62 protein-coding genes and 1 pseudogene are annotated in these 55,035 nt (G+C 55.6%); 21 read left to right on the forward strand and 42 right to left on the reverse strand.

Annotated features, from left to right (window positions below; genetic code table 11):
- The first annotated feature begins 281 nt into the window (after positions 1-281).
- The 3 genes from katG to CLH62_RS17875 all read left to right on the forward strand — a co-directional run bounded on the left by katG (position 282) and on the right by CLH62_RS17875 (position 4,685).
- Positions 282-2,453 (forward strand): catalase/peroxidase HPI, encoded by a 2,172-nt coding sequence (gene katG, locus CLH62_RS17865; protein WP_099619564.1) that lies wholly within the window; start codon positions 282-284, stop codon positions 2,451-2,453.
- Between the two features lie 158 nt (positions 2,454-2,611).
- Complete coding sequence (locus CLH62_RS17870) at positions 2,612-3,583, forward strand: tRNA dihydrouridine synthase (RefSeq protein ID WP_099619565.1); 972 nt, start codon at positions 2,612-2,614, stop codon at positions 3,581-3,583.
- 109 nt (positions 3,584-3,692) lie between these two features.
- The gene (locus CLH62_RS17875) at positions 3,693-4,685 is read left to right on the forward strand and encodes an MBL fold metallo-hydrolase (RefSeq protein WP_099619566.1); all 993 of its coding nucleotides are present in this window, start codon (positions 3,693-3,695) and stop codon (positions 4,683-4,685) included.
- Positions 4,686-4,716: 31 nt separating this feature from the next.
- Here CLH62_RS17875 and CLH62_RS17880 read toward each other — a convergent pair whose 3' ends face one another.
- A complete protein-coding gene (locus CLH62_RS17880) occupies positions 4,717-5,730 on the reverse strand; it encodes a class I fructose-bisphosphate aldolase (protein ID WP_099619567.1) in 1,014 nt (337 codons plus the stop codon).
- A 160-nt stretch (positions 5,731-5,890) separates the two neighbouring features.
- Between CLH62_RS17880 and CLH62_RS17885 the strand changes: the two genes are divergently transcribed.
- On the forward strand, positions 5,891-7,966 hold the full coding sequence (locus CLH62_RS17885) for a dehydrogenase (protein ID WP_099619568.1): 2,076 nt from the start codon (positions 5,891-5,893) through the stop codon (positions 7,964-7,966).
- Here CLH62_RS17885 and CLH62_RS17890 read toward each other — a convergent pair.
- The 3 genes from CLH62_RS17890 to CLH62_RS17900 form a co-directional block, all read right to left on the reverse strand.
- A complete protein-coding gene (locus CLH62_RS17890) occupies positions 7,936-9,492 on the reverse strand; it encodes a glutamate synthase-related protein (RefSeq protein WP_099619569.1) in 1,557 nt (518 codons plus the stop codon). The genes CLH62_RS17885 and CLH62_RS17890 overlap by 31 nt on opposite strands.
- A 123-nt stretch (positions 9,493-9,615) precedes the next feature.
- The gene (locus tag CLH62_RS17895) at positions 9,616-11,805 is read right to left on the reverse strand and encodes an OsmC domain/YcaO domain-containing protein (protein ID WP_099619570.1); all 2,190 of its coding nucleotides are present in this window, start codon (positions 11,803-11,805) and stop codon (positions 9,616-9,618) included.
- 150 nt (positions 11,806-11,955) lie between these two features.
- Entirely contained in the window at positions 11,956-12,438 is a 483-nt protein-coding gene (locus tag CLH62_RS17900) for an Lrp/AsnC family transcriptional regulator (protein WP_099619571.1), read from the reverse strand.
- A gap of 132 nt (positions 12,439-12,570) precedes the next feature.
- Here CLH62_RS17900 and CLH62_RS17905 point away from each other — a divergent pair, with 132 nt between their 5' ends.
- Positions 12,571-13,197, forward strand: coding sequence for a LysE family translocator (locus tag CLH62_RS17905; protein ID WP_099619572.1), 627 nt, complete (start codon positions 12,571-12,573; stop codon positions 13,195-13,197).
- Here the strand turns inward: CLH62_RS17905 and CLH62_RS17910 are convergent.
- The 3 genes from CLH62_RS17910 to CLH62_RS17920 all read right to left on the reverse strand — a co-directional run bounded on the left by CLH62_RS17910 (position 13,159) and on the right by CLH62_RS17920 (position 15,986).
- Positions 13,159-13,878 (reverse strand): aspartate/glutamate racemase family protein, encoded by a 720-nt coding sequence (locus tag CLH62_RS17910; RefSeq protein WP_099619573.1) that lies wholly within the window; start codon positions 13,876-13,878, stop codon positions 13,159-13,161. The genes CLH62_RS17905 and CLH62_RS17910 overlap by 39 nt on opposite strands.
- A gap of 14 nt (positions 13,879-13,892) precedes the next feature.
- A complete protein-coding gene (locus CLH62_RS17915; RefSeq protein ID WP_099619574.1) occupies positions 13,893-14,594 on the reverse strand; it encodes a sodium:calcium antiporter in 702 nt (233 codons plus the stop codon).
- A gap of 105 nt (positions 14,595-14,699) precedes the next feature.
- A complete protein-coding gene (locus CLH62_RS17920) occupies positions 14,700-15,986 on the reverse strand; it encodes a cation:proton antiporter (protein WP_099619575.1) in 1,287 nt (428 codons plus the stop codon).
- A 449-nt stretch (positions 15,987-16,435) separates the two neighbouring features.
- Between CLH62_RS17920 and CLH62_RS17925 the strand changes: the two genes are divergently transcribed.
- From CLH62_RS17925 to CLH62_RS17940, 4 genes are all read left to right on the forward strand, one after another.
- Positions 16,436-17,914 (forward strand): ice-binding family protein, encoded by a 1,479-nt coding sequence (locus CLH62_RS17925; protein ID WP_099619576.1) that lies wholly within the window; start codon positions 16,436-16,438, stop codon positions 17,912-17,914.
- A gap of 244 nt (positions 17,915-18,158) precedes the next feature.
- Complete coding sequence (locus CLH62_RS17930; RefSeq protein ID WP_099619577.1) at positions 18,159-19,787, forward strand: phosphoethanolamine transferase; 1,629 nt, start codon at positions 18,159-18,161, stop codon at positions 19,785-19,787.
- A 115-nt stretch (positions 19,788-19,902) separates the two neighbouring features.
- Positions 19,903-20,784: a cupin domain-containing protein gene (locus tag CLH62_RS17935; RefSeq protein ID WP_170005828.1), complete on the forward strand. Its 882-nt coding sequence runs from the start codon at positions 19,903-19,905 to the stop codon at positions 20,782-20,784.
- 153 nt (positions 20,785-20,937) lie between these two features.
- Positions 20,938-22,011 (forward strand): class I SAM-dependent methyltransferase, encoded by a 1,074-nt coding sequence (locus CLH62_RS17940; RefSeq protein WP_211285835.1) that lies wholly within the window; start codon positions 20,938-20,940, stop codon positions 22,009-22,011.
- Between the two features lie 110 nt (positions 22,012-22,121).
- Here the strand turns inward: CLH62_RS17940 and CLH62_RS17945 are convergent, their stop codons facing one another.
- Positions 22,122-22,610, reverse strand: a complete 489-nt coding sequence (locus tag CLH62_RS17945) for a CBS domain-containing protein (protein ID WP_099619579.1) — start codon at positions 22,608-22,610, stop codon at positions 22,122-22,124.
- Between the two features lie 260 nt (positions 22,611-22,870).
- Here CLH62_RS17945 and CLH62_RS17950 point away from each other — a divergent pair, with 260 nt between their 5' ends.
- Complete coding sequence (locus CLH62_RS17950; protein WP_099619580.1) at positions 22,871-23,242, forward strand: DUF1206 domain-containing protein; 372 nt, start codon at positions 22,871-22,873, stop codon at positions 23,240-23,242.
- A 34-nt stretch (positions 23,243-23,276) separates the two neighbouring features.
- Here the strand turns inward: CLH62_RS17950 and CLH62_RS17955 are convergent, their stop codons facing one another.
- Positions 23,277-24,389 carry a hypothetical protein gene (locus tag CLH62_RS17955; protein WP_099619581.1) on the reverse strand — a complete coding sequence of 371 codons (1,113 nt, stop codon included), beginning with the start codon at positions 24,387-24,389 and terminating at the stop codon, positions 23,277-23,279.
- Between the two features lie 311 nt (positions 24,390-24,700).
- On the opposite strand from CLH62_RS17955, the gene CLH62_RS17960 reads away from it, so the two are divergent.
- The gene (locus CLH62_RS17960; RefSeq protein WP_228152900.1) at positions 24,701-25,237 is read left to right on the forward strand and encodes a GNAT family N-acetyltransferase; all 537 of its coding nucleotides are present in this window, start codon (positions 24,701-24,703) and stop codon (positions 25,235-25,237) included.
- 22 nt (positions 25,238-25,259) lie between these two features.
- Complete coding sequence (locus CLH62_RS17965; protein WP_099619583.1) at positions 25,260-26,369, forward strand: histone deacetylase family protein; 1,110 nt, start codon at positions 25,260-25,262, stop codon at positions 26,367-26,369.
- Positions 26,370-26,412: 43 nt separating this feature from the next.
- On the opposite strand, the gene CLH62_RS17970 is transcribed toward CLH62_RS17965, so the two are convergent.
- Positions 26,413-26,703 (reverse strand): YkgJ family cysteine cluster protein, encoded by a 291-nt coding sequence (locus CLH62_RS17970; RefSeq protein WP_099619722.1) that lies wholly within the window; start codon positions 26,701-26,703, stop codon positions 26,413-26,415.
- 240 nt (positions 26,704-26,943) lie between these two features.
- Here CLH62_RS17970 and CLH62_RS17975 point away from each other — a divergent pair, with 240 nt between their 5' ends.
- The 5 genes from CLH62_RS17975 to CLH62_RS21675 all read left to right on the forward strand — a co-directional run bounded on the left by CLH62_RS17975 (position 26,944) and on the right by CLH62_RS21675 (position 30,320).
- Complete coding sequence (locus CLH62_RS17975) at positions 26,944-28,164, forward strand: lipase family alpha/beta hydrolase (RefSeq protein ID WP_099619723.1); 1,221 nt, start codon at positions 26,944-26,946, stop codon at positions 28,162-28,164.
- Between the two features lie 43 nt (positions 28,165-28,207).
- Entirely contained in the window at positions 28,208-29,332 is a 1,125-nt protein-coding gene (locus CLH62_RS17980; RefSeq protein WP_099619584.1) for an App1 family protein, read from the forward strand.
- A 197-nt stretch (positions 29,333-29,529) separates the two neighbouring features.
- Entirely contained in the window at positions 29,530-29,694 is a 165-nt protein-coding gene (locus tag CLH62_RS17985; protein WP_099619585.1) for a CsbD family protein, read from the forward strand.
- Positions 29,678-30,004 carry a DUF3135 domain-containing protein gene (locus CLH62_RS17990; protein WP_099619586.1) on the forward strand — a complete coding sequence of 109 codons (327 nt, stop codon included), beginning with the start codon at positions 29,678-29,680 and terminating at the stop codon, positions 30,002-30,004. Before CLH62_RS17985 ends, CLH62_RS17990 begins: the two co-directional genes overlap by 17 nt.
- Positions 30,005-30,158: 154 nt before the next feature.
- The gene (locus CLH62_RS21675; protein WP_099619587.1) at positions 30,159-30,320 is read left to right on the forward strand and encodes a CCGSCS motif protein; all 162 of its coding nucleotides are present in this window, start codon (positions 30,159-30,161) and stop codon (positions 30,318-30,320) included.
- A gap of 26 nt (positions 30,321-30,346) precedes the next feature.
- Here CLH62_RS21675 and CLH62_RS18000 read toward each other — a convergent pair whose 3' ends face one another.
- The 15 genes from CLH62_RS18000 to CLH62_RS18065 form a co-directional block, all read right to left on the reverse strand.
- Positions 30,347-30,607, reverse strand: a complete 261-nt coding sequence (locus CLH62_RS18000; protein WP_322868741.1) for an EAL domain-containing protein — start codon at positions 30,605-30,607, stop codon at positions 30,347-30,349.
- A gap of 161 nt (positions 30,608-30,768) precedes the next feature.
- Entirely contained in the window at positions 30,769-31,518 is a 750-nt protein-coding gene (locus tag CLH62_RS18005) for an ABC transporter ATP-binding protein (protein ID WP_099619724.1), read from the reverse strand.
- Positions 31,519-31,531: 13 nt separating this feature from the next.
- Complete coding sequence (locus tag CLH62_RS18010; RefSeq protein ID WP_099619589.1) at positions 31,532-32,293, reverse strand: ABC transporter ATP-binding protein; 762 nt, start codon at positions 32,291-32,293, stop codon at positions 31,532-31,534.
- A 2-nt stretch (positions 32,294-32,295) separates the two neighbouring features.
- On the reverse strand, positions 32,296-33,531 hold the full coding sequence (locus CLH62_RS18015) for a branched-chain amino acid ABC transporter permease (RefSeq protein ID WP_099619590.1): 1,236 nt from the start codon (positions 33,529-33,531) through the stop codon (positions 32,296-32,298).
- Between the two features lie 4 nt (positions 33,532-33,535).
- On the reverse strand, positions 33,536-34,570 hold the full coding sequence (locus CLH62_RS18020; protein WP_099619591.1) for a branched-chain amino acid ABC transporter permease: 1,035 nt from the start codon (positions 34,568-34,570) through the stop codon (positions 33,536-33,538).
- 124 nt (positions 34,571-34,694) lie between these two features.
- Positions 34,695-36,038 carry a substrate-binding protein gene (locus CLH62_RS18025; protein WP_099619592.1) on the reverse strand — a complete coding sequence of 448 codons (1,344 nt, stop codon included), beginning with the start codon at positions 36,036-36,038 and terminating at the stop codon, positions 34,695-34,697.
- 413 nt (positions 36,039-36,451) lie between these two features.
- The gene (locus CLH62_RS18030) at positions 36,452-36,844 is read right to left on the reverse strand and encodes a hypothetical protein (RefSeq protein ID WP_099619593.1); all 393 of its coding nucleotides are present in this window, start codon (positions 36,842-36,844) and stop codon (positions 36,452-36,454) included.
- 152 nt (positions 36,845-36,996) lie between these two features.
- The gene (locus tag CLH62_RS18035; protein WP_099619594.1) at positions 36,997-37,425 is read right to left on the reverse strand and encodes a DUF4399 domain-containing protein; all 429 of its coding nucleotides are present in this window, start codon (positions 37,423-37,425) and stop codon (positions 36,997-36,999) included.
- Positions 37,426-37,503: 78 nt separating this feature from the next.
- Positions 37,504-37,857, reverse strand: coding sequence for a hypothetical protein (locus CLH62_RS18040; RefSeq protein WP_228152901.1), 354 nt, complete (start codon positions 37,855-37,857; stop codon positions 37,504-37,506).
- Between the two features lie 127 nt (positions 37,858-37,984).
- Positions 37,985-39,304: a serine hydrolase domain-containing protein gene (locus tag CLH62_RS18045; protein WP_099619595.1), complete on the reverse strand. Its 1,320-nt coding sequence runs from the start codon at positions 39,302-39,304 to the stop codon at positions 37,985-37,987.
- A gap of 21 nt (positions 39,305-39,325) precedes the next feature.
- Complete coding sequence (locus CLH62_RS18050; RefSeq protein ID WP_228152902.1) at positions 39,326-39,658, reverse strand: NADPH-dependent FMN reductase; 333 nt, start codon at positions 39,656-39,658, stop codon at positions 39,326-39,328.
- 299 nt (positions 39,659-39,957) lie between these two features.
- Positions 39,958-40,170, reverse strand: a complete 213-nt coding sequence (locus CLH62_RS20995) for a hypothetical protein (protein WP_143752381.1) — start codon at positions 40,168-40,170, stop codon at positions 39,958-39,960.
- Positions 40,171-40,444: 274 nt separating this feature from the next.
- Positions 40,445-40,735, reverse strand: a complete 291-nt coding sequence (locus CLH62_RS18055) for a DUF1330 domain-containing protein (protein ID WP_211285837.1) — start codon at positions 40,733-40,735, stop codon at positions 40,445-40,447.
- Between the two features lie 156 nt (positions 40,736-40,891).
- Complete coding sequence (locus tag CLH62_RS18060) at positions 40,892-41,434, reverse strand: DinB family protein (protein WP_099619596.1); 543 nt, start codon at positions 41,432-41,434, stop codon at positions 40,892-40,894.
- A gap of 95 nt (positions 41,435-41,529) precedes the next feature.
- Positions 41,530-42,279: an NAD(P)H-dependent oxidoreductase gene (locus tag CLH62_RS18065; RefSeq protein WP_099619597.1), complete on the reverse strand. Its 750-nt coding sequence runs from the start codon at positions 42,277-42,279 to the stop codon at positions 41,530-41,532.
- A gap of 89 nt (positions 42,280-42,368) precedes the next feature.
- On the opposite strand from CLH62_RS18065, the gene CLH62_RS18070 reads away from it, so the two are divergent.
- On the forward strand, positions 42,369-43,265 hold the full coding sequence (locus CLH62_RS18070) for a LysR family transcriptional regulator (RefSeq protein WP_099619598.1): 897 nt from the start codon (positions 42,369-42,371) through the stop codon (positions 43,263-43,265).
- Here CLH62_RS18070 and chaB read toward each other — a convergent pair.
- From chaB to CLH62_RS21475, 4 genes are all read right to left on the reverse strand, one after another.
- Complete coding sequence (gene chaB / locus CLH62_RS18075) at positions 43,262-43,486, reverse strand: putative cation transport regulator ChaB (protein ID WP_099619599.1); 225 nt, start codon at positions 43,484-43,486, stop codon at positions 43,262-43,264. The two genes, CLH62_RS18070 and chaB, sit on opposite strands and share 4 nt — an antisense overlap.
- 292 nt (positions 43,487-43,778) lie before the next feature.
- Entirely contained in the window at positions 43,779-45,443 is a 1,665-nt protein-coding gene (locus CLH62_RS21165) for a methyl-accepting chemotaxis protein (RefSeq protein WP_099619600.1), read from the reverse strand.
- Positions 45,444-45,708: 265 nt separating this feature from the next.
- The gene (locus CLH62_RS18090; protein WP_099619602.1) at positions 45,709-46,329 is read right to left on the reverse strand and encodes an AMIN-like domain-containing (lipo)protein; all 621 of its coding nucleotides are present in this window, start codon (positions 46,327-46,329) and stop codon (positions 45,709-45,711) included.
- Positions 46,326-46,526 (reverse strand): GDCCVxC domain-containing (seleno)protein, encoded by a 201-nt coding sequence (locus CLH62_RS21475; RefSeq protein WP_099619603.1) that lies wholly within the window; start codon positions 46,524-46,526, stop codon positions 46,326-46,328. Before CLH62_RS21475 ends, CLH62_RS18090 begins: the two co-directional genes overlap by 4 nt.
- A gap of 154 nt (positions 46,527-46,680) precedes the next feature.
- Between CLH62_RS21475 and CLH62_RS18100 the strand changes: the two genes are divergently transcribed.
- Positions 46,681-47,004, forward strand: coding sequence for a thioredoxin family protein (locus tag CLH62_RS18100; RefSeq protein WP_099619604.1), 324 nt, complete (start codon positions 46,681-46,683; stop codon positions 47,002-47,004).
- Between the two features lie 54 nt (positions 47,005-47,058).
- Here the strand turns inward: CLH62_RS18100 and CLH62_RS18105 are convergent, their stop codons facing one another.
- The 4 genes from CLH62_RS18105 to CLH62_RS21270 form a co-directional block, all read right to left on the reverse strand.
- The gene (locus CLH62_RS18105; RefSeq protein WP_099619605.1) at positions 47,059-47,289 is read right to left on the reverse strand and encodes a ChaB family protein; all 231 of its coding nucleotides are present in this window, start codon (positions 47,287-47,289) and stop codon (positions 47,059-47,061) included.
- A gap of 70 nt (positions 47,290-47,359) precedes the next feature.
- Positions 47,360-47,506 (reverse strand): hypothetical protein, encoded by a 147-nt coding sequence (locus tag CLH62_RS21680; protein ID WP_407657788.1) that lies wholly within the window; start codon positions 47,504-47,506, stop codon positions 47,360-47,362.
- Between the two features lie 36 nt (positions 47,507-47,542).
- On the reverse strand, positions 47,543-47,995 hold the full coding sequence (locus CLH62_RS18110) for a methyltransferase family protein (RefSeq protein ID WP_099619726.1): 453 nt from the start codon (positions 47,993-47,995) through the stop codon (positions 47,543-47,545).
- 18 nt (positions 47,996-48,013) lie between these two features.
- Positions 48,014-48,193, reverse strand: coding sequence for an alpha/beta fold hydrolase (locus CLH62_RS21270; RefSeq protein ID WP_211285839.1), 180 nt, complete (start codon positions 48,191-48,193; stop codon positions 48,014-48,016).
- A 109-nt stretch (positions 48,194-48,302) separates the two neighbouring features.
- Here CLH62_RS21270 and CLH62_RS18120 point away from each other — a divergent pair, with 109 nt between their 5' ends.
- Positions 48,303-48,626, forward strand: coding sequence for a thioredoxin family protein (locus CLH62_RS18120; RefSeq protein WP_099619606.1), 324 nt, complete (start codon positions 48,303-48,305; stop codon positions 48,624-48,626).
- Between the two features lie 59 nt (positions 48,627-48,685).
- Here the strand turns inward: CLH62_RS18120 and rho are convergent, their stop codons facing one another.
- The gene (gene rho, locus CLH62_RS18125; protein WP_228152903.1) at positions 48,686-49,792 is read right to left on the reverse strand and encodes a transcription termination factor Rho; all 1,107 of its coding nucleotides are present in this window, start codon (positions 49,790-49,792) and stop codon (positions 48,686-48,688) included.
- Positions 49,793-49,895: 103 nt separating this feature from the next.
- On the opposite strand from rho, the gene CLH62_RS18130 reads away from it, so the two are divergent.
- On the forward strand, positions 49,896-50,309 hold the full coding sequence (locus tag CLH62_RS18130) for a glutaredoxin family protein (RefSeq protein ID WP_099619608.1): 414 nt from the start codon (positions 49,896-49,898) through the stop codon (positions 50,307-50,309).
- Between the two features lie 366 nt (positions 50,310-50,675).
- On the opposite strand, the gene CLH62_RS18135 is transcribed toward CLH62_RS18130, so the two are convergent.
- From CLH62_RS18135 to CLH62_RS21015, 8 genes and pseudogenes are all read right to left on the reverse strand, one after another.
- The gene (locus CLH62_RS18135) at positions 50,676-51,155 is read right to left on the reverse strand and encodes an acyl-CoA thioesterase (protein ID WP_099619609.1); all 480 of its coding nucleotides are present in this window, start codon (positions 51,153-51,155) and stop codon (positions 50,676-50,678) included.
- 64 nt (positions 51,156-51,219) lie between these two features.
- Positions 51,220-51,360, reverse strand: coding sequence for a DUF1330 domain-containing protein (locus tag CLH62_RS21010; RefSeq protein WP_143752382.1), 141 nt, complete (start codon positions 51,358-51,360; stop codon positions 51,220-51,222).
- 186 nt (positions 51,361-51,546) lie between these two features.
- Positions 51,547-52,128 carry a hypothetical protein gene (locus CLH62_RS18140; RefSeq protein WP_143752383.1) on the reverse strand — a complete coding sequence of 194 codons (582 nt, stop codon included), beginning with the start codon at positions 52,126-52,128 and terminating at the stop codon, positions 51,547-51,549.
- Positions 52,129-52,144: 16 nt separating this feature from the next.
- A complete protein-coding gene (locus CLH62_RS18145) occupies positions 52,145-52,681 on the reverse strand; it encodes a CPBP family glutamic-type intramembrane protease (protein WP_211285841.1) in 537 nt (178 codons plus the stop codon).
- A 64-nt stretch (positions 52,682-52,745) separates the two neighbouring features.
- On the reverse strand, positions 52,746-53,414 hold the full coding sequence (locus CLH62_RS18150) for a DUF6998 domain-containing protein (RefSeq protein ID WP_099619612.1): 669 nt from the start codon (positions 53,412-53,414) through the stop codon (positions 52,746-52,748).
- A pseudogene (locus CLH62_RS18155) lies at positions 53,405-54,121 on the reverse strand (IS3 family transposase); the annotation flags it as partial. The gene CLH62_RS18150 and the pseudogene CLH62_RS18155, both read right to left, overlap by 10 nt.
- Positions 54,103-54,474, reverse strand: coding sequence for a transposase (locus CLH62_RS18160; protein ID WP_099619614.1), 372 nt, complete (start codon positions 54,472-54,474; stop codon positions 54,103-54,105). The gene CLH62_RS18160 and the pseudogene CLH62_RS18155, both read right to left, overlap by 19 nt.
- Positions 54,475-54,558: 84 nt before the next feature.
- Positions 54,559-54,780 (reverse strand): hypothetical protein, encoded by a 222-nt coding sequence (locus tag CLH62_RS21015; protein ID WP_143752385.1) that lies wholly within the window; start codon positions 54,778-54,780, stop codon positions 54,559-54,561.
- Positions 54,781-55,035: the final 255 nt, after the last annotated feature.

Consider the following 55,035-nt stretch of genomic DNA (forward strand, 5'->3'; position numbering starts at 1 on the left):
GGGCCGTATTCGTCAGGCAGGAGCTGAATATGTCAGATCTGGTTTCACTCAGCAGCCTTGTGGCGTGGCGTGATTTTCTCGGAATTCTGACGGACTACTCGAGCGATTTTGCGTGTGCTCAGTAGCCCGGAGTGAGATCCGCAGCGCTGGCGGGAAACCTTATAGGTATTCACTATTTGGGGCATAAGAATTACTCAGAGCAGAGTGAATTATCTGGCCTATAGTTAGTGGTACCTGAGTCGAAGTAATGTCGTTTTGCCAAACCGAATGAGGAGAGAAAAATGACTGAGAACAATAGCCCGGGTGGTAAATGCCCTGTAATGCACGGTTCCAACACCCAGGAAAAGGCGGGTGTAGCGGCTTGGTGGCCTGAAAATCTAAACCTGGACATCCTGCACCAGCATGACAGCAAAACGAATCCGATGGGTGAGGATTTCGACTACCGGGAAGAGGTCAAAAAGCTCGACCACGAAGCACTTGAAAAAGACATGCATGAGCTGATGACCAACAGTCAGGAATGGTGGCCTGCAGACTGGGGACATTATGGTGGCCTGATGATCCGTCTGGCGTGGCACGCTGCCGGCACTTACCGACTGGCCGATGGCCGTGGTGGCGCAGGTACTGGTAACCAAAGATTTGCACCCCTGAATTCCTGGCCTGATAACGGCAACCTGGACAAAGCCCGGCGTTTGCTGTGGCCGCTCAAGAAAAAGTATGGCAACAAAGTGAGCTGGGCCGATCTGTTTATCCTGGCCGGCAACGTTGCGTACGAATCCTTTGGTCTCAAAACCTTCGGCTTTTCCTATGGCCGTGAGGACATCTGGCATCCGGAGACGGACATTTACTGGGGTGCGGAAAAAGAGTGGCTGGCGCCGTCTGACAGCCGGTATGAAGATCTGGAAAAGCCCGACACCATGGAAAACCCTCTCGCCGCCGTCCAGATGGGCCTGATTTATGTAAATCCGGAGGGCGTAAACGGTCAACCAGATCCGCAAAAGACGGCTGAACAGGTCCGTGTCACCTTCGCGCGTATGGCAATGAATGACGAAGAGACCGCTGCACTGACCGCAGGTGGCCACACCGTTGGCAAGACTCACGGTAACGGTGATGCGGAAGCGCTTGGGCCAGAGCCTGAAGGTGCTGATGTTCACGAGCAGGGCTTGGGCTGGCGCAATCCGAACCTGCAGGGCAAGGCGACCAATGCAGTCACTTCAGGTCTTGAGGGTGCCTGGACTACCAACCCGACCCAGTTCGATATGGGTTACTTTGACCTGCTGTTCGGCTATGAATGGGAGCTGAAAAAGAGCCCGGCTGGCGCGAACCAGTGGGAGCCCATTGATATCAGGGAAGAAGACAAGCCGGTTGACTCCACCGACCCATCCGTTCGCCGCAATCCGATGATGACTGATGCGGATATGGCCATGAAGGTGGATCCAAAGTACCGCGCGATCTGTGAGAAGTTCATGGCAGATCCGGAATACTTCAAGGATTGCTTCGCCCGTGCCTGGTTCAAGCTGACTCACCGTGATATGGGGCCGAAGGCCCGTTATATCGGCCCGAACGTACCGGCTGAAGACCTGATTTGGCAGGATCCCTGCCCGCAGGGAGAGACCAACTACATCGAAGAAGTTGTCAAAGAGAGGATTTCTGAAGCCGGCCTGAGTCTTAACGACCTGGTCTCCACCGCCTGGGACAGCGCCCGCACCTTCCGCGGCTCCGACATGCGCGGTGGCGCCAACGGCGCCCGCATCCGTCTGGCGCCTCAGAAAGACTGGGAAGGCAACGAGCCGGATCGCCTGGCCAGGGTGTTGAAGGTCTACGAAAAGATCTCAGCCGATACCGGCGCCAGTATTGCAGATGTGATCGTGCTGGGTGGTAACCTGGGCGTCGAGATGGCGGCTAACGCTGCCGGCCATGATGTACATGTGCCATTCCTGAAAGGTCGTGGCGACGCCACTGACGAGATGACGGATGCAGAGTCCTTTGAGCCGATGGAGCCGCTGGCCGATGGCTTCCGCAACTGGCAGAAGAAGGATTACGTGGTCAAGCCGGAGGAAATGCTTCTGGACCGCGCCCAGCTGATGGGCCTGACAGCACCGGAAATGACCGTCCTGCTCGGTGGCATGCGGGTGCTGGGGACCAACCATGGTGGCACGAAGCACGGCGTGTTCACGGACCGCGTCGGGCAATTGACCAACGACTTCTTCGTGAACCTGACCGACATGTCAAACCGTTGGGAGCCCACCGGCAAGAACTCGTACAACATCGTGGACCGTAAGAACGGCAACACCAAGTTCACCGCAACCCGTGTGGATCTCGTGTTCGGCTCCAACTCCGTCCTGCGTGCTTACGCTGAGCTGTACGCCCAGGACGACAACGAAGAAAAGTTTGTGAAAGACTTCGTTGCGGCCTGGACCAAGGTCATGAACGCGGATCGTTTTGACGTCAAATAAACCCTGCAAGTGAATGGGCACCCCGGTAACGGGGTGCCCATCAAAGCGCCGATTAACGCGCCCGTCTACCATCTTCCCGCCAAATTCCTTACAATCCGCTCCGCCTGATTTTTGATCAGCCTTTACCTCTTAACAGCCCCATTTCTGCTGGAGCATTCATGCGAATTATTCTCGCCCCGATGGAAGGGCTGGTCGACGCACCCATCCGTGAAACACTGACCAAGGTTGGTGGGATTGACCGGTGCGTGACAGAATTCATTCGCGTGACTCACGGCATGCTGCCGCCGAGAGTTTTCCACAAGTACGCCCCGGAACTTCATAACCAGTCCCTTACCGAAGCGGGTACGCCTGTAGCGGTTCAGCTTCTGGGCTCAGACCCGCACCAGATGGCTCGTCATGGCGCTAAAGCCGCAGAGCTGGGCGCAACCCAGGTGGATATCAATTTCGGCTGCCCCGCCAAAACCGTGAACAAACACAAGGGCGGATGTGTGCTCATGCGTGAGCCCGAGCTGATGCATGAGATCGTGGCTGCAGTTCGCCAGGCGGTGCCAGCGTCCGTGCCGGTCACCGCAAAAATGCGGCTGGGCTATGACGACCGTTCCATGGGCGTGGCCTGCGCCCAGGCCTTGGAAGCTGCCGGTGCCGAGGAGATCGTTATCCATGCCCGAAGTAAAATAGATGGTTACAAACCGCCTGCCTATTGGGAAGAAATTGCCCGGGCCCGGGAAGCAGTGAACACCCACATCATCGCCAACGGCGAAATCTGGACCGTGTCCGATTACTGGCGATGCCGTGAAGTGTCCGGCTGCGACGATGTGATGATCGGCCGGGGTCTGATTGCGCGGCCAGATCTGGCCCGGAAGATCAAGGCAAGCCAGCAGGGCGAAAACGTAGCGGACATGACCTGGCCGGAAGCCGTCGCACTGGTTCGCGAATACGCCACGGTGCTTCAGGGCTGGCTGGAAGACCGGTACGTAACCGGTCGCATCAAGCAGTGGCTCAACTTTCTGCGCCAGGGCTTTGTGGAAGCACAAGCACTGTGGCCTGAAGCCCGCAAGATCCGCCAGGTGGCACCCATGTTGGCCTGCCTGGAACAGCCTTTGCCGGTTGCCGCTTCCCGCGCGGCCTGATCGGCCTTTCCCAAACACAATTCTCCCCGCTGACTACACTGGTACTAACGGCGCTATCGTTCGTATCAGTGTTGGTATCAACAATAAAACGAGTGGGAGGACCAACAACATGTCTCAAGGATTTTTCCGACGCACCCTCGCCGGTGCGGGGGCATCTGCCTGTCTTTTGCTGGGCGCTGCGTTGCCGGCCCTGGCTGATGACCACGTGGTGAAAGTCACGCCTCTGGGCAGTCATGATGGCGAATTCTGCAGTCGAGATCGGGCACTGGTATTTGAAGACCCGAACGGCACCCGAATTCTTTACGACGCCGGGAGAACCGTTGCCGGCCCGAATGACCCGCGGCTGGGCAAGATTGATGTGGTGTTGGTGTCCCACATGCATGGAGACCACGTTGGAGACCAGCGAATCAGCGAAACGAACCAGGGCAGTTGCGCGTCGCCGGACACCGGTGTTTCAACGTTGCCGCAATCCAATACCGTGGATATTGCGGTGAAGCACAACGCGAAAATTGTGACTGGCAGTGAAATGCCGGCATTTTTTGCTGCCAAGCTGCAGAATGCCGGTGGCGACCCGGCCAACTCAATGCTGGTGCGTTTTGGCGGCGAGCGGGAAGTTGGCGGTGTAGCCATCACAACCGTGCCCGCCGTTCACAGCAACGGCGTTTCCCCCTCGTTCCTGACCGGGCCGCTGGCGGAACACCTGAAAGCTGCCGGCGTGGGAGCCAGCGTCGGGCCGCCTACCGGCTATGTGCTGAAGTTCTCCAATGGGCTGGTGGTCTATCTCTCGGGCGACACCGGCATCACCGCTGAGCAAAAACTGGTGGTTAACGATCATTACGACGCCGGGCTGGTGGTTATGAATATCGGGGACACCTACACTACCGGACCGACCCAGGCGGCCTACGTGATCAACGATCTGGTACAACCCAGGGCGGTGATTCCTTCCCATGCCAACGAGCCGGCCACCTCCGGTGGCAAGGTGCAGGAGGGTACCCGTACCGCACTGTTCCAGGAGTCGGTAAATCTGCCGGTTCACGTGCCGCTCAGCGGCCGCACCATGGCGTTTAATGGCGCGGCCAGTTGCGTCTCTGGCTGCAAGTGAGATAGTCAAAGCAAGAGAGGGCCGGGAATGCTCAGCCTTCCATTTCCGGCCGGTAACTGCCCGAGCGTGCCGCACCATTCAGGCGTGCCCGCTTCAGTATTGCGGCCTGGGCATCCGGGCCGTTGTCGAGTTCACCGGCCCAGGCCTTCTGGGCCGGTTCCTGCAATGCCCGGCCGTAGGAGAAGCTTAGCTCCCAGGGTTGGGCCCCCATGCTGTTCATGGCATTCAGATTGGCCGTGGCTTCTTCGGGTGTCTGGCCTCCCGACAGGAAACAGATGCCAGGTACAGCCGCCGGCACAGCCCGATGAAATACGCGAAGCGTCGCCGTTGCTACTTCCTCGGGTGAAGCCTTTGGATTTTCTTTGCCGGGGGTCACCATACTCGGTTTCAGAATCATCTGCGTCAGCTCGACTTTGTGTCGGTAGAGTGCATTAAACACTTCTCTCAACACTGACTCGCTGACTTCTGCACTTCGTTCCATGGTGTGGCCGCCGTCAATCAGCACTTCGGGCTCCACAATGGGCACGATTCCCAGTGACTGGCAGATGGCCGCGTAGCGCGCCAGCACCTCGGCGTTCGCTTCTACAGCCTGGCGTGAGGGCAGGGTATCGGAGATGTGGAATACATCCCGCCACTTGGCAAACCGGGCGCCCTGATTCTTGTAGATCTCCAGGCGGTCTTCAAGGCCATCCAGCCCAACAGTGATTTCGTCGCCGGGAGCGTTGATCAGGGGCTGCTTGCCCTTGTCCACCTTGATGCCCGGCACGATACCCTGGTTCGCAAGAAGCTTTGCCATGGGCACATTGTCCAAGCTGGTCTGGCCCAGAGTCTCCTCGAACAGAATCACACCGCTGATGAACTCCCCAAGACCCGAGGCTGAAAAAATCAGGCTTCGGTATTCCCGGCGTTTGTCTTCGCTGGATTCAACACCCACGGCCTTGAAGCGTTTGGCAATGGTGGGGTGGCTTTCATCCGCCGCCAGAATTCCCTTGCCGGACTGAACCAGTTCCCGGACGGTGTCGTTGAGTTCTTCCTGAATAGTCATAGTGAGCTCCTGAATGATCCGTGACAGTCTGAATGTGCGTTCGTTGTCTCTCATTGTAGACGCTGAATTGCGCTTCGAAATTTGATCTGGGATAAGGCAAAAACGGCTCTCGTGATTTAGGCTTCATTTAATAACAACAGGAAAAAGGGAAGGCCTGAATATGAAAACCGTTGTCAGTGTCAGCCAGGGATCAGCCGAATACGATTACGATCTGGAAACCGAGTTTCTGGGGCAGCCTTTTAGAATTATACGCATCGGCACGGACGGTGACCTGTCCCGGGCAGAAGCGGTGCTGGAATCGGTGCATTCCCAGGCAGATGCCATCGGCCTTAGCATGGTTCACGACCACTACGAGGTGGGCCGGGAGCAACTTGAACACCCGGACACCGCGCGGCTGGAGGCCTGCGTTCCGGATAAGCCGGTGACAACCGGTGCGGGCCTTCGGGGGATCCTGCAGGAGTGGGCAGTCCGCCACACCCAGTCCGAGCTGGGGCATTTCTTTGATAATGCCCGGGTAGTGTTCATGAACGGCCAGGCCGGCTATCGAATTGCCAAAGCACTGTCTGAACACACGGAAAACCTTTTCTTTGCCGACCCCTACACCGATTTTGGCGTGCCAAGGCTGCTGACCTCACTGAAACAGCTGGAAACCTACACATCGCTGACAGCGCCCATCATGTTTCACCCCCTGGCGGTCAAAAGCATCGAGACCGTCCTGCGCACACCGCTTTACCGTCTCGGAGAGAGGCTTGTTAAGGGTTCATTGCATCACGCCGTGTCAGAGGCCCATGTGATTGTGGCCGCCATTGGAGAACTGGAACATTTCACCCAGAAAGAACTGGATGGCAAAACCGTGATCACGTCTCGCGTTACCGAGACATCTCTCGACTGGATGCGCTCCAGGAGGGTGGCCATGGTAGTGGACTACAGCCCCTGGCTGGAAGGCCGCCCAGTGGGGGTCAACGTAATGGAAGCGATGATCAGTGCGGCGCTCTCCCGGACACCGGAACAACTGGGGCCGGATGACTATCTGGATGTGATCCAGAGCCTGGGTATCGAGCCCCGGATTCTGTACCCGAATGGTTATCGCCGGGTAAACCGCTTCGCTTTTGTGATTCACCCGCTTTCGCAGCAATACCTCACCAAAACCCCGCCCCTTGACTGGATTGCCAATGTATCGCCTCCGATGGTGATGAACCTTGTAGAGAAGGCCGTGGCCTACACGCCACCGTTCATCTACTCGAAGGTTTCAGGCATCAGGTCGCCGGACGGTGATGAAGTCGAGGGCTGGCTGATTACGGTCGGTGGCACTCCCAAGGAAATCATGGCCCACGGGCCCGAGTTTACCTACGCCAGGCTGTTGCAGGCGGCAAAGCTGGCGAAGAAGCTTGGTGCCCAGATCATGGGTTTGGGTGCGTTTACCAAGGTTGTGGGTGATGCCGGCATTACCGTGGCCAAACGCGCGCCGCTGCCGATCACAACCGGCAACAGCTACAGTGCCTCCGGCGCCCTTTGGGCCGCCCATGACGCCATGAAGAAAATAGGGCGGGTCAGTATCGGGCCCAGCGGTAAAGCCGCCGGTAAAGCCATGGTGGTGGGCGCCACGGGTGCTATCGGGTCCGTCTGTGCAAGGTTGCTGGCCAAGGCGGTGGATGAGGTCTACCTCGCGGCCCCGGAACCGGCGAAACTGCTCGCCCTGAAAGAGAGCATCGAACAGGAAACCCCGGGTGCCATCGTGCACGTTGCCGGCTCCGCAGAACGCGATCTGGCCCACATGGATATGATCGTGACCGCCACCTCCGGTGCCGGAAAACGCATCCTGGACATCATGAAAGTGAAGCCGGGTTGCGTGATCACAGACGTGGCCCGGCCCCTGGATATTCCGGCGGAAGATGTGGCGAAACGCCCGGATGTGCTGGTGATTGAATCCGGCGAAATCCAGCTGCCCGGCGAGGTGCGCATGAAAGACATCGGTCTGCCCAAAGGCATCGCCTATGCGTGTCTGGCGGAAACCATCGTGCTGGCCCTGGAAGCGCGGTTCGAGAATTTCACCCTGGGCCGTAACATCGAATGGGAAAAAGTAAGGGAGATCTACAAGCTGGGCCTGAAACACGGCATGAAGCTGGCCGCCATCTCCGGTGTGAATGGGGTCTTCACCGAGGAGGATTTCGAACGCGTGCGAGTTCTGGCGGCCAGCAAACAGGATCAGGCGGAGGGATCAAGCATGCCAGCGTAGCGCACGCCGCTGAGCATCGCCATTTCCCGGTGCCAGGTGGACAGGTCATCACTATCGAACTTGCTGAGGCTGTCGTGGCCGCAGGCCCGGGCCATGACTTTCATCAGGGAAACCGATGCCTCAAGGAAATTCTTAAGCTGCTTCGCTGACTGATCCACATTCAGCCTCTGGCGCAAATCCGCATTCTGGGTTGCGATGCCGGCGGGGCAATTGTTGGTGTTGCAGATCCGGGCAGCAACACAGCCGATGGACTGCATGGCGCTGTTGGCGAGAGCAATGCCGTCTGCGCCCAGGGCCAAGGCCTTTACAAAGTCCACTGGCACCCGCAACCCGCCGGTCACAATCAGAGTAACCCGACCGCTGGCACCGTGGTTGTCGAGGCAGCGGCGCGCTCTCGCCAGAGCAGGGATGGTAGGCACACTGATGTGGTCACGGAAGATTTCCGGTGCGGCACCGGTTCCACCACCGCGCCCGTCCAGAATGATGTAATCGGATCCGGCATCCAGTGCGAACTGGATGTCCCGCTCAATGTGATTGGCGCTGAGTTTGAAACCCACCGGAATGCCGCCGGTCAGCTCCCGTACGTGTCCTGCGAAGCGCTGGAAATCCTCAATGGAGCGCAGGTCCTCGAAGGTCGGTGGAGAAATGGCAGGCTCGCCCTCTGGAATATTCCGCACCTCAGAGATCTTGCCGGTGTTTTTGTTACCGGGCAGGTGTCCGCCGGTGCCGGTTTTGGCGCCCTGACCACCCTTGAAGTGGAAGGCCTGCACCTTCTTCAGGAGTTCTTCTTTGTAACCGAATTTGGCGCTGGCCAGCTCATAAAAATAACGGGAGTTCTCCTGCTGCTCTTCCGGCAGCATGCCGCCTTCGCCGGAACAGATGCCGGTGCCTGCCATTTCTGCCCCCCGGGCCAGGGCAATCTTGGCTTCCTCGGACAGTGCACCAAAGCTCATGTCTGACACAAACAGCGGCATACTCAGGGTCAGCGGTTTGCGCGCCTCCGGCCCGATCACCAGCTCCGTGGAGACATCGGCGTCGTCAGCAAGCGGTTTGTTGGCCATTTGTGCCACCATGATCTGCAGATCATCCCAGTGGGGCAGGGTATGGCGGGGTACACCCATGGCCGTGGTTGGTCCATGACGGCCCATACCGCTCAAACCTTCCCGGGCCAGTTGATGGATAAATTCGACGGTGGGCTCTTCTTTCGTCGGCTTTGCCTTCGGGGCTTCACCGGAATGATCCTTATCGCCTTTAGGGTCGGGCGCTTCCTTGCCAACCTGGTCGTCGCTGAACTGTTGATGGGTGCCGTCGCAATAGGGCGGGTTCCCGGTTTGCTTGCACTGGCACAGAACCGCCTCTTCATCCTTCTCGGCCTTGAAGACCTTTGGTTTGAAGCCCGTGTCTCCGTGGGAGCCGTCGCAGAACGGCTGGTTACCGGAACGGCCGCAAACACAGAAGGCGTATTCCTCTCCCTTCTTCAAGCTGACTTTCTTGGGTTTGTTGTCAGCGATCACCGGATTACTCATAAGCGTGGCTCCTGTTCTTTCAAGTGCCAGAAAGTTCGTACAAGGGTGTACGGGCCCTTGGCAAAAATGGGCTACTTACAGGAATCCAGTGTGGTTGAGAGGCGCCGGCTCTGCCAGGGCCCTTCACGCGAGGCCGGCTTTCGCAGCCCGGGCAGCGTGCAGTTTCCGGTAGCTCTCAATCAGTCGCTGGTGCTTCTCCAGGCCTGCCAGCTGCATGTTGGTGGGCTCGAGGCCATGGAAGCGCACGGAGCCGTCCACGGAGCCTGTTACCGCCTCCATGGTTTGGTCTCCGAACATGCGCCGGAAATTAGTGATGTAGTCGTCCAGTTCAAGGTCGTCATCCTGGGTCACTTCCAGTACGGCATACATCGCGCGGTAGAACAGGCCTCGCTCAACGGTGTTGTCGTTGAACTGGAGGAACATGTCGACGAACTCCAGGGCTTCCTCGTGCCACTGCAGTGCAAGGCAGATCAGGATCTTCAGCTCGAGGATGGTGAGCTGACCCCACACGGTGTTTTCGTCGAATTCCACCCCGATCAGGGTGATGATCGTCATGTAATTGTCGAGCTGGCTGGCTTCCAGGCGCTCCACCAGATCGGCCAGCTGTTCGTCGTTCAGGCGGTGCAGGTTGAGGATGTCTTCCCGGTAGTCCAGGGCCATGTTGGTGTTATCCATGATCAGGTCCTCAACCGGATACACCTCGGAATAGCCCGGTACCAGAATCCGGCAGACCGGCGCGCCCAGCTCCTCATAAACGGCCACGTACACTTCCTTGCCCATATCCCGAAGGATACCGAAAAGGCACGCGGCTTCCTCCGCGTTGGTGCCGGAGAAATCCCACTCGCAGAAATCGTAATCGGATTTCGCGCTGAAGAAACGCCAGGACACCACGCCGGTGGAATCAATAAAGTGTTCCACGAAGTTGTTAGGCTCGGTGACCGCCAGGCTGTTGAATGTCGGCGGTGGCACGTCGTTCAGGCCTTCAAAGCTGCGGCCCTGCAGCAATTCGGTCAGGCTCCGCTCCAGCGCTACTTCAAAGCTTGGGTGGGCACCGAAGGAAGCGAACACGCCACCGGTTCTCGGGTTCATCAGGGTGACGCACATTACCGGGAACTGGCCGCCGAGGGAGGCATCCTTCACCAGCGTCGGGAAGCCCTGGGCTTCGAGGGCTTCGATACCCTCTAGAATGTTCGGGTATTTCTCAAGTACTTCCCGGGGCACGTCCGGCAAGGCAATTTCTTCTTCAATAATCCGTTTCTTCACCGCCCTCTCGAAAATCTCCGAGAGGCACTGAACCTCTGCCTCTTGCAGGGTGTTACCGGCACTCATTCCATTGCTGAGGAACAGGTTCTCGATCAGGTTGGAGGGGAAATACACCACCTCGCCGTCTGACTTGCGTACAAAGGGCAGGGAGACTATCCCGCGCTCGGTTTTGCCGGAGTTGGTATCGATCAGGTTGGAGCCGGACAGCTCGCCGTCCGGGTTGTAGATGGCCAGACAGTGGTCATCCAGGATGCCCTCAGGCAGTTCGTCATCGGGACCAGGCTTGAACCACTTTTCATTCGGATAGTGCACGAATTCGCTGTTGGCGATCTCTTCCCCGAAGAACTGATCATTGTAGAAAAAGTTGCAGTTCAGCCGCTCAATGAACTCGCCCAGGGCCGAACACAGGGCACTTTCCTTGGTGGCGCCCTTGCCGTTGGTAAAGCACATGGGCGAGGCCGCATCACGGATGTGCAGGGACCACACATGGGGCACGATGTTGCGCCAGGAGGCAATCTCGATCTTCATACCCAGATCCTGGAGAATCGCGGTCATGTTGGCGATAGTCTGCTCCAGGGGCAGGTCCTTGCCCTCAATAAAGGTCTGGGTGCCGCCTTCCGGTTGCGTCATCAGCAGGGCCTGGGCATCGGCATCCAGGTTCTCGACGGTCTCTATCTCGAAGGTTGGGCCGGTCTGCACCACTTTCTTTACAGTGCACCGGTCAATGGAACGCAGAATGCCCTGCCGATCCTTGTCGGAGATGTCTTCCGGCAACTCCACAGAAATCTTGAAAATCTGGTTGTAACGGTTTTCCGGGTCCACGATGTTGTTCTGGGACAGGCGGATGTTCTCAGTGGGAATGTCCCGTGCCAGACAGTAAACCCGAACAAAATAGGCCGCACACAGCGCCGAGGACGCCAGGAAGTAGTCGAAAGGGCTGGGAGCGGAGCCATCGCCCTTGTAGCGGATAGGCTGGTCGGTCACGACAGTGAAATCATCAAACTTGGCTTCAAGCCTGAGGTTGTCGAGAAAGTTGACGTTGATTTCCATTACAAAGGTACCCGGATTGGAGAATTTGGCGCGCCATTGAATTTAATGGCGGGCATTATCCAGTTTTTGCAGGCGTTCGTCTTGAGGGATTGTACGGGTGCTCATGTTCGGAGGCGAACCCGCGCCACAGTTCACGTTTTCATCACTTTTTCAGCCTGGCAGGTGTGCCAGTGGCAGCGGCGACTGGGGTTTAACCGTTTGAATCGCAAAATTGCTGCGAATATCCCGAACGCCCGGTAATTTGAGCAGTGTACCGGTCAGAAAATCTTCGTAAGCGCGTAGATCCGGAACCACAACCTGCAACAGGAAATCAGATTCTCCGGAAACAAGGTGGGCCATGACAACTTCCGGCAAAACACTGACTGCTTCGCGAAATGCTTCCGCTTCTTTCTCCCGGTGGCGTTCCACTTTGATGCCCACAAATACGGTAAGCCCCAAACCCACGTGCTCCTGGTCCAGAACCGCACTGTAGCCTTTTATAACACCGGATTCTTCAAGCAGGCGAACACGGCGTGAACAGGGGGATGGCGATAAACCGATGTCGCCCGCCAGGTCAATATTTGGCAGGCGGCCGTTGGTCTGAAGCGCCTCCAGAATTCTCCGGTCGAATCGATCAAACTTATAAGTTGGCATGATTGGCGTATCTTTTGGTGAAAATTGACTAAAAACACCAATTTTAAATCATGTTGTGGTTGATAAAGCAACCCTTCACTAAAGGGGGGTGGGTATACTCTATGCGTTGATTTCAGGAAGAAAGGGGTAGATATGGGTGATCTTTTACTGTTTTTCATGGCCCTTTTGGCGATCTATCTTGCACCGGGACCGGACATGATTCTGGTGCTCGGTACCACGGTCAGTGAAGGTCCAAGGCACGCCATTGCCACCGCCGTGGGCCTTGCCGGCGCCAGATCTATCCATGTGTTGCTCGCTGCTGTGGGGCTTGCTGCTCTTTTTGCCTCACAACCCTGGACTTATCACACGGTTCGCTTGCTTGGTGCGGCCTATCTCTTTTACCTGGGCTGGCAGTTTCTCAGAAAGACCAGCAGCTTGCCTGCGCAAAGTGACCTCGCTACAGCTGGCGTGACAAAACCGGGTTACCTGGCGGCCTTCCGCCGGGGGCTTGCCACCAACCTGCTCAACCCGAAATCACTGATTTTCTGCTCTGTGTTGCTCCCCCAATTTATCCACCCCGAGCTTTCCGGGGTTGCAGGCCAGTTTGCAGTTCTGGCGCTGATTCTGGTATTGACCGGGTTTGCCTTTGATCTTGCCTACGCTCTGCTGGGCCGTGGCTTGTGGGCCCTTACCTCTGAAAGTGCCAGGTATCAGAAAGCCCAGAACAGCGTCTTTGCCCTGTTAATGATGGGTATTGGGGTGAAGGTCGCTCTCTCGTAGCGCCTGCTCAACCGCCTGAGCCGCATGAATCTCCGTTGTATCGTAAAGCGGCACGGAGGTATCCGCCTGCCGGATCAGCAAGCCGATTTCGGTACACCCCAGAATAACCGCCTGCGCACCGCGTTGGGAAAGCGAAGTGACAGTATCGAGATACGCTTCGCGGGACACCGGATCGATTTCGCCACGGCAGAGTTCCTCGTAGATTACCCGATGAATCTCGTCGCGCTGTGCCTCTTCTGGTGTGATGACCTCAATGCCGGCTTCTTTCAGCCGATCGCGGTAAAACGCCTGCTCCATGGTAAAGCGCGTTCCCAGTAGGCCTACACGATGAATACCATCCCGGTTCAGCACCTTCGCTGTGGCATCGGCAATATGAAGCAACGGTATGTCGATAGCCTGTTCGATTTCGGGTGCCACCTTGTGCATGGTGTTCGTGCCAATTACCAGAAAATCCGCGCCCGCATTCTGCACTGACAAAGCAGCATCGGAGAGAATCCGGGCTGTTGCAGCCCAATCACCCGCGTGCTGAAGCGCCTCGATCTCCGCAAAATCGACACTGTAGAGCACTAGTGTCGCGGAATGCAGGCCGCCCAACCGGGCTTTTACGCCCTCGTTGATCAAGCGGTAATAGGTTTGGGTGGATTCCCAGCTCATACCGCCGAGAAGGCCAATCGTTTTCATGGGAGGTCTCCGTATTATCCGCTCATCATCACTATGACTAATGCCACCGCATAAACCGTCAGTATCAATGCACTCTCAAACCCGATCCGGCCAATGCCATAGAGTTGCCGTCGCACCATTCCCATCAGCAGTGTGGCTGTCATCAAAATGCTGATCAGCCCCCAGGTCATCTGTATTGGTGCAATGTCGTGATAGATGGAACCACCCGGATAACCAACATCCGCTGAGGCTATCACCAGCATATTAAAGCAGTTGGTGCCGAATATGTTGCTCACAGCGAGAGTGAGTGCGCTCCTGCGAATGGCTGCAATGGTTGTGACCAGTTCGGGAGAGGATGTGGCAAGTGCAGTAAACAGGCCGCCGATCAGGGTGTCAGAGAGCCCGGTCTCATCACTGATGACCTTGGCGCCCTCCATCAGTATCCAGCCCGCGATGCCGGTCACTGCAGCCAGGCCGATGAAGCTGAGCCAGGCTTTGGGCAGGTTACCGTGAAGATAGTGCCCTGGCTTGTCTGGAACCGTTTGGCGGGTGCGGCGGGGAAACCACATGGGTTTGTTGTCAGTAGTGCGAACCAGGTGCAGCCCGAACAGCGCCTCACCCAGCCCTGTTCGATCAGCCAGTTCATCTGCCACGCGGGCCAGCCGGCTGCCGGCAGTAACAATCACGACGGTAGCGATGCTAAAAGCAATAATGCTGATAGTCAGGGATGGAAACACACAGGCCCTCACGCTGCTGCTGTTACTTTCCTCACTGTAGTTCTTCTGGGCTAAGTGTCACTACCTTAAACCATGCCGCCGTAATCCATACTCGCCCGGTATCTCTTATCGCCACCACTTCAGAATCATCGGCTTGACAGTCATGCCATGGATGATGATCGAGAGCACAATAACAACCAGCGTAATGTGGATGAACTCGACGGAGAGCTCTTCCGGCAGGCCAACGACGATTGCGAACATCAGATAATAGATCGAGCCGATGCCGCGCACGCCGAACCAGCCGACGAGCATCTGCAGCCTTAGCGGTGCTCCGGAACCAAGCAGGCCGAGAAAAACGCTGACAGGGCGAACGATGACAAACAGGAACAGTGCCATGCCGACGGCTCTGAAGCTCCAGGAGTCGATAAACAGCATTCCACCCAGCAACAGAACAAGCACCAGCTCTGAAAGCCGCTCCAGGGGTTCCTTGAACAGAAGGGAACCCTGGGAGATCTGGGGGCTCAGCTCTGGCTGCGGCCTTCCTGAGGGGTCCGGAAAGACCGATAACGGGTCAGCGTTATCGCCATGGGCGTTTTCACCCGCCAGTCTGAGTTCCGATTGCCGGAGGGAAATGGCCGCCACAAAAACCGCCAGAAAGCCCCAGGCATCGAGCACCAGGCAGATGCCGTAAACCACGCCTATCAAGCCCAGCCCGAGGAAGTCGTCCAGCATTGGACGGTCACTGTCCATGAGGCGCTGCTTTTGAACAATCCGCGCCAGTACATGCCCCATCACCAGCCCGACAACCAGGGCAGATAGCGTTGCCCACACAACGTCCTTCAGAACCCAGGTGCCCAGCAGCTCAAAACTCGCAGGGGCGCTAATCAGGGCCATCCCCAGCATGACAAACGGAAAGGCACTGCCATCATTCATGCCGGCTTCACTGGTCAGGGTGAATCGTAAAGGATCTGTATCGCCGACGTGTCGAACCTGAACCTCCGTTGCCAGCACCGGATCGGTAGGTGCCAGAATGGCGCCCAGCAGAATGGCTGCGCCAAGAGGCAATGCCAGCACGTAATAAGCAAAAACTGCTGTCAGGGCAACACTGATCGTCATGGAGATAAAAGCAAGTCGGATGGGAACCCGCCATTTCTGCCAACGGAAGGGGACCGGCATTTTCATGCCGGCAATAAACAACGACACCAACACCGCAACTTCGGCCAGCACTTCGAGCAAATGCGCCTGTTCCAGCGGGTTGAAATGAAAGGCACCAAACACCGTCGGTCCGAGGGCAACGCCCACCGCCAGGTAGAGCAGGGTTGGTGTCAGATGGAAGCGCTGCAGAAGGGATGATCGCAAGCCGATCATGATCAACAGGCTTCCAATCAATACAAACCAGATGGCGATGGTCAAAAAGGCTCTCCGATGCAGATCCGACAGTAAGGGATTTTGAATGGTGTTTGGTCGGGGCGCCAGAGTGACAGGCGCTCATCAAACCGACGGGTTTCAGCTATTTCCACCGGGCTGCGGAGCAATGTGACAGACTTTTGATGCAACAACACGGAGGGACAAATACCTACGGCTCTGGTTTCTGGTGCTTAACTAACCAGTCCGGCCAGCTGCGATTTTCGGTATCAAATATAACACTGTGATTCCGCTGAATAGCGTGTATAACAATTCTCAGCCGTGAATACACGGTCTTTCCACAGGCGCAAACCAAGCGCATTCAGATAAACCTCTGTGCCCTCGAACAATAACTCGAACGCGCACAAGGCTTCCGAGAATGAGTACGTGTTGCTCACTCCCATCAACCGGTCGCTACACACACCGTGTATGGCTGGTTTCAAATAGCAGGTTTTATTATGGGTATTTTTAATAAATACTCCCGGTCGATCTTGGCCTTTTCCATTGCCCTCATGTCTGTATCTCTGGTTGCGTGTAACGATAGCAACAGCAGCAGTAGCAGCCTCAGCGATGATACCCCGGATCCGATCGCCTCACTGGCGGTAACTTCCAGCGGGCCGGCCGATGACGCCACTGCCGTTGGCACCAACGTTAAGGTTGTTGCGGTTTTTAACAAGGCGATGAAGCCGGAAAGCCTCAACCAGAACAGCTTCACCCTGCAGGGCGAAGGTGAAACTGCAATTGTTGGTGCTGTCAGCTATAACGCTGACACCCAGACCGCCAAATTGGTACCTAATAGTAGCCTGACGGCGAACACCGTTTATACCGCGACTATCAATACCACAGCTGAGGATGAATCCGGCGCCAACTTGCTGAAAAATGCGGCGTGGTTGTTCACTACAGCGACGTCGGAGGATACAGAGGTGCCCACCGTCACTTCCAGCAATCCGGGAGATTCAGCAGGAGTTCCAGCAGTAGATGTGGCACTCAACACTAAAGTGACTGTCACTTTCAGTGAAGCGATTGATCCGGCTACATTGTCGAACAACTCGTTCAAGCTGAGCAAAAATTCGAACATCGCATTGGGTGTACCGGGCAGTTTGCGCTACGTAAACCCAACTACTGTGGTGTTTAGTCCTGAGACCAAACTGGACGTATCGACAGCCTATACGCTGACCCTTACTTCGGCCCTTACCGATCTTGCCGGCGAGAGCCTGGCACTTGTGACTATCGGGTTCACGACTGGGTCTGCTGTGTCGGCGAGCCCAGCCAAAGTGGACTTGGGTACCGCTGCAAATTACGTGATCCTGGCTAAAACCGGTATTTCCACCACCGGTACCACCAGAATCACAGGCGACATTGCTGTCAGCCCCAAAGCTCGCACTGCGATAACCGGCTTCAGTGAAACACTGGCTCCTGATGGTACCTTCGCGACTTCGTCCCTGGTGACAGGCAATCTGTTTGCGGCGAACATGACCTCGCCGACACCCACAAAGTTAACCACCGCAGTCAGCAACATGGAAACGGCCTACACCAATGCGGCTGGCCGCGTTGATCCGGACTTTACCGAGCTTGGTGCCGGCGAAATTGGCGGCCTGACGCTGGATCCGGGTCTCTACAAGTGGGGTACCGGTGTGCTGGTTACCTCAGATGTCACGCTGAACGGCTCTCCAACCGACGTTTGGATTTTCCAGATTGGCCAAAACCTGAAGCTGGAAGATGGCAAGGCGGTTGTACTGACCGGGGGCGCATTGCCTGAGAACGTGTTCTGGCAGGTTGCGGGCGAAGTCACCCTGCAGGCCGGTACCACCTTCAACGGCATTATTCTCGGCCAGACAGCCATTGTGGTGAAGTCAGGCGCCGTGATTAACGGCCGGGCACTGGCACAAACAGCCGTGACGCTGATCTCCAATGAAGTAAACAAGCCTGGTCAGTAAGCTTCCAGATACTGCAGGAACCGGTCGCTGATCGAAGTCAGAGGCTGGATAAAAAACCGCGACTCTGATCGCGGTTTTTTTATGTCTGAATGCGGATACATCAGATTATGGCTATGCCTTTCAGGCAGCGGTTAAGTTTCGATTAAGGTTGGCCTGCCAAACTGTTGGCATCTGGTATAGGGACTGTGGCCTTTCCACAGTCCGGCCCCGATGGTCGCGGGCAACCTGTTTTACCTGAGGTGGTATGAAACGTTTCTGGCAGAATCTGACCGTCATGAATAAATCGACACTGATTGTTCTGGTATCCATATTCCTGATGGCGTTCGGTAACCGTGCGTTCTTTTCGAACATAACCGAGGCCTATCCGCTGACTCTGGATAATGCCGCGTTTGTGATTTCCCTGGCCGTGGTTTTTGGCGCTGCCCTGATCGTGATTCTTTCTCTGGTGTGCTATCGCCATACCACCAAGCCTGTATTGATCACGATCCTGATGCTGTCCTCCTTTGCCGCCTATTTCATGGACAGCTATAACACTGTGATCGATACCGACATGCTGCGTAACGTGGCGCAGACCAATGTGTCTGAAGCGTCGGATCTGATGTCAGGCAGGCTGGCGATGTACGTGATCCTGCTGGGCATTCTGCCGTCGTTGTTTGTGTACCGCGTCCAACTCACAACGGGAACGGTTCGGCGGGATATTCTGTCAACCGTCAAACTGGCGTCAATCTCTCTGGGTGTTGGCGTGCTGATCGTCGTGGTCTTCAGTAATTTCTATGCCTCTTTTATCCGCGAGCATAAAATACTGAGGTATTACGCCAATCCGTCCTTTTACCTTGTCTCGACTTTCAAGTTTGCCAGTAACGCCATTGAAAGCAGCAGCCTGCCGTTCACAATGATCGCCGCCGATGCTCAGGCCGCGCCGGTGAAGCGCCCGCGTGAGCTGATTATTATGGTGGTTGGCGAGACCACAAGAGCGGACCGGTTTTCACTGAATGGCTATGAGCGTGAGACCAACCCCGAACTTGCGAAGGACAATGTCATCAGTTTCTCTGACTTCTGGTCCTGCGGAACCTCGACGGCTTCGTCCGTGCCCTGCATGTTTTCCGTGTATGGCCAGTCGGACTTCGATCAGAAAAAAGCCGGATCCACCGAAAACGCACTGGATATTCTCGCTCGCACCGGCGTTAACGTGCTGTGGCTGGACAATAATTCCGACTCCAAGGGTGTGGCCGACCGGGTAACCTACCGTGATTTCAAGACACCAGAGAACAATCCGGACTGCAATGATGGAGAGTGTCGGGACACCGGAATGCTGGCGGACCTGCAGCAGTACATTGACGCCCATCCGAAAGGAGACATTCTGATCGTGCTGCACCAGATGGGCAATCACGGGCCAGCCTATTACAAGCGTTATCCCAAGGCGTTCGAAAAGTACACGCCGGTCTGCCAGACCAACCAGCTCGAGGACTGCAGCAAGGAAGCCATCAACAATGCCTACGACAACGCGACTCTGTACACCGACTTTTTCCTGTCAAAAGTGATTGATGAGCTCAGGCGTAACACGGCTGAGTTTGAAACCGGGATGTTCTACCTGAGTGACCACGGTGAATCATTGGGTGAATTTGACGTGTACCTGCACGGCCTGCCGATGTTTATTGCGCCGGAGGCCCAGCGCCATGTTCCGGCGATCATGTGGTTCTCCGACAACTTTTCCGGCGTGAACGAGGAAGCCCTGCGCGCCAGCAAGGACCGAACCATGAGCCAGGACTGGGTATTCCATACGCTGCTGGGGCTGTTTGACGTGCGTGCCGATGTTTACAAGCCGAATCTCGATATCCTCAATGTCCCGGGAGCCGCAAAACAGGATCTGTAAATGGGCAGAATCAAGAACCTCTGAGCGCTTTCTTTCTCCGGTTGTGGTTGAATAGATTTTGATCAGGCATTCAGTCGCGGATCAGCGCAACTGAACAATGACCGGAGCAACAATCATGACTGAGGATGTGCTTTCCGGACTACTTCGCCGTATTCGCCTGCGCGGAGCCCTGTTTTTCAATGTTGAATGTGTCGGAGCCTGGGTTACCGAGGCGCCTGCCTCCGTACTGATTTCCAGTGCCGTAATGCCGGCGTCCGAGCACATGATGGAATACCACGTTGTACTTGGCGGAACCTGTTGGGCCGGCATAACAGGGGAGCCACAGTTTCAAATGAATGCGGGGGACGTCATCCTCTTTCCCCACGGTGATCCCCACGTGATGTCCAGTGTCCCCGGGTTGCGTGCAGAGCCAGATCTTCCATTTCTGATGGCGAACCTGAGGAAGCGTGAAGGCTTGCCATTCATGGTTCGCCAGCAAGACGACCGGCACATTCAACCTGCAATACCTCGCCCCGAACCCTCATCCAATCCGCCGACCGCCACCTTGCTCTGTGGTTTTCTGGGTTGCGATCGCGGCCCGTTCAACCCGTTGCTTTCCGCGCTGCCACGGGTCATCCATGCCCGTGCCAGTGAATTATCAGTAGACAGTTGGGCCGGTCAGCTCGGCAGGATCGCAGAAGCCGAGTCCCGGAACAGTCGACCCGGTGGTGAGGCCGTCCTCGAACGGATGAGCGAAATGATGTTCGTTGATCTGGTCCGGCTTTATCTAAGCTCCATGCCCAAAAACCAGACCGGCTGGCTTTCCGCGTTGCGTGATCGGCATGTTGGCCGGGTCCTCACCCTGATGCACAGCCACCCGGCGGAAGCCTGGACGCTGGAAAAGCTCTCTGGCCATGCCGGCCTTTCGCGATCGGCGCTGCAGGACCGGTTTGCCGAACTGGTCGGCCAGCCACCAGCGATGTGGCGTCGTGAGAGGTCGGTTCAACAGGTTCGGTAATTCAGTCATTAACACCGGACGAATGATCATTCAGCCAGCAGGCTGATCCCCCCACTATAGAGCTGTCCGCTGCGCGCCCGGTTTCTGTAAAGGAAGGGTGTACGTACGCCGCTGCGGCATCTTCATACCTCTACTGAATCTGGGAGAAAGATTATGGAAGCGATTCAAACATTCGATGAAAACAAGCTCAATGCCTTTGTGGGACAGGTTCTTGGTGACCTCGGTGGCGCTTACAGTGCTGCACTGGTCAGGATTGGCGATCAGCTCGGCCTGTATCGGGAACTGCAAACTGGTGGGCCTGCAACCTCCACCGAACTTGCCAAGAGAACCGGCTATTCCGAGCGGTACCTGCGCGAATGGCTGGCCCACCATGCAGCCTCGAATTACCTGGATTACGACCGGTCCACCAAACGTTTCCGGTTGCCCCCGGAACAGGCGATGGTTTTCGCCGACGAGGACAGCCCGGTCTACATGATCGGAGGCTTTGAGAACGCCTATAGCACCTTTGAGAACGAGCCCAAGGTGAGGGAAGGCTTTCGGACGGGGGAGGGCGTCGCCTGGGGTGACCAGGCCCACTGCATGTTCTGCGCCGTTGCCAAGTTCTTCCGACCCGGTTACGTGCATAACCTTGTGCAGAGCTGGCTACCGGCCCTGGATGGCGTTGTCGAGAAACTGGAACGCGGAGCCAAGGTGGCCGATCTTGGCTGTGGCCATGGCCACTCCACGCTGTTGATGGCAGCTGCGTTTCCGAATTCGACATTTATCGGGTACGACTTCCATGGGGGCTCCATTGACGCGGCCAACGCCCATCGTGACGAGCAGGGTGTGGATTCCGGCCGAGTGCGCTTTGAGCAGGCGACGGCGGGTGATTTCGAGGAAGGGGATTTTGACCTGGTGACCTGTTTTGACGCCCTGCACGATATGGGAGATCCGGTCGGGACCGCCGCTCACGTCGTTGAGCAGCTCAAGCCGGACGGCACCTGGATGGTGGTTGAGCCTATGGCCGCCGATGAACTGAGCGATAACTTTAACCCGGTCGGTCGGTTGTTCTACGCGGCCTCAACGAGTATTTGCGTACCCACGGCTCTGGCGCAACAGACCGGCTTCGCTCTCGGTGCCCAGGCTGGAGAGCGCAAACTGACGGAAGTCATCAAAGATGGAGGTTTCAGCTCTGTGCGAAGGGCTTCCGAAACTCCGTTCAACATCGTTCTCGAAGCTCGACTTTGAGATTTGCGATGGGGCCCCGGGAGCAAAGGCTCCCGGAGTCCGTTCACCAGCCTCTCTGAGTTGGAAAACGAATTCCCTGGCATCGTCGATTACAGCCGGCCAATTGACTCTTAAAGAGATGCCGGAGCCTTGTGGGCGGGGTGATGCGCGCTAATGTGCCGGAGAAACTCCATTGTCTCCTTCGATGAAATCTTCTTATCCCCGGCTTTCTTGGAACTTTCGGCACCAGTGAAGGAGACAATGTCTCCCAGGCTCACCATGCCGCAGAGCTGGTTATACTGATTTACAACGGGAAGGCGCCGCACCTCGTGAGCTTCCATCAACTGGAGCGCTTTCTGAATACTATCGTCCGGCCCGCAGCAATAGAGTTCCCGATGGCTGGTAATATCCTCTCCGCGAATTTCCCATAAGGGTTTGTGCTGAATCGCGGCGCCCATGGAGATGTCCCGGTCGGTGATAATGCCAACTGGATGCTCCTGCTCATCTACCAGCGGAATGGCGCCGCAGTCATTGTTCCACATGAGCATGGCGATCTCCTGCAAGGAGTGTTGCGGGGAACAGCTGGCCACTTCGGTAACCATGATTTCTTTGACTTTCATTTGAATGTCCTCCTTCCTGAGGTTTAGCGTTCCAATGAATGCCGTCAGCAATAGGCCCTTGCGACATCGAATCCTGCAAACTTCATTGGGCTACCCATCCTGAAGGGCAGCGCCGGCTTCATCGATGATCCGGCGCATTCTTCAATGTGGGCTCTTGTTGGTTGATTGTCCAGAATGCACAATCAAAATGATCGCCCCTGGCCGCATCCATCTCCCGGAGGCCTTCGTCCTGGGCCACTGCCATGGTAAATAGGAAAGCTATGGCGATAAGCAGCAACACCCCGGATCACCATTTTGCCATTACCCTAATTGCCCGGGCAGGTTATGGGGCCCGGGGTATTGTCTATCTGCTGGTCGGCGCAGTCGGGGTGGCACTCACGAGTGCCAGTGTTGCGCATGGAATCAAGGCGATGAAAACGCAGTTTAATCGCCACTTCAGTCTGCCTATGAAAATCAAAAATTGGGCCTACCCAATCTGCCGATTTGGCCTGGTCATCCGGGGACTGGTGTTCGTGATTGTCGGCGCCTTTTTTGTCATGGCGGTTTACCAGTTGGATCCCGACGAGGCCGGTGGTATTACCGAGTTCTTCAATACGCTCCGCAGCCAGGTATTCGAGTCCGGGCGTGCGTAGCAGTAGTCGCAACGCATAAACGGGGATCGCCAGACTAGTCGATCCGGTTGAGGGAATTACGCCGATTCAGCCGCGACAATCCGGAAACCACGCCACTCAGCACGGCAATCGTGGGCCTCACGACAAGCCGCAATACCCAACTTCCGATGTACAGCGCCGGCAGAAGAATCAACAGCCAGCCCAGAAACTGCACCAGCCATACCGGATAGCCGAGCACCTCAGAAACTTCGGCGAGAACGTCATTGATGATACCGGGGTGGGATACCACGAAGTAACCAACGCCTATGATCGCCGGCCATTTGGCGTATCGGGCGCTGTTCATCAGCATCCGGCCGCTGTTGGCAACGCGAGTAGCGAGGGCGGCAGAGCGCGTACTTCTGGCTGCGCCTTTGGTGGAAACGGCGACAGTGCGGCCTACCCGCAATACCTTCAATGCACTGGCGAACACGAGGACATCCACTGAAGCCCAGCCAATGTCCGCTGCGGATACGCCTTCACCCGTGCGATGCTGGATCTCCAGGTTCCGGATTCCGCTGGCGAAGAACTGGTTGATGTTCTCCAGTACCCGTTCGGTCCGTACCCAGGTGACGTCGTCCTGGCCATTGACAACAAATTGTCCCAGGAAATCGTGGCCTTCTTCCTGAATGAAGCGCACCGCGTACCAGCCACGCTCCACCGGAAGCAGGGTGTCTGCTCCAGCGGTGGCTTTCTTTTCAGAAGACGTTCCGTTACCGGTAAAGAAGTCCATAACACTCTGGTACTTATTAGCCGCCGTGTTCATCAGCTCGATCGTGCCAATGGGCCGGCCAAGGAAGTAGTAAATAGGCGGGAGGATGTTCTCGCCATAGAGCCGAAGGATGTCACGAAATTCTTCCTCTGGCCCGTAGAGTGGCATGATCTTGCGAGTCATTTCGGGATACCGGAGATACGCGGCACGGGCTTTCAGCAGGAGCAACTCGTCGTCCGCCATATCCAGCAAAGCGGCCTGAACCTCAAGGGGTTCCTTTTCGATGGCGGGGAACTCGCGGAGCGTATCTTCCGCCTGAATCCGGATCAGCCTCTCCTCAATAGGCATCGGGTTGGAACTGACCGTCGAAATGAGCGCGATCAGCAACGCCACACCAAGAATCAGGTAGAGTTTTTTCACAGTTTTACCCCGTGAGCGTTCCGGCTGCCCGTGTTGTTGGGCTCGTATAACTCATTGCGAAAAGCGAAATCGAAGTCGTGGAGCAAAAGACAGTGCACGGTTTATCTGCTTCGTCTGCCATGGGTGATATCGACGTTACCCTGCCGCGAAGTCCATGCCAAGTGCAGATTCCGGGAACGGATTTTTGTCCCGCGTATGGAGAGCGGCTAAGCTTCAGATAGCGTCTCCAATTGGTACCTGTCTGGAAAAGTCGAAGCCCGGCCCGATCGCTCTTCGGTTTGCTCTGCACGATGGGTTTACAGGAGTTGGTTATGGGCAGAAAAAAAGCTGAAAACGGGTTTGTCATAAGGGAGGCCCGCGAAGAAGACCTGCCGGTAATGGTCGGGTTCCTCGTCAAACTGGCCCTGCATGTCTCGGGGGAAGAACCGCTCGATCTCAGGGAGAGCGAACGCAAACGGCTTCTCAAGGCTTTGGGCTCCTCTTTGAAGGACCAGGATAAACACCTGGTGGTGGCAGAAAGTACCGATGCGGGACTGGTGGGGATGGGCTACGTTTATGTTTGGCGTAGCCAGGGCATCTGGGCGCGAACTGAGCCGGTAGAGTTCAGGTCGGGCATGATTGACGATGTCTGGGTTGAGCCCGAATTCCGGAAACGCGGTATCTTTAAAGCTCTGCTCCGGGATTTGGTGGCTTTTGCGGAGAGCCACAACGTTTCAGAGCTGATTCTCGAATATTCCGCCTCTAACGAAGAGGCCAGGGCAGCGTGGACCAAATTGGGTTTCAGACCGACAGGCATTCGTGCCGCGGCTTTTACCTCAACGGTGAAGCAATCCCTGGCGAAGCGGTAATGACGAAGCAAGGGAAACTCTCATGATCGGTGATCGCAGTGTGCATGTGTTTTATGATGAGGTAATGCTCGGACACAATCCCGAGGTGGATCTGCCGTTCATGCCCAGCAGAGTGGAAAAGCGCGTCAGGTCGATCCTCAAGGGGCTGGATTTCAAATGGAGCTATCCGGAACATCCGGGTCGGCTGACTGCAATCAAGGAGTACCTGGATGAACATCCGATAAAGGGTGTTCAGTTCAGGACCGGAGCCGCCCCTGCAACCTACAACCAGCTGGCGCGAGTACACACGGCAGCCTACCTGGACCACATCTTTTCACTGGCGGGCAAGCGTGCCTGGCTCGACAAGGATACAACAGCCGTTTCACCGGAAAGCATTAACGCGGCCACCGCAGCGGCTGGCAATGCGATTGCCGCAGTAGAAAGTGTCGTGAACGGTGAATGCCAAAGCGCGTTCGCCCTGGTACGCCCTCCCGGGCATCACGCCGAGCCGGTGCGGGCGCGGGGTTTCTGTCTTCTAAACAACGTTGCCGTAGCAGCCGCCCATGCCCAGGCCAAACTGGGCTGTGAACGTATCCTGCTCATTGACTGGGACGCCCACCACGGCAACGGCACCCAGGATATTTTCTGGGCCGAGCCGGATGTGCTGTTCTTTGACACCCACTGCGCGGCGCCATTTTATCCGGGTTCGGGCCACATCGAGGAGATAGGTGATGGCCTCGGCGAAGGGTATACCATCAATGTTCCGCTACCGGAAACCGCTGGCGACATCGCCTTTGAGAAAGTCTTCCGCAACATTCTGATGCCGGCTGCCGATTACTTTAAACCAGATCTTGTGCTGGTCTCGGCGGGATTCGACCCACACCGTAACGATATGGCACTGAACCTGACCTATGACGGCTTCAGGATGATCACACGGATCGTTCAGGACATCTCCGAAAAGCACTGTGAAGGACGACTGGCACTGGTTCTTGAAGGCGGTTACAGCCTGACGGCGCTCTCTGAAGGGGTGCATGCGGTGCTTGAGACGCTGGCCGGCGGCGACGTACCGGAAGTTCGGGAAATGGGCGTCAGAGAAGCGGAAGAAGCGACGGAATTCCACCGCTCTGCTTTCAGCGATGAGGAAGAAGAGTAACCTCAGGCTGTCAGTTAATTGTGCGAATCAGTCCGGCCTGAACTCACAGGATCTTTGCTCTTTCCTCACGACACTCATAGGAGCCCATTTCAAATTCCCGGCAAATCCAGGGACGATTCTCATAAATGGTACACATGAACGTTTGTCGATCTAAAGCAGAGCACCAACCATCTTCTAAACGCAACATTGTTTCGCCACCCCATTTATCGTAAGCAATATGCTGCTCAGGAACACCTGTGTCACTAATAATCATGACTTCTAAACGGCAGCAACACGCCTGGCAATTCGAACAGGAAATCTCAGGGTCGGTTACGTTTTCAACAGGAATGGTCATAAATATATAATCAAGCTCAGTTGCAATATCATACGGGACACTAGGTTTGCTCGCCGGTAAAAAACCCAAAGTACACGATTCTGGCGTAAGTGCCAGAGCAAGGTTTTAATTGTGACGCTGCGCCGCCTGACCCGCAGCTCAACAAAACAGCAGCCAGCAGCAACTGTGATAGAGTGAAACCAACACGAACGGAAAATGAGACTGTAATGACGTGTCCTATTTGTAGGGATGAATCTGGCCATGGTTGATCGCGAGGAATCGGCCCGCGCCTTGTCTTCGCATTTGCGGGGTACGAGTCAGCTGGTTACGGAGGCGGTTAGCGGCGTGGTGGACACGGTTGAGGCCATGCATCGCAACATTTCCGGCCTCGCCCCGATTGTCGGCGCTTCCCGTGAAGGCCGGACCCGGGGAATTACCGGCCTGGTGTACCGCAGCGTACGGGTAATCTCACGGGCTGCGGGCGTTGGTATCGATGCGGGCCTGGAACAGGTCGCGCCCCTACTGAAATATCAGGGGGTGTCACGTAAGCGCGAAAGAGCGCTGGCGACCCTTAATGGAGTTCTGGGCGATTACCTGGTCGCCACTGATAACCCGCTGGCAATCCCCATGTGCTTCCGCAAGGAAGGACATGCCCTGCAACCTGACCGGGAGTCACTGAAAGCCGCCTTTCCCGAGCCCTCAACCCGCCTTCTGGTGATGGTCCACGGCCTGTGCATGAACGATCTGATGTGGCAGCGCGGCGACCACAATCACGGAGACGAGCTGGCCCTATCTCTCGGTTATACCCCATTGTATCTGCACTACAACAGCGGCCGGCACATATCTACCAACGGCCGGGAGTTCGCCGATCTGCTCGAACGGCTGGTCCAGGAATGGCCGGTCCCGGTGGATGAGCTGGTCATTCTCGGCCACAGTATGGGGGGGCTGCTTTCCCGCAGTGCATGCCATTACGGCAGGGCTGCAGGTCACACCTGGCCGGACCGCCTGAGCAAACTGGTTTTTCTCGGCACACCACATCACGGCTCTCCACTGGAACGTATCGGAAATCGGGTGGATACCCTTGCCGGCGCCAGCCCATACGTTGCACCTATCGGGCGGGTGGGGAAAATTCGCAGTGCTGGCGTAAAAGACCTTCGTTACGGCAACATTCTTGATGAAGATTGGGAAGCCTTTGAACCCGAGCACCCTCATGACGCCCGGACAGCTGTCATGCTCCCACCGGGCACCGATTGTTTTGCAATTGCCGCAACGACGCAGTCCAGGGCTGACGTCGCGGGGGTCTATACTGGCGGGGACGGTCTGGTGCCCGTCATGAGCGCGCTGGGCCTGCACGGTGATGAAAAACGGGCCTTGCCGATTCCGGCGTCCCACCAAAGCGTGTTCTACGGGGTCAATCATTTTGATCTGCTCGACAGCGCGGAGGTCTACGAGCGGATCCACGGTTGGCTGGCCTACCACTGAATAACGTGGGTTCAGTATTCTCTTCCCGCTGAAAGAGGGTTTGATGTCGTTTCAGAGTCGTTTGCACCGTTATGCACGGTCTCTTCGTCGGGGCCTCCACATCCTGGCAGCCCCTGTAAAGGGCGACAGTGGTCGGGGCGGGCTGTTTATCCAGGCCTATCGGGGTTACGGCTCCAGCAACCGGTTGTTCCTGATGGGGCGGGTTTTCCGGCAACCGGGTTTCGGGGCATCATGGCGGGAGGACCTACTGCGCCGGGACATCATCGACCTGATCCGCAGACTGCTGCGCAAGCCTATCGTCGGAGCCCGCGTCCGAATACGTTACAAGGACACCAATACCGTCGTTCACACAGACCGGCACGGCTTCTTCCGTGTCGATATGGAGCTGGGCACCATGCCGTCGGATGTGTCCTGGCATGAGATGGAACTGTCGCTGGACAGTCCCGCCGACGAGCGTGCAACCACTATTGGCGAGTTCTATACCCCGCTGTCCCGCGCCCGTTACGGCGTGATCAGCGATATTGACGATACTGTGGTTTACACCGGCGTCGCCAACACCGCCATGATGATGTGGCGCCTGTTTGCCCAGGGTGCCGAGAGTCGTATGGTTTTTCCCGGTGTGCCGGCCCTGTATCAGGCATTCCATGCCGGCCGCGATGATGACGAAGGAAACCCCCTGTTTTATGTTTCCCGGGCCCCCTGGAGCATCTATCAGGTGCTGGTGGAGGTTTTTCGCCGCAACCGGATCCCACATGGGCCGATCCTGATCCTGCGGGAGTGGGGAATGAAGCGTGGCAGTCTGCTGCCGCGAAGGGCCAAGGATCATAAGCTCGATGCGATTCGCCATATCCTCGGGATGTACCCTGACATGCGGTTTATTCTGGTCGGTGATTCCGGACAACGAGACCCTGAGGTATACAACCGCATTTTGCGGGAACACCCCGGCCGTATACTCGGTATTTACATCCGCGACGTCAGCAACACGCAGGAGCGCTCGGAGGCTATCGACAGGCTTGCCCTTGAAACCCGTGAGGCGGGCTGTGACCTGATACTGGCGGCCGACAATGTGGCGATGGCGGAGCATGCGGCCAGTGAGGGGCTCATTGCCGACTGTGCTGTGAATGCGGTGCGTGAGGAGCAGGCCCGCTCCGAGCTGGACGACGCCTGATTCTGTTGCCGCCCGGCCAGTGCTGAAGCGGATCTTCTCCGCGAGGGACTGTTTCGGGACCCGCTATTTGTGTTGGTTAACGCACAGACCCACGTTTGATTCCTGGACATCATTATTTATTGACGACTCCAAATTCTGCGGTTTTGAGTTTCCGTCCTAGGATTCCACTCGATGGCGACAGGGCCAGGGAGAGAACGATGAATAGGGATAGCATTGAAGTTAACTGGAAAGAGTCCGAGGGCAAGCTGACTAATGACCGGCTTGACACGATTGCCGCCAAACGGGACCAGTTGGAGAGTGAAATTCAGCAGGCCCGCGGTATTATAAAACACGCAGCCGAAAACAATGCCCACGTTCGATGAGCTCAGGGAGCTGGCCCAGCGTGACCCGGAAGGCTTTGAGAGATTACGCGCGGCATTGATTGAGGACTGTATTCGCCGCAGCTCGGTGTGCAATCAACGCCGATTGCGGGGCCTCCAGTTTGTGATCGAAGCCCGGCGCCAGGTAGCCGGCAGTCCCATGAAGGCACTACTGGATATTCAGGCTATGATGTACGACTCGTTGCTCGGTCTGCAACAGGCACTGCTTTTTCAGAAGCGCCCCTCTGAGCCCCCGGCACCGACAAGCGCACGAGTCCTCCACTTCCGACGGTCCCAGTCCTCTCCGGATTAGTGGTTTCAGGCAACCGTATCCCCCGCGCTGTCTGTCCAATTTGGTACAGCATGGGGCCAGTCACAACAGAACATTAAAGCTTGACTGGGATGATGCGGCACAATAACATGTATTTTAGATAATCTTTAAATGTCGAAAAAAGAGGGGCACTTCTATGGCACTGTCATTCCTGAATATCTTTAAGAGAGACGACACAAAAACCGAGTCCACACGGGCGCAAGAGGCCGATTCAAAAGCGAATGCCGAGGCGAGCCGGGACGACTCTCCCAAGAAGGGCAAACATGGTGAAGGTACTTGCTGCGGTTCCTGCTCGTAACCGGGGGCATGCATTCTTCTGATGCTTTATAAAACACCCCGGAGAGCCGATCCGGGGCAGTTCACTCTCATTGGATTTTCAAAAAGCTGACCTGCCAGTCCACTGAATTTCTCCATCGGCAGGGGCGTGGAAAAGTAATGCCCGTGAGCGAAGTCGCAACCGGCCTCCTTAAGCAAGGCTATCTGTTCCGCGGTTTCCACGCCTTTCCCAATTACCTGAATTCCAAGCTTATGGGCCATTGCGATAATGGATTCGGCGATAGTCTGGCCCCCCGGAATCGGGATTATCGCGCTGAACGGATTGTGTCAGGGCTTTGTGAATTTTGCTGTTGAACCGGTTCAGATCCGCAATATCACCCGGGGATGCCAATACCCTGGCCGGCTGGCCTGTTGCCGACGCTCAGGGCTATGCGGCTTGATCCGGCGCTTTTACTGCGGGATGGATAACATCAAATAGAAAGGTAGGTCTGGCGGAGCTGTTCGTCCTCCAGAACCTCACTTGCCAGGCCGTCAAACACGACCTCCCCGGACTCCAGAATGACCGCCCGGTCCGCCAGTTTCAGGGCTGCAATCGCGTTTTGCTCGACGATTACGGTGGTGATCCCCAGCGCCTTGATTTCTTTCAACGTGCGCTCGATTTCCTGCACGATAATGGGCGCCAGCCCTTCGTAAGGCTCGTCCAGCAGCAAAAGCTTGATGTCCCGAGCCAGTGCCCGGCCGATGGCCAGCATTTGCTGCTCGCCGCCCGACAGGGTGGTGCCCTCCTGGTTACGCCGCTCGCCCAGGCGTGGAAACAGCTCGAAGATACGATCAATGGACCAGCCCGGAGACGGCGCCAACTGAGCCAGCTTCAGGTTTTCCCAAACGCTCAGGCCCGGAATGATGCGACGGTCTTCGGGAACCAGCGACAGCCCGCTCTGGGCCGCCTGATACGCCTTCATCGTGTGAAGCGGCTGATGATCCAGCCAGATTTCACCATGGGTAACCGTAGGCGAATCCACCCGGGCGATGGCACGCAAGGTCGAGGTTTTCCCCGCCCCGTTACGCCCGAGCAATGCGAGAATCTCCCCCTCATGGATATTCATCGTCACGCCCTGGACGATATAACTTTCACCATAATTGGCGTGCAGATCCCAGACCGAAAAATAGGCGGGCGCGGACGATGCATGCGTGGCATTCATATTGGTTTTTTCTTTCATGATGCCCATGGCCTCATTGTGTCTCTGTGGTGCCCAGATAGGCTTCCTGAACTTTGGGGTGGCCCTTGATGTTCGAGGGGTGGTCCTCAACAATGACATGCCCCTGTGACAGCACGCTGATTCGGTCAGCCAGGCTGAACACTACGTGCATATCATGTTCAATCACTACGAACGTAATTTCGTGGGCCTCATTGATGGTTTTCAGCAAATCAATGGTGTTGTTGGTGTCAGCCCGAGCCATGCCAGCCGTGGGCTCATCGAGTAGCAGCAATTTGGGCTTCTGGACCAGGCACATTGCCATCTCCAGCCTCCGCTTGTTGCCACGGGACATGGCAGACGCCGTATGATGACGTTCATCAATTAATCCCACATCCTGCAGTATTTTCTCGGCCTGCTCGCGTATGGTGGTTTCCTTCGCCAGTGACTTGAAGGGCGAGAGGTGGAAGGCACCGTCGCGATGAGCGAAGGCCGGGATCATCACATTTTCCAGAATGCTTAACTCGGAAAACACCTCCGGTGTCTGGAACACACGGCTGATGCCGGCCTGATTAATCTGGTAGGGTTCCAGACCCAGAAGGCTGCTATTGTTGAAATCGACCGTGCCACTGTCTGGCACCAGCTTGCCGATAAAGCAGTTAAGCAGCGTGGACTTGCCCGCGCCGTTGGGTCCGATAATGGCGTGGACGGTGTTTTGCTGAACCGACAGATTGACATCATCCAGCGCCAGAAGACCGCCAAACCGCTTGTTTACGCCTTTCACTTCGAGTATCCCCACGACTACGACTCCCTCGTGTTGACGGAACCGGGCGACGATTTCTCAGACGACACATCGTCATCCGAGGGACGGTCGTCACTCCGGTGTGAAGCGGTTTTGCGGGCCTGTGTTAACCGCGTAATCAGGTTCATGATCCGGCCAGCCCCTTCCACCAGACCGCCCGGCAGAAAGATCACCACCAGCATGAAGATCAACCCCAGTGAGATGTGCCAGCCACTACCCAAAAATGGTGAGACCACGGCAACAAGTACATCCGCCACCCCATCAGGTAATGCCGAGAACCAGTCCTGGATCACCGAGTCATTGATGCGACTGAAGATGTTCTCAAAATACTTGATGATGCCGGCCCCAAGCACCGGTCCAATCAACGTCCCGACGCCCCCCATAATGGTCATCAGCACCACCTCGCCCGAGGCAGTCCACTGCATGCGTTCGGCCCCGGCGAGCGGGTCCATGCAGACCAGTAAGGCGCCCGCCAGGCCTGCGTACATTCCGGAGATGACAAACGCCGTCAGTGTGTAGGGGCGGGAGTTGAAGCCTGTGTAGTTGAGCCGGGTCTGGTTACTTTTGACCGCCCGCAGAATCATGCCGAACGGCGACCGGAATATGCGCAACGACAGGTAGAACATGCCAATCAAAACCAGCGCGCTGACATAAAACCCGACGTTAAACTGCAAATCCATCCCGAGAAACGGCACCACCGCCGTATCCCCCATCTCAAGCCCAAACAGGGATGGTGAGGCCAACTGGCCACCTTCACTGGCATTATCCAGAATGCGGGGATCCTCCAGATCAAGTTGCAGCCCGGTTTCGCCGTTGGTGATGGGTGTCAGTACCGAGTACGCCAGGTTGTAGGACATCTGAGCGAACGCCAGCGTCAGGATAGAAAAGTAGATCCCGGACCGCCGCAACGAGATAAACCCGATCAACAAGGCAAACAGGCCCGACACCACCACGGAAAAAAGGATGGCAGGCACAATGTTGATGCTGAGCAGTTTTAACATCCAGAGCGCGGAATAGCTGCCGACGCCCAAAAATGCCGCATGGCCAAACGACAGATAACCGGTCAGTCCAAACAGGATGTTGAAGCCAATGGCGAAGATGCCGTAGATGGCGAAACGCTGCATCAGATCCGGGTAACCTGCGCCCAGCGGCGCCATGAGCAGCGGCGTGGCCAGCACGAAAACGGTGAACAGGACCATCAGAGCCCTATCGCTTGTACGTAGTTTTTTCAGCATGGCATCAAGTCTCCATTACGCCTTTGCGCCCCATGAGTCCACGGGGACGAGTCAGCAGAATAATGACTGCCACCAGGTAAATGATGACCTGATCAATGGAGAACCCGAACAGGAAGTCCTTCACCTCCGGCATGGAGGCGAAACTCTGCAGGATGCCAAGCAGGAAACCCGCCGCCACCGCACCGGTCAGAGATCCCATACCGCCTACGACCACGACCACAAAACACAGAACCAGAAAGTCCATGCCCATGTGATAGTTCGGCGACAGGATCGGGGTGTACATCACGCCTGCCAAACCAGTCACCACGGCAGCCAGGCCAAACATCGCCGTAAACCGTTTGTCGATGTTGATGCCCAGCAAACCAACAGTTTCCCGGTCTGCCATACCAGCCCGCACCACCATGCCAAAGGTGGTGTAGCGCAAGAAGGCGAAAATCCCGCCGATAACCACAGCCGCAAACAGGAAGTAAACCAGTCGCCAAATCGGATAGATCACGGAATTTTCCGCCATACCGATTAACGCCCCAACATCAATGGAGCCTACAAACGCTTCTGGCGCAGGCTGGGGGATGGGGTTGGCACCGTATACGGATTTGATCACTTCCTGCAGCACAATGGCCAACCCGAAGGTAACCAGTATCTGATCGGCATGAGGCCGTTTATAGAAGTGCTTGATCAGGCCACGCTCCATCACGATGCCAATCAGTAACATCACTGGAATGGCAAACAGAATGGACCAGAACACGGAGTAGTCGATCATCGTCGCGCCAAAATCGCCAAACCACAGCTCGACGTAGGGGACCTGAATCTCCAGTGGCGTGCCCCAGGGGCTCAGTTCGGTTTCGGAAAGTGTGACTCTTTTGAATGAAAGTAGGTTGTTGAAAGTGACGGTACAGAACGCGCCAATCATGAAAAGTGCGCCGTGGGCGAAGTTCACCACACCCAAGGTGCCGAATATCAAGGTCAGTCCCAGCGCAATCAGGGCATAGGCACTGCCTTTATCCAGCCCATTCAGTATTTGCAGAAGGATGGCATCCATCGGTATTTACCTTGTCTGATAACAGGCGCCTGCAGTGCAACAGGCATATCCAGATCTGACTGACGGAGGTGCATCAACCGGGGCGGCCAATGCACCTCACATCAGAGGTAGCCAAGTGCCGTGATCAGGCTCCTGGATTACACTTACCGAGTGAACCACCCGCAAACATAGGATGATTGGGGTCATAAGTGACTTTGTCTGCAGAAGTCACATTAACCACTTCCAGCAAATCGAACTCAGAGGTTGGGTTCGCTTTACCGCGAACCACGAGCACATCTTTGAAGCACTGATGGTCGTCGGCGCGGTACAGGGTCTTGCCGTTGCCCAGTCCGTCAAACTCAAACCCTTCGAGAGCTTCAGCGATGGCACAGGGGTTAAAGCTACCTGCCCGTTCGGCCGCATCAGCGTAGAGCAGAGTTTGTACGTAACAGGTATGGGCTGCCTGTGACGGGGGCTGGCCATACTCTTTGCCATAGGAGGCGACAAACGCCTTGGAGCCTTCGTCCTGCAGAGACCAGTGCCAGTTGGTGGAACCGAAAATACCTTTGACGTTTTCACCGGCACCACGGGCCATGAGACGGGAATACAGCGGTACCACAATTTCAAATTGCTTGCCGTTGACCATCTTCTCGCGCAAACCGAACTGAACCGCGTTGGTCAGTGAGTTCACCATGTTAGAACCGTAGTGATTCAGGATCAGCACATCGGCACCCGAGTTGGTAACCGGAGCAATATAGGATGAGAAGTCGGTCGCGGACAGTGGCGTCCGGACAGCATTCACTGTCTCCCACCCGAGTTCTTCCGTCGCGGCAATCATGGACTGCTCCTGAGTCCAGCCCCAGGTGTAATCCGCCGTCAGGTGATAGGCTTTGCGGTCGTTTCCATAGTGTTCCGACAGCACAGGCGCAAGGGCCGCTGCGGACATATAGGCGTTGAAAAAGTGCCGAAAGCCGTTGGCTTTCTTGTCCTTGCCAGTGGTGTCGTTGGAGTGGGTGAGGCCGGCCATAAAGATCACACCGGCATCCTGACATAACGACTGCACAGCAACTGCTACCCCGGAAGAAGACCCCCCGGTGATCATGATGGCGCCGTCTTTTTCAATCATCGCCCTGGCAGACGCACGAGCGGCATCCGATTTGGTTTGGGTATCGCCCGTTACGTATTCGACTTTGCGGCCGAGAATACCGGTGCCTTTGAGCATTTGTGATGAAAACGTGCCCAGCATGCCACCGTCGCCTTCGCCATTGAGATGCTTTACGGCGAGTTTGTAGGCGCGTAATTCATCGGCACCCTCATCCGCGTAAGGGCCGGATTGAGGAACGTTGAACCCGAGCACCACACTGCCTTTACCTGGTTCATTCGTGTAAGCACTGGCGGCTCTGGAAAAGATCGTTGGGGCAACAAGTCCAGCGCCTAGAACAGCACTGCCTTGAAGGAACTTGCGGCGGTTCAGATAATAATTAGACATATCTTTCTCCCTGAATTGTTCTTGTTTTATGGTCGCTGAACACCAGTGATTGTTTTTTGAGCAGGTGTCCACACAACCCTAACCTTCCAGACGTCAAGCGATTAAGCAATAAAAATTCACCCAAGGTACCACTAATGTCTAATGTGAGATGTCTGACGCATCGGGGGTCAGATCTTGGCGCCTAAACCTGGGTCCAGAAAGGGGGAATATTGCGAGACCGGCCACAAGAAACCCGGAAAAGCCAGCAGGGCAAGGGCGTAATGGAAGTCGGCTGCGACGGATAAATGATAATTAACGGTGACTCGTTCAGATCTTCGGGCTGAGGGCGATGGGGCCTAATCTGGCGGTCTTTTAAAGAGGGCATTCGGGCTAGCGCGGTCGGGCAAAAACCTGGGGCCAGCCCCATCAGGATGTCAGTTCCGGTTCTTCAGGACGGTATAAATCTGGAATGCCGCCCCATCCTGCGTCGAGTTTTCCACCAAGTCCTCAAGTAGTTCGAGTACCCGCTTCTCGTCGTTGCTGCGAAGACCGGGCCAATACACATAGGGCACCAGATCCGGGTTGCTGATGAAGAAAAGGGCAGTTTCTTCCGGCTTGTTGGCGATGTCTCCGCGCAGGCCGACGGTGAAACGGCGGTCCTCGCTACCTCTCAGCGTCACCAGAAGAGAATTGTCCCGTTCAATGAACCGGGTTTCCTCGACAGAAATGGGCTCCTCAAGGTCGGGCACTGATGTGATGTAGTATTGAAAGCCAAGAAAAACCAGCAACACGACAAGCAGTGCCGCCAGGGCAATGGATTTGATCATTAAAAGGATTCCAGGGCCGGTCAAACTGAAGGCGTATAGTAACCCCCGCCCCGGATGAATTGACACCGAAGCGATAAAAATCGGGTTTTTGGCCCGGTTCTGCGACGAAGCTCTGGCCGATGATCAGCTATCTGGCCTTACCCCAGGCTCAATTACTCGACAGTGATCGTGATCTGCTCAGAGACGACGGGCTGACTGTGCGGCACATGGGCGTAATTGCCGAGCAACAACTGCAAGGTGTGCTTGCCGGGTGGCAGTGTAATCTCTGTTTCTGTCTGCCCGCCGCCGAAATGCTTGATCTGATCGGTGGCCGGAAGCGGCTGGCTCAGATCGGACGGTACACCGGTATCGATCAACAAATGGTGATGGCCGGTACCCTCTTTCTCGACGCCCGCTGGCGCGACGCCCATATTCCGAAGACCAAACACGACTTTGAAGGTTTCCCCAACCGTTGCACCATCGGATGGCTGAACGAAGTACAGTTCGGCATTTGCCGGGGCATCCGACATTTTGCTCTCTGCGAACACGGCGACTGGTGCGATCAACAAAGCTGAAAATAGGGTAATTGCGATCCTGTTCATCTCATTTCCTCCCTGGTGTTTGCCATAGGTGAGTATAGTTGAGGAAATGGAGTTTTAACGGCCGGAATTATGTGGTCTTCAATCAACTGGAATTGGCGGTGCAGATAGGGCGAACCCGGCGACGGTGGAGTAGAGCATGCGCCCGCCTGGCTCATCAACAAAGGGCCGGGTCAAAACGTGGTTCACCCAATTTTTGCTATTCACCCAAGGCCCGTAGTGGCGACCAGGCGTTCGCTGCAGCCCGGCCTGCAAAGACAGGAGGTGCCCCAGCGTGATGCGCTCCACGCCCTGATGGATAACAATCAAGGTGTGCAGGCGCTCAAGACGCGCTGCTTCGCTCTTTACTGCCGTCTGCCAATCGCTGGTTTCTGCGTGACACAGTAGAGGAGCAAATAGCAGCAGAGCCCGCGTCCAATTAGAAAACCGTTGCATATTTTTCCGGGTTCCGAATGTTTGTATGTAGGGTAACAGTTTCCATCATTTAGCTACTTTACGTCGGGACATCCCTAGGGGCTCACGATGTCAATAAATCCGGGTGTCCCGGTTTTACTGGTCTATCTCAATCCTTGTTCATCAAATACTCCGCCACCGCCTGATAAGCCGGCAATGAGGTAGGGTCTATCTGGCTGTTGCTGGCCGTTGGGTAAGAGGCGAAGCGAACCAGCACCATGTTGGCGGTTGGGTCTATGTAGATGGTTTGGCCGTGTACGCCCCTTGCCGCATAGGCCCCATGGGAATTGTGGAAGTTCCACCACATGCTGCGGTAGCTGCCGCCGGGGAGGGTGGTGTAGCCGGCTTTGGCGAAGGCCTCCTTGTCGCCGCCTGCCTGTATGGTGTCTGCCACAGCTTCGGAGAATAGTTGGCGGCCGTTGAAGTGGCCTTTGTCCAGCATAACCAGGCCGACTCGGCCAAGGTCTCGCAGACCGGCACTCAGGCCGCCGCCGGCGAAGGGGGTGCCCTTGGAATCCACGGTCATGTAGGCGTCTTGCTCCGTGCCGGTCGGTTGCCACAGGCGTTCGGACAGCAGGTGCGCGACGTTCTGGCCGCTTACGCGCGAGATGATCCAGCCCAGAGCGTCGGAATTGATGGTGCGATAACCGAAGGCGACTCCGTGTTCGCCGTTTTGCTCCACGGTTTGCAGGTACTCGAAGTAGCCATCCGGCCCGCTGTAATCGGCGGGTTTGGGCAGTGGGCTGGCGGCGGCCGAGTATTGCCAGATATCAGCGTTGGGGTCGGCGTAATTTTCGCTGTAATCCAGCGCGGTGGTCATGTCCATCACCTGGCGCACGGTGGCGCTGCCGAAAGCGCTGTTTGCAAGCTCTGGAATGATGCTGGCCACTTTAGCCTGGCCGTCCAGTTCGCCCTCGGCCACCAGAATTTCAGCCAGTAAGCCGGTGAGGGACTTGGTCATGGACATGGCGGCGTGTTTGCCAGTTTCGTTCAGGCAGCCGTTGTAGTGCTCATACACTATCCTGCCGTTGTGCAGAATCAGCAGCCCGTCGGTGTAGTTGGCGGCCAATGATTCTTGCCAGGTCATGGGGGTATCGCTACCCATCGGCGTGAATGTGATCTTGTCGATTCCGGTATCAGTTGCGTAGGGCAGGGCGTTGGGTGCGCCAATTCCCCGGCTCACCTGGGTGGTGGGCAGCAGCTCGCGGATGTGGCACACCGTCCAGCGCAGTTTCGGGAAGCTGAAGTAGTTGCTTTGTGGTTGGGTGATGAGCTTGTCGGGTGGTGGTGGAAAGCCGGTCATCCATTGCAAGGCATTCGGATCCGACGCTTCGGCGTTGAGTGGTGCGTTGGTTTGGTTGCTTGCGAACGCGCCGGTGCTGGTCAGTGTCAGTAACACCAGGGCATAAATACGGATGAGGCTGGGCATGGTGAAGCTCCTTGCGAACCGTTAAGGGGCGTTTCTCTCGGACGGATCCGTTTTGAAATCTCTTACCAGCTGGTGGGGATCAATTCTTTCTCGATGCTCGCTGGCGGCCTGAGCCCACCAAACCAATTGATTAAACGTTCGGCCAAAATAATCAAACCAGGATGCTTGATCTTCTCCCTCCTGCGCCGATCCATTCTCTGCAAAGACCTCTTGTGCCTTGGGCACATGTATCATCGCAGAAACCGGCAGACAGCCCAGCTCTGAAAGAAACGTACGCATCCCAACCGCTGCACGCATTCCACCCCACTGGCCTGCTGAATAGGTAACGATCGCACTCGGCTTGTAGGAAAACAAAGAGCTGCCTGCGCTATTCGAACACCGAGGCGAGCCGGCTTTGGAGGTGTGCTATCGCGTACAGTGCCGAGGAAAACAAGAAACTTCATCTGCAACTCCATATTTTTACAAAAATAGACTTGATCGCAACCTAGGCGTAACCCTTCGGGCGCGTTAGCCCTGATACAGAAGGGCCGGGAGTAGCAGGGTAGTGGTTAGCCAGAGTGGTAGGTGCATGGTGGTCTCTTTGTTCTTTCCAGACGCAAAGTAGCAGTGCCACCAGGGCAATGGACTTGATCATCAAGTGGGTTTCAAACAGGTCATAAAGGAGGCGTATGGTGACGCTGGCCCCGGACGTATTCACCCCGAAGTGATGAGAATTCAGGTTTAGGCTGAGGAATTACATTGTTTTCTGAGGTGGTGATCTCGATATTGTTCACCAGGATTTGAGCGCCGGCCAGAAGAAATCCGGCAAATCCGAGAAAAACCAGCAGGGCGAGTGTGTATAACGAACGGGGAAATGTGGAAGTCATAACACATACCAGGTACTAAACCTGTCCCGGTTGTTGATGAGAAAAACGGCCTGCGCTTGGGGCGAGGCCGGTGCAAAAGGGCACTGCGGGTCCGTAGCCATATTGCCAATAGAGGGGCCATTAATGACCCCAATCCTCAATTCAGATTACGCCTCGTCCGTGCGGCGCATGATGTGACGTCCTGTCCAGGCAGCTCCGTCGCCTCATCTGAACCCACAATAAGCTATATGCTTTGTCCGCTCTGTTCGTTATCGCACTGACGGTGGAAAGATGCCTATGACTCGGATTCGTAACTGATCAGATCCACATCTGCTGCTTCGGCACGCAGAGGAACCAAATCCTGATATGCGGCGGAGTTGTGCCATTTATCCACGGTTTCCGGGTCCGGGAAGCGAATAACAACGGTGTCCGTGTGGGGGTGTTGCCCGCTAAGTACTTTCGCTCGCGTGCCTCGAAGCACAAGTTCAGCACCCCAGGGCTCCAGTGTTTCTGGAACCCGACTCCGGTATTCCGCCCATTTGTCTGGGTCTTTTACGGTGATTTGGCCGATTACGTAGGCTGTCATTATCGTTCTCCCGCTCACTCATTCAGGGCATTGCAGCAATTTTTGCAAACTCTTCAGCTCACTTCGGGTTAAAAAATCCGGGTTATAATAAATCCGTCCCGGTTATCTTCCACTTCGCCGCAGAGGCATTCGCCTTTCATCCTCACTGGGCACTCGTTAGTCCTGAGTCTGGTCTGGAATCAGAGCCAAAAGATCCGTCACCCCAATATCTACGCCCGCCTGTGATAGTAGCGTAGAAACTTGTCCCCGGTGGTGGGTTTGGTGATTGAAAAAGTGGAGAAGCAAACTGGAAAACCGCCGGTGTGCGGGAACCCCTTTTGTGTTGTGGTAACGGAGCACCACCTTCAAGTCATCATCCGATAACGCTTCAACCCCGTCGATGATCTGCCGGTCCAACCACGCTCTTTGCTCGGACAATGCTGCGAAGTCTTCAATCAGGATTTGGTTCAGGCTGGTAGGGTCGGGGAGATCCGCTACTTCACCTAAAGAGTCGCTTAAAGCTGGATGGCTCGCAAAACGTTTGAGCCAGATGGTGTCGCCAACAAGGATATGGTTGAGCGTACCGAGAATGGAACCGAAGAACGCGCCACGGTCTCTGGCCAACTCGGCAGGATCAAGCCCGCCGGCAGCCTCGTAGATCTTTGCGTTCATCCAGTGATTGTAGGCGGCCATTAACTCAAAGTGTTCTCTCAGACTCATTGTCTTCGCCCTATTCAAAGTCTTTATGCTGAGATTTCAGGTCTCAGGAAACAACAAAACGTACCAGTAATATAAAGCGCCAACCGCTTTATTTCCTAGGGCCTCCATCGCATGGGGTGAGTCTGTTTCAGGACACCGTTCTCGTCCCAGTCGTTCCAGCCAGTAAATGGAATGGATGCCTCACTAAAAAGTCCGGGCAGCCGTTCCGCCCACGCGGTTTTGTTCTGTTCCAGCTGCTCCCTGAACACAGACTCATCCTGGTAACGAATACCACCACCCTGAATGCCATAGCTGACCTGGGGCGCCAGCACATCAAACCCCACGTAATAAAGCGAGGAATGCATCGGCCACAGCCATTCCACCATATTGCCAGCGCGGCCGAAGGGCATGAACGCCTGTTCTGGAGACCCAGTGGTGACAGAACACATGGCTTTCTTGTCCTGGAAATGCCCCCGGTTGTAACGTCGGCTCCCGGAGTAGAGCCCGCCGTAAACCAGGACCCGCTCAAACCAACCCTTGAGAATTGCCGGCTGCGCATGCCACCACAACGGAAACTGGAAAATCACAAGGTCGGCCCATTCCAGGCGACTGATTTCCCGCTGAACCTCAGGCGCCAGTGAACCTCGCTCAAAGTGGGCACGCTGTTCGGTCAACGGTGCGAAATAGTTTCCATCAACCCGCTCGGCATAGTGGCCGGCACGTTCAACCGGATCGAACCCCTCCCGATAGAGATCATCCAGTTCGACGGTGTGCCCGGCGGCCTGGAGGGACTCTTTCGCCACATCAGCCAGCCCTCCGTTGAACGACTCGCGCTCCGGGTGTGCGAAGACAATCAACACATTCATGGCCCATCACTCCTTTTGCATTCATCTGGCGATAGCCTAAGCTGTTCCCAGGCACACATAAATTCCCAATCTTTAAGAACTAAGCTTGCATGAATGAACAACAAATCCGATGGGATGATCTGCAGATCGTATCGGCCATTGCCGACACGGGCACGCTCTCAGGAGCTGGCAGGCGACTGGGAATAAGTCATGCGACGGTCTTCCGTCGGCTCACCAATCTGGAAAATCAGCTGGGAGTAGTGCTGTTTGAACGGTCGCGCACGGGATACACGCCAAGCGCCGCCGGAGAAGACCTTTTCGCAGTCGCGAGAAGGGTTCAAGCGGATATCACCGGCGTTGAACGCCGGCTTGCAGGAAAGGATCTCAAGCTCTCCGGAACCCTCAGAGTCACCACAACCGACACCCTGTTTGCGGGCCTGCTGGCCACACCGTTCGAAAAGTTTCGCGCGGACTACCCGGATATCAAGCTGGAAGTCGTTATCTCAAACCAGGTGCACAGCTTGAGCAAGCGGGAGGCGGACATCGCCATTCGCCCCACCGGGAAACCTCCGGAAACCCTTGTTGGCCGGAGGGTTGGTGTAATCCGGCAGAGCGTCTATGGGCAACGGCATCATTGGCAGCACGAGCGGGTGCCCTTAGACACGTTAACGGGGCACCAGTGGATTGGCCCGGACAATCATATGGGCAACCGAGCCCTCGAAACCTGGATGGCCCGGAAGGGGTTAAACGAGTTCTGCAATTACCGTGTCGACTCCATGCTGGGCATGCAAACCGCCGCGCAATCCGGTGCCGCAGTGGCGGTGCTACCAGACTACCTGGGGAACTCCGATCCTGAGCTCTGCCGCCTGACCGACCCTATTGAGGAACTGGACATTCCTCTCTGGATTCTCACCCATCCTGATCTCAAACGCGTGAAAAGAATCCGGGCGTTTACTCAGGTCATCGGTGAGGAATTGAGGCAAGCGCTGGTTAATGCGCCGGTTTAATCCTTCACCCATTTATCACCCTCCTTGTGATACTCCTGTTTTACCGCTGCCCACGCAACCTTGTGGGCCGTCTCTTCCCGGCCTGAGTTGCCACGGCGATCTTCAGGATCGCTGTATTCATCCCAGGCGGAATTGAACGCCTTGCGATAGATCTCCTGGGCATGGGCCGGCAAATTGTTGCGTACACTGGCTGGTAATTCCGAATTGCTATTGTATGGCATGGGTCTCGCCTCCAAAATTCGAGCAGAGAGGGGAATACAAACAATATGAAGGGGAGCAGGGGAGTGATGGGAGAATCCAGCCACCTGAATTGAAACAAGCCGGCACCAAAACCCACAGACACTGCTATGATCGCGAATATTGGTACCAGTGCCCAGGCCTTTAACGGTGCCTGCAAAGGGGAGGTCAGAAAGTTCTGGCCAAGGTTGTTACCGAAGTACTTTCCGGGCTTTTCGCGAAACATAAAGTTGTGACTCTACAAAAAAGTCTGTCCCGGTTATTTAAAGACCGTTCCTACACTTTCACCCGGAACTGCCCAATCAACTCTTGCAGCGTAGAGGCCATGCGGGCCAGTTCCTGGCCTGCCTGGGACGTCTGATTGGCACCTGAGGCGTTCTGTTTCCCCTTGTCGCTGATCAGGATCAGATTATGATTCATATCTTCGGCCACCGTACTCTGTTCCTCTGCCGCCGTTGCGATCTGGCTGCTCATTTGATCGATTTGTGACACCGATTCCACAATGGTCGTCAACGAAGAGCTCGCGAGAGAAGACTGATCAACTACGGATCTGGCCTGCTCCCGGCTCTGACTCATTGCCTGTGCCGCATTGCGCGAACCTGTCTGAAGCTTTTCTATGATCTGGTTGATCTCTGCGGTAGAGGCCTGAGTGCGACCAGCCAGAGTTCTCACCTCGTCCGCCACTACAGCGAACCCGCGGCCCTGCTCACCAGCGCGGGCTGCCTCGATTGCCGCATTTAACGCGAGCAGGTTGGTCTGTTCTGCGATGCTTTTGATCACATCCAGCACAGTGTTTATGTTGGCGCTGTCGCGTTCAACCTGGGTCATGACTTCCGAGGCTCTTTCAATCTGCACAGCCAGCTGCCCGATTTCCTGTACCGCCTGCTCCATAACCCTGTGGCCTTTTTCAGCCTCGTCATTTGCATCGTTTGCAGCCGTGGATGTATTACCAACACTCTCAGCAACTTCTCTTACTGTGGCGCTCATTTCGTTCATCGCCGTTGCCAACTGGTCGGTTTCGGACTGCTGCTGCTGAATATTGGCGCTAGTTTGTGCTGTTACCGTTGATACCTCTTCCGCTGCTGTGGAAAGCTGGGTCGTTGTGCCATTAATCTGTGAAATCATCTCAAGTAGCCGTTGCTGCATGGATTGCAAACCTCGCATGAGGTCACCGATTTCATCCCGGCGGGTCACCTCGATGGAGGAGGTAAGGTCGCCTTCTGCCACCCGCTGCAACTCGACCATAACCTTGGGCAGGCAGGCCAATACCCGTGATACGAGCAGGTAGACCAAACCAACGCCAAGGAGCACGATGATGGAACCGATAACGATAGTGCGCCCGGTTGATACGGCCGACATCTGCTGATTTGACAGGGCAGCGACAGTGTTCTGATCAACCGTTTCAAGAAAACTATCGACCTCCTTCGACATTTTTGCGGCGACCTCATCAAATTGCGCCATCATCTGGTTTCCGCCGGACGGGCCCTCGTCAACATAGGCCTGGGCCATCTGTTTTCCGATGTCGTAATAGGCATTAAAAACCGGCAGCATCTCCCGATAACGCTCCGCATGCTCACTATCAAGCAGGATGAGATCATCGATCAGTATTCTGAATTTTTCGGCGTTATTCGCGGCCTGATCAAAACCGTCATTCAACCCGTCACGACCGCGCGTGGCGCTGATGTCGGTCAGCCACTGCTGTACCTGAACCACCGACAGCTTTAACTCATGGGCTTTGTTGAGAACAGGGATTTTGTTTTCAGCGAGCTCGGTGGATTGGTTCCCAATGGCCATGTTGCCCATGATGATTGCGCCGCTCTCAATCACGACAACGGCGGCCAACAGGACAGTTAATACTAAAAAACGGATCCGGAGTGTCTTGTTTTGATAGGAGCTCATATTCAACAGTTCCCTGTAATATTTATTTTTCAGAGGGGCCATGCTTTCCGCCGCTACATCAGCAGGGCTCAAGAAAGCGGCTAACTGTGTTATCGACTATTTCATGTCCACCTTTAGCTGAAAGGGTATGACAGAAACCAGGACAGATTGATTTATGTCTGGAATCGGAGCCAGAAGATCCGCCACCCCAATATCCACGCGCGTCTGTGAAAGGAACGTGGAAACCTGCCCACGGTGATTGGCTGGCAAATTGTTTCGCACACTTGCTGGTACTTCGGAATTGCTGTTGGATGGCATCGGTCTCGCCTCAGTTGCTGTGATTCCGGCCATGACGCAACTCGACGACGAGACGCGGCGGACTGCTCAGTTCGCGGACCCGATAGCGATTCGGCGACTCGACACCGAAGACCCATGTCACCACCGCCTCGAAGTCGCAGGTCAGCTCCAGCTCGGAGAGCACGGGCAGGTTTGGCATACGCTCACGATCGGCGACCGTCGGCTGTCCCTCCTCGGTGTGCGCATTCACCGGGTACATCCGGACCTCCAGCCAGCCATCACCGGCCAGGTCCGTAACCTCGCCGGAGCCGCACTTGCGAACGGGTTGGTCTATGTACTCAGTGTGATACCCCGGAACCCGCTCATCGAACTCAAAAACGACCTGGTCGAAGCCTTCATGGGTGCCGGTACGGACAACGACAAGACTCGCAGCGGGCAGATCGGGTCGCGGCTGGTCGATTATGCCCGCTGTCCACTCTGGCGCAGGAACGGCACTCCGCTCGTCATCGACCTGAGGCGAGTGGGCTTTCTCGGTCACCGCACGGCCGCAGCCGGCTACTGCGAGACAGACGGTGATGATTGCCGCCTGATGTCGCATCCGGCGAACCTTGTCCATAATTCGCGGGCTCGTCAGGGTGCGATTGTGGATCATGATCCTGCCTGAATGGGTGGACACGGCATGGTGCCGTAAGAACAGAAAACACAGCAGTCACCCGGTTTGGGTTTCAGCAAACGGCCGCAGGATTCACACTTGTAGAAGTACTGGCAGCTATCCTTGGGCATTGATTCCGTTTTCCGGTGGCTACAATGTGGGCATGTGAGGGTGGATTCCAGAATGATCTTAGCCATAACCGTGAACTCCTTTCAGCCCGAAGGCCGTGCCAGCGCCCGCTCCAGGGAAGAGAGACTCTCCGAAGTCTGAATGACTGGAACCACCGTCACTAAACGATATCATTTGAGCACGGGCGCTTAAAGATTGCCGATAACCCCAGAAGGAAACACCATGTCGTACACGAGAAAATATACACCCGAAACACTCAGCCGTGACGAGCTGGACCAGACCACGGGCCCAATGGTGATCGAATTCGGTACCAACTGGTGCGGGTTCTGCCAGGGTGCGCAGGCAGATATCAAAGCGGCGATGGACAATCACCCAGACGTTCCGCATGTGAAGGTCGAGGATGGCAAAGGCCGCAGGTTGGGGCGGACGTTCGGCGTTAAGCTCTGGCCGTCTCTGATTTTTTTGAAGGAGGGTAAAGAAATGGCGCGGGTAGTCCGCCCGGAAAACAGCAAAGACATCGAAGGCGCGCTACGAAAAATTGAATGAGGCCTGCGCCGGTTTTACGAGACCCTCAGAACGCAAAACCGTCGTTGTTTATCCTCAGGATTTAATCTTCACCCACTTGTCGGCTTCCTTGTGATATTCCTCTTTCACCGCTGCCCAGGCCACTTTATGAGCGGTCTCTTCCCGGCCGGAATGGCCCCGGCGATCTTTGGGATCGCTGTATTCATCCCAGGCGGAATTGAACGCTTTGCGATAAATCTCCTGGGCATGGGCCGGCAAATTGTTGCGTACACTGGCTGGTAGTTCCGAATTGCTATTGTATGGCATGGGTCTCGCCTCCAAAAACGGGTCCGTCAGTAACAGGCTAGCATCTGGTAGCGCGGGACAGGGCAAAAGGTTACAACTCCAGCACAAGATTTCTGCCACCAAGAAAAAGCACCCAAACCGTTACCGCCGCCCAGTGAATGATCACCGGAACCCAGATAGACCGGCAGAGCACATAGGCGTAGCCACAGGTAAGCCCCATAGCGCCTACGATAACCAGAACGTTTGCCGAGGTTGTTAGCGAGGTGCTTTTCGTTTAAAGCCACCGCCGAACGCGTCGCTCATAATCCCGGAAAGCTTCGCCGAAGCTATCCCGCAGGGCGCGTTCCTCCGGTTCGATCTGGAATCGGTTCATATAAAGCACAAAGAAAATCACCCCGATCAAAGCCCAGGCGGACGCCAGGAAAACGCCCCAGGCCAGCAGCCAAAACCCGAACCCCACATACATTGGATTGCGGGAGTAGCGGTAAACACCCGAGCTGACCAGCGTAGAACTTGCTTCTGGCTTGCGCGGGTCTACCGTTGTTTTCGAACGTCGAAAGGAAATCACCCCAGCCACAGGGAATAGAGTGCCCAGAACAAACACGACCGCTGCTGCCACGCGAAGCATTTCGCCAGCTTCAATGCGCGGGCCTGAGTTTGCGATGACCCACATAAGCAACCACACGATCAGCACCAGAGCGAGGGGTGGAATGCGTTTTTCCAGCATGTGCGGTTTCACGAGCTCCTAAGCCTCAACAAAATCCAGAATCTCCTTCACCAGCTCATCAGGCTTCTCCTCAATAACGAGGTGGCCTGCATCATCAATCACACGAAGAACCGTCCTTGCTACTCCTGCGATTGATGCCGCCAGACTGGCTGTGCTGCTTTTCAGGGGCCGATTGGCCGTCAATGCACAAACGAACATAGGGAATAGCCTTGCGCCGGGCCTCCGGAGTCTGGATGACTGAAACCATTAAACGTTATCATTCGAGCGAGGACGCTCAAAGTTTGTTGTAACCCAACAAGGAAATGCCATGTCGTACACCAACCAATATACACCTGAAACCCTAAGCCGTGACGAGCTTGACCAGACCGCTGGCCCAATGGTGATCGAATTCGGAACCAACTGGTGCGGGTTCTGCCAGGGGGCACAGGCGGATATCAGGGCGGCAATGGATAAACACCCGGACGTTCGGCATGTGAAGGTTGAGGATGGCAAAGGCCGCAGGTTGGGGCGGACGTTTGGCGTCAAGCTTTGGCCGACTCTGATTTTTCTGAGGAACGGGGAGGAAATGGCTCGATTGGTGCGTCCGGAAAGCAGCAACAACATCGAAGGTGCGCTGCGGAAAATTCAATGAGCCCGGCGCTGGTAATTTCAGCTGAAAATAAGTCTGTCCCGGTTTCTGGTAGCGCGGATTCAATCGATGGGCGTCCCGGGGATGTTTTTCAGAAGTTCGGCATTTGTGGGGTACTTCTCAAGCAGCTCCACCAGCTTTTTTGTGCCCTCTAGCGGTTTGAGACCGCTAAGCGCCCGGCGCAACGCTCTTATTTTGTCTAAATCTTTCGGATCTAACAGCAGCTCTTCACGGCGTGTACTGCTTTTCGAAATGTCCAGCGCGGGGAAGATTCGCTGATTCGCAACGTCTCTTGATAAAACCAGCTCCATGTTCCCCGTGCCCTTAAATTCCTCAAATATAACCTGGTCCATACGGCTGCCGGTATCAACCAGAACGGTTGCCAAAATCGTAAGCGAGCCGCCATTCTCGAGGTTTCGTGCAGAGCCAAACAACCTCCGCGGGATCTCCATCGCTCGAGCATCAATCCCGCCAGACATAGTACGACCGCTGCTCTTTCGCTCCGCATTGTGAACACGCGCAAGCCTCGTGAGAGAATCAATCACAATCATGACATTGTGACCCTCGCCAGCTTGTTGGCGAGCGATATCAAGAAGCTCATCGGCAACGCGAGCGTGATGAGCATAGCTTTCATCCGAAGAAGAAGCGTGTACCTCAGCCGGGACGCTACGCTTGAAATCAGTGACCTCTTCGGGTCGCTCATCTATCAATAACGCGTAAAGTTTAATCTCGGGATACGCCTTTCCCACCGCCTGGCAAATATCTTTTAAAATCGTCGATTTTCCAGACCCCGGCGGTGCAACTATCAAACCTCGCTGCCCCATTCCAATCGGCGTGATCAAATCCATCGCGCGCACCGTGAGTTTTTCTGAACCTAACTCCAAGCGAATCCCCGGCGTTGGATTGATAGCCACACCGTTTAAAAAACGTTTTTGTGGATCAGCCTCACCTTCAACCTCAACCTCAACCTCAACCATAGCTTCGGCTTCCTTAGCCACTGGTTTAGCGTCTTTATTTGGTTTCCGGGTTAAACCTAATGTCTTTCTCGTCATAGCTGTTTGATAGCTCTTGTTTGATAGATATTTTTCGAAATGGGCTGATAACACCAAAAAAAAAGAAGCCCTAACAGATTGCTGAAGATCATTTTCGACAAAGTCAGCCCAAGGCAAAAGGAAAGACCTGACCCCGATGTTTCCTGCCCTGACCTTGGCGGCGGCAAACTGTTACCATCTTCCGCCCCCAGTGACCATTTTCCGACTCAAGGCTGATTAGATGAGCATCGTTATGCGTTATTTCTTTCGATTTTTGCGCCTGGTACTGACCCCTGTGATCTTGCTGATGGAGAAGCTTACCACGCCCAAGGCACTGTCCCGGTCAGCAGAAGATCAGGCTGCAGTTGATAGCGGCTGCAAGGATCTGGCTCTGTACCAGTTTCAGGCCTGCCCATTCTGCGTAAAAGTGCGGAAAGAAATTGCCCGGCTGGGCCTGAACATCGAATTACGAGACGCCCGGAATGATAAAGGCCATCGCGCCGAACTGGAAAATGGCGGCGGGCGAATCAAAGTGCCCTGCCTGCGCGTTACGCATAGCGATGGAAAGCAGGAGTGGCTGTATGAGTCCGGAGAAATCAATCAGTGGCTGAGAGAGAGATTTGACCCGTCTGTCGAAGACGCAACCAACGCCTGAGCGGTCGAGACTGACTTGGAGTGCTTCCTCTATTCCAGCCTTTACGTGTCCCGACGCCAGTATGTTTCGCGGTATCAGGATGCCCCTGGAAAAGGCCTCTTCCAGCAGCGACGGGAACACGAACAATAATGGGGAGCAGGGGAGTGATTGCCGAATTTAACCACCCGAATTTAAATAAACCGGCGCCCAAACCAGCGGATATCGCTATGATTACAAAAACCGGCACCAGTACCCAGGCCTTTAACGGCGCCTGAAAAGGGGAGGTCAGAATACTTTAGCCAAGGTTGTTACCGAGGTACTTTCCAGGCTTTGCTGAAATCATAAGGTCGCGGATTCACAAAATAAATCTGTCCCGGTGTTCCGGTCTCATTTTTTATGTAGCGCCCTGTAACGTTCCTCGAGTTCGGCACGAATAGCACGGCGCTCCTTACCGTTAGCAAACCGCCGAATCTGATCATCGGTGCGTGGAACCAGCTGCGGCACGGCGACGGCTTTGCCGTTGTCATCAACCGCCACCATGGTAAAAAAGCAGCTGTTGCTATGGCGGACCAACTTGTCCCGGATGTTCTCGGTGACCACTTTGATGCCGATTTCCATGGAAGTACGGCCGGTGTAGTTCACACTGGCCAGAAAGGTGACCAGCTCGCCCACGTGGATGGGTTGGAGGAACATCACCTGGTCGACGGACAGGGTAACGACATACGTCCCCGCGTAACGGCTGGCGCAGGCGTAGGCGACTTCATCCAGATACTTCAGCAGGGTGCCGCCGTGCACATTGCCGGAAAAATTGGCTTTGTCCGGCGTCATCAGGACGGTCATGCTCAGGCTTGTTGAATTGTTTTCCATGGCGCTTCTCTGGTGGTTTGTTATCCAGTATAGGCGCCAGGGTGCTGGCAGGTGGCAGTACTTATTAATCGGCCTCGAAAGTCACCAGATCTACATCCGCTGCCTGGGTGCGTAACGGCACCAGCGTTTCCGGCACCAGCCTGCGGTATTCCGCCCATTTGTCCGGGTCTTTCACGGTGATGTTGCCGATAACGTAGGCTGTCATTGGCGGTCTCCTGTTATCGAGTGGGTGAGAGGTCGGGTTAAATCGGATGGCAGCTGACTGCCAGGGACCAGTTCGGCCAATTGACTCTGGCTGGCTAATGGGTGTCCCGGTTTCGATAAAGGTTCTTGGATAACCTTCGGGCTTTTCACCAATGATGGCAGGCTGCTGATAACTGCCTAAATCAGATCAAGACTGGCTCCTGCGCTCGCACAGCTCTCTTGGTGCCCGTTCAATCTTTTGTGTGTCCGATATTTTCCCGGCCACGGGTATTATCAAAAAGCCCGTCCCGGCGAAGGCTGTCGATTGGCTGATGCGGCCCTGGCCAGAGGCATCCAGCCCAAGGACCGTCTTACTGGTCACCACACCAATGAAGGGATTGCCAGGCTCCCGGGCGCCGGAGGCGATGTATTCGCGCTTCAGCTCAAGCAGACCGGCCTTGAACTCGAACTCTTCTCCCTCCTGGAATCGGGAATGTGTGAGCACGACACCGTCTGAAATTGCAGAGGCGATCAAGCTGTTGCCATTGCCTTTCTGAATGAGGACTGCCTCCGGCCTTGTTTCTGAAGTATACCCGTCTGGCCAAAGGATGGAGGTCAAACACACGGGTGCTGAGCCGTCCGATGGGTTGCTGCAGTTCCTGTAACAACCGACAAATGCCTCCAGGTTGGGTGATTGCGCGAATCCGGTGTCGTTTTCCGTTACTTCTGTGGAGGCGCAGCCCGCAAACAACAGGGACAGTGTTATTAGAACGGCTTGTTTCATTTCCACGCCAATCTCCGAGGGGTTACAACTCCAGCACCAGATTTCTGCCACCAAGAAAAAGCACCCAAACCGTTACCGTAGCCCAGTGAATGATCACCGGCACCCAGATAGACCGGGAAAGCACATAAGCGTAGCCACAGGTAATACCCATAGCGCCTACGATAACCAGAAACCACGGATTCAGGAACAGAGAAATAGCCGTGGGGTTGAACGCCAGTGCATTGAACGGATGCCACACAACGAAGACCAGTGTGCTGATGGCCACACTCCAGGCGGCCTTTACGTGCCCCGACGCCAGTATGTTTCGCGGTATCAGTACGCCCCTGAAGAAGGCCTCTTCGAGCAGCGACGGGAACACAAACAACAGGATGGGTAGCACGGGTGTGATCGGCGAATCCAGCCACCCGAATTGAAATAAACCGGCGCCGAAACCGACAGACACCGCTACGATTGCGAACACGGGTACCAGTGCCCAGGCATTCAGCGGGGCCTGAAAAGGGGAGGCCAGAAAGCTCTGGCCGAGGTTGTTACTGAGGTACTTTCCAGGGTTTGCTGACATCATAGGGTTGCGAATTCAAAAAATAGAGCTGTCCCTGTTTTACCGTTCTCGTTAATTCAGCGCATTATGCCTCGCCAAGACTCTTGATGATGTAGCTACCAAGTTGCCGGGTGTTTAACGGATTGCCATTGCTGTTTAACAGGCTCAGATTGAGCGCTTTGGCCAGTTCCCGTAGCGCAGGCTTGGCCGGAACCAATAGCTTTCCTTCTTGCTCAACCTCTATGCTGCCATTCTCTATCTCGCGGACGATATAGCCCTCGAAAGACACCTCTCGCAACGTCTTCAGGTCGCTTCGCGGCCGTCCCTTTTGTACAATCCGGCTGAGAGGCAAACCTTGCTTGCCAGAACGTACAGGAGAGAGCAGTTGAATCGCCTCATTAATCGGAGCATTCAGGAGTGTCTCGATCTGCATGTCCTCTGTGTTGATCTGAAGAATAATGATTCGGTCAACAAGATCGAGAGAGCTCGGATTAAAAGAGACGTGTCCTCCAGTCCCGACTCTGGCCGTAGTCTTGACGGAGATCCGTTCGCCGTCACCACTTACTACGTCATAACCTTTCTGGTTGACCTCAGTTGCCATCTGCCCGTTGGTGATCAACGCAGCGTACAACTCACCAATCCGACCGCAAAGGTGGCGTAACTCAGTTGGCGGTACGCCCCAGCTCAGCTCCCGCTCAAACCAAGCCATCGCTTCACCAAGGGACTGGATGAGCTGCATTTGTGTTAGTGCCATAGATACTCAGTTACTAGCGTCAAAAAATAAACCTGTCCCGGTTTCTCGGTATGTCTCGGCTTCTCGGTACACTGTCCTGGGCGGTTCATGCTGTGCCGTACCCGGTACTGATTCAGCAGAGCCTGGGTCTTGTGAGCGCGATATTCGATACCACGATCCGTATGGAACAATAGGCCTGAGGCCGGTCTACGGCTTGCGAAGGCCTCTCGGAGAGTTGCCCTGGCAAAATCTGCGCTCAGATTCTCACCTAGTCGCCAACTGATGATGCGTCGGGAATACAGATCCAACACCACCGCCAGGAACACGTATTTCTTACCCAGCTTGATGTAGGTGACATCGCTGCTCCATTGCAGATTCGCTGCGGCCGGTTTGTCGGGCTCCAGTCGATGATTCGGCAGGGCTTTCAGGTCTTCCCTGAGCTTCCTCATTCGGCGATATACGCGAGCAACACGGGCTTTCATTCCCCATTCCCGCATGACCCTCGCAACCCGATTCTCACCCACAATCAGGCCCTCTTTACGAAGAGCCTGATAGACTCTGGGGCTGCCATAACGGCCCTTACTGCCGTCATAGACTCTGCGGATCTTCAAGAGCAAATCAGCATTCTCAGCAGCTCTCTGGCCGGGCTTGCGGTTTGCCCAGGCGTAGTAGCCAGACCGCGAGATGTTCAGGTGACGACACAGCGCCTTTACTCCGTGCTGTCCCCGGTGTTTCCAGACGAATCTGAACGCTTCCGTCGTTCCTCTGCCTGAAAACGTTGAAACTTTTTTAGGATGTCATTTTCCTCCTGAAGCTCCGCTATCCGGCGTTTCAGACGATTGATCTCATCCCGTTCCTTCAACAGCTCTTTGGCACCCGCTGGTGCTTTCTTGACCCGCTTCATGGCGAACTTCCCTTCCCGGTATTCCTTTCGCCAGCGTGACAGCATGAAGGGGTGAATATCCAGCGCCTCGGCCACCCCTTTTACACTTCGGTGGGGCAGGTAGCTCCACTCCACCGCTTTGACTTTGAACTCAATGCTGTACCTTTGGGTCTTCTTCCCCGTGTTCATTGCAGGCATCGTTCTTCTCCTGTTGAGGAGTTATCGATGCGTGTCTACTGAAGTGGGGGAAGTCCTGCGTCCCGTTGACCGCCTTGTTGTGCGTCATTTTCGATACTCCTCCATGATTTCCCTCAGCCTCTCCTTGTACTCCATCTCGATATCCGGCCCGCACCTACCTACCTGGTCTTCAAAAATCGGATTCAATGCTGTCTGGTAATAGCCCCCATTCGAATCAATCGACTGAATCGTGTACTCGGTGCGCCATTCCCACATATTTTTACTTGGCACAAAGGTAAAGTCGGTGCCTTTGCCCCAACGTGCCATGTTTTCTTCCGATCCATCCAAATTTCTGAATTTACAATAAAAGTACGAACCTTCATCAGGTTGTGACTCGGCAGCCTCGGGGGGTCTTTGGTTCACACTAGTACATTCAGCTTGGCTGATTCCGAACTCTTCGCAACAGCTAATTTGGCTCGTTTGGTCTGAGTGGGCGAGGCATACCCTCAGATCCATATTGTCCACCGATGCCAAAGCCAACGGGAGGTAAAACAAGAAAACGATGAACAATGGCAGTGTTAT

Source organism: Marinobacter guineae (assembly GCF_002744735.1).
Taxonomy (GTDB): Bacteria; Pseudomonadota; Gammaproteobacteria; order Pseudomonadales; family Oleiphilaceae; genus Marinobacter; species Marinobacter guineae.

Coding starts and splice junctions, on each gene's coding strand:
- CLH62_RS17960 (WP_228152900.1), top strand. CDS start 24,701: ATGGGCAGAAAAAAAGCTGAAAACGGGTTTGTCATAAGGGAGGCCCGC.
- CLH62_RS17910 (WP_099619573.1), bottom strand. CDS start 13,878: ATGAAAACGATTGGCCTTCTCGGCGGTATGAGCTGGGAATCCACCCAA.
- CLH62_RS17945 (WP_099619579.1), bottom strand. CDS start 22,610: ATGAAAGTCAAAGAAATCATGGTTACCGAAGTGGCCAGCTGTTCCCCG.
- CLH62_RS20995 (WP_143752381.1), bottom strand. CDS start 40,170: ATGACTTCCACATTTCCCCGTTCGTTATACACACTCGCCCTGCTGGTT.
- CLH62_RS18160 (WP_099619614.1), bottom strand. CDS start 54,474: ATGCCTGCAATGAACACGGGGAAGAAGACCCAAAGGTACAGCATTGAG.
- CLH62_RS17970 (WP_099619722.1), bottom strand. CDS start 26,703: ATGACCATTCCTGTTGAAAACGTAACCGACCCTGAGATTTCCTGTTCG.
- CLH62_RS17980 (WP_099619584.1), top strand. CDS start 28,208: ATGTCGTTTCAGAGTCGTTTGCACCGTTATGCACGGTCTCTTCGTCGG.
- CLH62_RS18055 (WP_211285837.1), bottom strand. CDS start 40,735: ATGACAGCCTACGTAATCGGCCAAATCACCGTAAAAGACCCAGACAAA.
- CLH62_RS17895 (WP_099619570.1), bottom strand. CDS start 11,805: ATGGAAATCAACGTCAACTTTCTCGACAACCTCAGGCTTGAAGCCAAG.
- CLH62_RS18100 (WP_099619604.1), top strand. CDS start 46,681: ATGTCGTACACGAGAAAATATACACCCGAAACACTCAGCCGTGACGAG.
- CLH62_RS21475 (WP_099619603.1), bottom strand. CDS start 46,526: ATGGCTAAGATCATTCTGGAATCCACCCTCACATGCCCACATTGTAGC.
- CLH62_RS18035 (WP_099619594.1), bottom strand. CDS start 37,425: ATGAACAGGATCGCAATTACCCTATTTTCAGCTTTGTTGATCGCACCA.
- CLH62_RS18105 (WP_099619605.1), bottom strand. CDS start 47,289: ATGCCATACAATAGCAATTCGGAACTACCAGCCAGTGTACGCAACAAT.
- CLH62_RS18025 (WP_099619592.1), bottom strand. CDS start 36,038: ATGTCTAATTATTATCTGAACCGCCGCAAGTTCCTTCAAGGCAGTGCT.
- CLH62_RS18015 (WP_099619590.1), bottom strand. CDS start 33,531: ATGCTGAAAAAACTACGTACAAGCGATAGGGCTCTGATGGTCCTGTTC.
- CLH62_RS21015 (WP_143752385.1), bottom strand. CDS start 54,780: ATGGCACGTTGGGGCAAAGGCACCGACTTTACCTTTGTGCCAAGTAAA.
- CLH62_RS17870 (WP_099619565.1), top strand. CDS start 2,612: ATGCGAATTATTCTCGCCCCGATGGAAGGGCTGGTCGACGCACCCATC.
- CLH62_RS18110 (WP_099619726.1), bottom strand. CDS start 47,995: ATGCTGGAAAAACGCATTCCACCCCTCGCTCTGGTGCTGATCGTGTGG.
- CLH62_RS21675 (WP_099619587.1), top strand. CDS start 30,159: ATGGCACTGTCATTCCTGAATATCTTTAAGAGAGACGACACAAAAACC.
- CLH62_RS18005 (WP_099619724.1), bottom strand. CDS start 31,518: ATGAAAGAAAAAACCAATATGAATGCCACGCATGCATCGTCCGCGCCC.
- CLH62_RS18030 (WP_099619593.1), bottom strand. CDS start 36,844: ATGATCAAATCCATTGCCCTGGCGGCACTGCTTGTCGTGTTGCTGGTT.
- katG (WP_099619564.1), top strand. CDS start 282: ATGACTGAGAACAATAGCCCGGGTGGTAAATGCCCTGTAATGCACGGT.
- CLH62_RS17890 (WP_099619569.1), bottom strand. CDS start 9,492: ATGAGTAATCCGGTGATCGCTGACAACAAACCCAAGAAAGTCAGCTTG.
- CLH62_RS17875 (WP_099619566.1), top strand. CDS start 3,693: ATGTCTCAAGGATTTTTCCGACGCACCCTCGCCGGTGCGGGGGCATCT.
- chaB (WP_099619599.1), bottom strand. CDS start 43,486: ATGCCATACAATAGCAATTCGGAATTACCAGCCAGTGTACGCAACAAT.
- CLH62_RS18060 (WP_099619596.1), bottom strand. CDS start 41,434: ATGAGTCTGAGAGAACACTTTGAGTTAATGGCCGCCTACAATCACTGG.
- CLH62_RS18130 (WP_099619608.1), top strand. CDS start 49,896: ATGAGCATCGTTATGCGTTATTTCTTTCGATTTTTGCGCCTGGTACTG.
- CLH62_RS17900 (WP_099619571.1), bottom strand. CDS start 12,438: ATGCCAACTTATAAGTTTGATCGATTCGACCGGAGAATTCTGGAGGCG.
- CLH62_RS18045 (WP_099619595.1), bottom strand. CDS start 39,304: ATGCCCAGCCTCATCCGTATTTATGCCCTGGTGTTACTGACACTGACC.
- CLH62_RS18065 (WP_099619597.1), bottom strand. CDS start 42,279: ATGAATGTGTTGATTGTCTTCGCACACCCGGAGCGCGAGTCGTTCAAC.
- CLH62_RS18070 (WP_099619598.1), top strand. CDS start 42,369: ATGAATGAACAACAAATCCGATGGGATGATCTGCAGATCGTATCGGCC.
- CLH62_RS21165 (WP_099619600.1), bottom strand. CDS start 45,443: ATGGCCCCTCTGAAAAATAAATATTACAGGGAACTGTTGAATATGAGC.
- CLH62_RS17990 (WP_099619586.1), top strand. CDS start 29,678: ATGCCCACGTTCGATGAGCTCAGGGAGCTGGCCCAGCGTGACCCGGAA.
- CLH62_RS21010 (WP_143752382.1), bottom strand. CDS start 51,360: ATGACAGCCTACGTTATCGGCAACATCACCGTGAAAGACCCGGACAAA.
- CLH62_RS17950 (WP_099619580.1), top strand. CDS start 22,871: ATGGCGATAAGCAGCAACACCCCGGATCACCATTTTGCCATTACCCTA.
- CLH62_RS17880 (WP_099619567.1), bottom strand. CDS start 5,730: ATGACTATTCAGGAAGAACTCAACGACACCGTCCGGGAACTGGTTCAG.
- CLH62_RS17940 (WP_211285835.1), top strand. CDS start 20,938: ATGGAAGCGATTCAAACATTCGATGAAAACAAGCTCAATGCCTTTGTG.
- CLH62_RS18145 (WP_211285841.1), bottom strand. CDS start 52,681: ATGTCAGCAAACCCTGGAAAGTACCTCAGTAACAACCTCGGCCAGAGC.
- CLH62_RS21270 (WP_211285839.1), bottom strand. CDS start 48,193: ATGTTCGTTTGTGCATTGACGGCCAATCGGCCCCTGAAAAGCAGCACA.
- CLH62_RS18020 (WP_099619591.1), bottom strand. CDS start 34,570: ATGGATGCCATCCTTCTGCAAATACTGAATGGGCTGGATAAAGGCAGT.
- CLH62_RS18150 (WP_099619612.1), bottom strand. CDS start 53,414: ATGGCACTAACACAAATGCAGCTCATCCAGTCCCTTGGTGAAGCGATG.
- CLH62_RS17985 (WP_099619585.1), top strand. CDS start 29,530: ATGAATAGGGATAGCATTGAAGTTAACTGGAAAGAGTCCGAGGGCAAG.
- CLH62_RS17885 (WP_099619568.1), top strand. CDS start 5,891: ATGAAAACCGTTGTCAGTGTCAGCCAGGGATCAGCCGAATACGATTAC.
- CLH62_RS17965 (WP_099619583.1), top strand. CDS start 25,260: ATGATCGGTGATCGCAGTGTGCATGTGTTTTATGATGAGGTAATGCTC.
- CLH62_RS17935 (WP_170005828.1), top strand. CDS start 19,903: ATGACTGAGGATGTGCTTTCCGGACTACTTCGCCGTATTCGCCTGCGC.
- CLH62_RS17930 (WP_099619577.1), top strand. CDS start 18,159: ATGAAACGTTTCTGGCAGAATCTGACCGTCATGAATAAATCGACACTG.
- CLH62_RS18120 (WP_099619606.1), top strand. CDS start 48,303: ATGTCGTACACCAACCAATATACACCTGAAACCCTAAGCCGTGACGAG.
- CLH62_RS18040 (WP_228152901.1), bottom strand. CDS start 37,857: ATGCAACGGTTTTCTAATTGGACGCGGGCTCTGCTGCTATTTGCTCCT.
- CLH62_RS17925 (WP_099619576.1), top strand. CDS start 16,436: ATGGGTATTTTTAATAAATACTCCCGGTCGATCTTGGCCTTTTCCATT.
- CLH62_RS18090 (WP_099619602.1), bottom strand. CDS start 46,329: ATGATCCACAATCGCACCCTGACGAGCCCGCGAATTATGGACAAGGTT.
- CLH62_RS18135 (WP_099619609.1), bottom strand. CDS start 51,155: ATGGAAAACAATTCAACAAGCCTGAGCATGACCGTCCTGATGACGCCG.
- CLH62_RS17905 (WP_099619572.1), top strand. CDS start 12,571: ATGGGTGATCTTTTACTGTTTTTCATGGCCCTTTTGGCGATCTATCTT.
- CLH62_RS17975 (WP_099619723.1), top strand. CDS start 26,944: ATGGTTGATCGCGAGGAATCGGCCCGCGCCTTGTCTTCGCATTTGCGG.